The sequence below is a fragment of the Sphingopyxis sp. TUF1 genome, assembly GCF_036687315.1.
Taxonomy (GTDB): Bacteria; Pseudomonadota; Alphaproteobacteria; order Sphingomonadales; family Sphingomonadaceae; genus Sphingopyxis; species Sphingopyxis kveilinensis.
Genome location: NZ_CP144683.1, coordinates 2,212,666 through 2,270,336 on the forward strand (window position 1 = coordinate 2,212,666; position 57,671 = coordinate 2,270,336).

The following is a 57,671-nucleotide window of genomic DNA, read 5'->3' on the forward strand; positions in this document are numbered from 1 at the left end:
TACCAGTTCCGCCACGACCGCACATCATGATGGTCCGGACGGGTCCGGTACCAGGTAGGAGCGGGCGCCTAGCAAAGCTTGCCGGGCGATGCAAGCGAGCTTCGCGGCTTTTATTTTCGCGCGTGCTGAGGCGCGGCGCGTAGGTCTGCCGCGCTGTCATCAAACCGACTCCGAAGAGTCACGCAACTGTCACCGCTCTGGCGTCAGACCGTCATCGAATCATCCTAGTGGCGACGTCACCGGGGGCGAGGGGCAGTTTCGCTCGCCTGCGGCCTATTTTTCATCAGGGGCGCTGCTCAACCAGATTGGCGCGCACACCGGGAACGGAGATTTTCATGGCGGCTTTCGCACGCATTCGTATGGTCATGCTCAGCGGCGTGGCCTGTTCCATTCTGGCCGCTTGCGGAGCCGACGGTGTGGCGTCGCCGGGCGACGGCGTGATCGTCGTCCCGCCACCGGCGCCGACCCCCACTCCGACCCCGACGCCTACGCCAACCCCGACCGGAGTGACCCCGGCCGCAAACTGCCCGACGATTGCCGGACCGAACCAGCTGACCAACCTTGGCACCGTTTCGGGTCCCGGCGGCGAATGGCGCAACTGCGGCTTCCCCGAACGCTTCACGGCGACGACGGCGATCCCGAAGGTCGCGGGTGTCATCTATTCGCTCCCCGGCCGCGTCGATGTCGGCACCGACCAGGGCGCTGCGAGCACCAACACCGTCGCGACGCTGACGATCGATCCGGGCGTGACCATTTTCGGATCGACGGGCCTGTCCTACCTCGTCGTCAATCGCGGCAACAAGATCGACGCGGTCGGCACCCCGACGCAGCCGATCATCTTCACCGGCCGTGGCAATGTCGTCGGTTCGGCGGGCGACGACACGTCACAGCTTTGGGGCGGCGTCGTCCTGCTCGGTCGTGCGCCGATTACCGACTGCCTCGCGCCCGGCGCGGCCGAAGGCACTGTCGCCTGCGAACGCGACACCGAGGGTACGTCGAACGCGCTCTATGGCGGCGCGCAGCCGGCCGACAATTCGGGCCGCATGTCCTATGTGCAGATCCGCTACTCGGGCTTCATTCTCAGCGCCGACAAGGAATTGCAGGGTCTGACCCCTTCGGGCGTCGGTTCGGGTACCCAGTTCGACCATATCCAGATCCACAACAGCTCGGACGACGGCATGGAAGTGTTCGGCGGCCGGCCGAACTTCAAGCATATGATCGTCACCGGTGCCGAGGACGACAGCTTTGACACCGACGTCGGTTACAAGGGCAATATCCAATATGCGATCGCTATTGGCCGTGCCGGCGGCGCGGTGGGCGATTCGATGATGGAAATCGATTCGGACGGCAATGAACAGGCGGTTCCGCGCCAGAACGTCACCATTTCGAACTTCACCTTCATCCACCGCAACGCGAACAACAGCAACGCCGCTGCGATCCGCATTCGCGGCGGGGCCGATTACACCTTCGCAAACGGCCTGCTGACGACCGACACGTCGTGTTTCCGCATCGACAGCACGTCAACGACGCAGACGACCGGAACCGACGAACAGGGGCCGCCGCGCTTCTTCTCGGTGTCGGCGAAGTGCAGTGCGTCGCGCCCGTTCCGCGGCGGCGGCAGTCCGGCGGTGAGCGACGCGGAAGTTCAGGCGATCTTCAACGCCGGGACGAACAACCGCTTCGACTATACGCCCAGCCTGACCAGCCTGTTCGTCAACGGCGCGACCGAAACGGCTTTCGCTCCGTTCAACGCCAAGACGATCAACGCCTTCTTTGACACCACGGCCTATGTCGGCGCCGTCCGCGACGCCAATGACACCTGGTACCAGGGCTGGACCTGCAATTCGGCGACCGCGAACTTCGGCACGTCGAGCGGCAGCTGCAGCGCCATCCCGACGACCTGATCGCTCGCGATCCAATCGGGGAGCGGGCACGCCTGACGGGCTGGCCCGCTCCCTTCCTGCATATTCCTTGGGGACTTTCACCATGACCAAGCGGCCGATCTTCGCCAGCCTGCTTCTCCTCAGTTCCGCGCTCGTCGCGCCCGCCGCGCTGGCGCAGGACGCCAGCGCCGGACCCGCTGCCGATACGCCGCCCGCCGCCCAAGCAACGGGCCCCGACGACGCGGCGCCCGCCGACGAGGACGGCGATATTTCGATTCCCGGCGGCGCCGATCAGGAAATCGTCGTAACCGGCCGCTACACTCCGAATATCGTCCGCGCGACACCTGAGGTGGTATCGTCGCTGTCGTCGGCCGACATCGCGCGCACCGGCGAAGGCGATATTTCGGGTTCGCTCCAGCGCGTGACCGGCCTGTCGGTCGTCGGCGGGGGCTTTGTTTATGTGCGCGGTCTTGGCGACCGTTATTCGCTCGCGCTTTTGAACGGGTCGCCGCTGCCGAGCCCCGAGCCCTTGAAGCGGGTGGTCCCGCTCGACATCTTTCCCACCAACGTCATCGACTCGACGCTCGTGCAAAAGAGTTTCTCGGTGAACTTCCCCGGCGAGTTCGGCGGCGGCGTGATCAACCTCACGACCAAGGCGACCCCGCGCGAAACCTTCCTGACCTTTTCGGGCGGCATCGGCTGGGACAGCGAGACGACGAACGAACTTGGCTATACCTATTATGGCAGCGACACCGACTGGACGGGCTTCGACGACGGCACGCGCGACGTTCCGCCGCTGCTGAAGGCGGCGTTGAAAAGCGGCAGGCCGATTATCGAGGGCGCCGACTTCACCCAGGATGACCTCGAAGCGATCCAGATGGAGCTGGTGAACGCCGAAACCACGCTGCTGCAACAGAATAACCACATCCCGTTCAATTGGTCGGCGGGCATCACCGGTGGCACGACGATCCAGCTTCCCGACGGCGAGCTCGGGATCATTGCTACGGCGGGGATCAGCAACAAGTGGCGCACGCGCGATACGTTGCAACAGACGTCGGTGAACGACGACCTGTCGGGCGACCCGCAGACCAGCTATAACCGCGTCATCACCGACAATCGCATCGTCGTGAACGGACTGCTCGGCCTTGGGCTCGAGCTTGGCGATCACAAGATCCGCTGGACCAACCTTTATATCCGCGACACGCTGAAGCAGGCGCGCCTTGCGCTCGGCACCGATGCCAACCAGTCGGACCGCGACATCATGAAGCAGGACACGGCGTGGTACGAACGCCAGCTGATCAACACGCAGCTGGTGGCCGAACTCGATTTCGATCGTTTCCAGCTCGACCTGCGCGGCAGCTATGCCAATTCGCAGCGCGAGGCGCCCTATGAGCGCGGCTTCACCTATGTGCGCACCAACCAGCCGGGCGATCCGGTCGGCGATCAGTTCGTCAACGACCTCGGCGGCAACCGCGGCGATGCGACGATCTCCTTTTCGGACCTGAATGAAGATCTTTGGTCGGGCGGCGTCGATTTGTCATACGAAGTCGCGCCGCGCATCACCGCCACGGTCGGTTATGCCTACAGCGATACGCACCGCATTTCCGAACGCCGGACCTTTCAGTTCCGTGCGTCCAACCTGCCGGTTTCGGTGCAGCAGCTTCGTCCCGATTACCTGCTCTCCGACGCGACGATCCAGCTTTACGACATTTCGCTGCTCGAAACCTCGGCGCAGGACGGCACCGCGGCGTTCGACGCCGGCCTGACGACCCACGCGGGTTACGCGCAGGTGCAGGCCGAGCTGGCGGCCGGGATCAACGTCAACGCCGGTGTGCGGTATGAGGAAGCGAAGCAGACCGTCGTGCCGATCGACCTGTTCGGGACGGGATCGTCGGCGATCGTCGCGACCAACCTCGACAATGACTATTGGCTGCCCGCGGTCACGCTGACCTGGGAAGTCGCGCCCGACATGCAGCTGCGCCTCAACGGGTCGAAAACGATCGCGCGCCCCCAGTTTCGCGAACTGGTGGCGCAGGTCTATCAGGATCCCGATTCGAGCCGCCTGTTCCGCGGCAATCCGTCGCTGACCGACAGCGAGCTGTGGAACGCCGAAGCGCGCTACGAATGGTATTTCGACCGGGATCAGCGCCTGACCGTCGCCGGATTCTACAAGTCGATCGACAATCCCATCGAAACCTATACCTCGATCTCGGATTCGTCGGTGAACAGCAGCTATGCCAACGCGCCAAAGGCGACGCTCTATGGTGCCGAATTCGAAGTGCAGAAACATGTTCCGCTGGACACGCTGTCGGACGCGCCCTTCTGGCAGAGCCGCCGCCTCGTTCTGATCGGCAATTACACTTACACCAAGTCGGAGATTAAGGTTGGTCCGGGCGATACGACCGTGATCAATGGCGTGGTGCAGGAAGCGGGCAACTTCTTTTTCGACGGCGCGCCGATGACCGGTCAGTCGGACCATCTTGTCAATGTCCAGATCGGGCTCGAGGATCAGGACAAGCTGTCGCAGCAGACCTTCCTCATTACCTACGCCAGCCCGCGCGTCACCAGTCGCGGCCCGTCGGGACAGCCCGACATTCGCGAAAAACCCGGCATTTCGGTCGATTTCGTCGCGCGGCAGGGAATTAATCTGCTCAACAAGGAAATCGAGCTGAAGTTCGAGGCGCGCAACCTGACCGGGCGCATCTACAAGGAAGTGCAGGAAGCGGGCGACAACAGGATATTTTTCAACCGTTACAAGCTGGGCCGGACCTTCTCGCTCAGCGCGTCGCTGAAATTCTGACGCCTGGAACGCGATTATCGGTAAGTTGAATCGTCATCCCGGCAAACGCCGGGATCTCACCGGATGGATTTCAGGCATCGGCGAGATCCCGGCCTTCGCCGGGATGACGGAGTTGCCGATCCGGCGCTTTGGCCCCACCCGTCTCGTCGGACTCGCCCGGCTGACAAAAAACTGTAATCTTCCCGTCAACTGATTGTCACCGATCGTCATTAGGCGATTCGCGAGGCACAGCGCATCAGTTGGGGGACAGGTAGACTTTCATGGCGACGCTGATGTCCCGATCGGCCGTTCGGTTGCCCCGCGCCCTGCCGTCATGGCTGCGCGCGCGCGGCCGTTCGCCGCGTGCGATCTGGCCGCAATTGCTGGTCGGCCTGCTCGGCGCGCTGCTTTTGTGGCAGGCCGTTCGGCTGCTCTGGGTGCTGCTGACCCCGGTATCGCCGCTCGGCCCGTGGCAGCCGCAGACGGCGGTGATCGCGTCGCTCGCCGAACGGCGCGCGCTGTTCACCAGCCTCGATCCCTTTTTTCGCGGCGCGGCGCAGGGACCGGCGACGGCAACGGTCACGTCGGCGGGCCTGACTCTCTTTGGCATTAACCTCAACGAAGCTACGGGCGGCGGTTCGGCGATCATCGCGGGCGAGGACGGGGTGCAAACCAGTTACGCTGTCGGCGAAGAGATTGCGCCGGGGCTGAAGCTCGCGGGCGTTGCCTTCGACCATGTGCTCCTCGATCGCGGCGGAGCGCGCGAAAGCCTGTTCCTCGACCAGAGCGGTGCTGCGGCGGTCACGAGTCCAGCGACGCCCTTGCCTGCGCCGACGGCCCAGGTCGGTGCCGCGGCGGCCAGCGGCGAACTGACCGCGGCGGCGGTCAAGGCCGGGGTCGCCTTTGCGCCGCGCACCGAAAACGACCGCGTCACCGGCGTCGTCGTCCAGCCGACGGGCGACGGCGCCACCTTCCGCGCGGCGGGGCTGCGTCCGGGCGATGTCATTCGCGCGGTCGGCGGCCGCCCGATCGCGTCGGCGAGCGATGCCGCCGCGCTCGCCAACCAGTTTGTGCCGGGCGCGCGCATCGCGCTTGAAGTCGAACGCGGCGCCAGCGTCGTTCCCGTCGCCCTCTTCCTCTCAAAGCAATAGGTTTTATGCGTCTCAAACTGTCCCTGATGCTCGCCGCCGCGCTCGTTTCCGCGAGCCCCGCGCCGGCGTTTGCCCAATATACGCTGAACGTTCGCGACGCCGACATTCGCGCCTTCATTCAGGATGCGGCGCGGGTCACCGGGCGGACCTTCGTCATCGACGGGCGCGTCAACGGCAAGGTGTCGGTCGTTACCGATCGGCCGCTGTCGCGCAGCGAATATTTCGAGATTTTCCTCGCGACGCTGCGCTCGAACGGCCTCGTCGCGGTGCCGGGGCCGAACGGCGCCTATCGCGTCCAGCCGATCGACGGCGCCGCGGCGCAGCCCGGCCGCATCGGCAGCAGCGGGGCGGCACAGAATCAGTTCGTCACCGAAATCATCCGCCTGCGCCACATCGACGCGGTGGCCGCGGTCGAAACGCTGCGCCCGCTGGTAAGCCCGCAGGGGTCGCTCACCGCCAATCGTAACGCCAACAGCCTGGTGGTTGCCGATTTCGCCGACAATATCCGCCGGATCCGATCGCTCGCAGCGAGCATCGACCGCGACAGTTCGACCAGCCAGATCGTGACGCTGAAAAATGCCGGCGCGCGCGAGATTGCCGCGGCGCTCCAGGCGCTCGTTCCCGCGGCCGGCGAGGGTGCGCAGGCACCGGTAGCAATCGTGCCGATCGACAGCAGTAACGCGATTGCGCTGCGCGGCGATCAATCGCTCGTCGCGCGATTCGTGGCGATGGCGAACGACCTTGATGCCAAGGCGGCGGGCGGCACGGAGCTGCGCGTCTATTGGCTTGAACATGCCAATGCCGAAACCTTGCTGCCGACGCTGCAACAGCTGATCGGCGGCGGCAGCGACCCGGCGCAAAAGGCGGGATTGCCGCCAGCATCGGAATCTTCGTCGGGGAGCGGCAGCAACGCCGCGCCAGCAGCCGCGGCGCCCGCGTCAAACTCGACGGGCGCCGGCGGGACGGGCAGCATCTCGACGCGCGGCCCGGCGATCGTCACGCGCTATGAGGGCGCCAACGCGATCATCGTCGCGGCGAACAGCGAAGTACAGCGGATGCTCGGTGAGCTGATCCGTCAGCTCGACGCACGGCGACAGCAGGTTCTCGTCGAGGCGATTGTTGTCGAGATCGGCGACGACGCGGCCAAACGGCTGGGCGTCCAGTTCCTGCTCGGCGGCAAGAATATCCCCTTCGTCGCGACGAGCTACAGCAATGCCTCGCCCAATATCCTGACCCTGGGCGGCGCCTATGCCTCGACGCGGATCAGCGAGGAAACGACGACTACCGACGGCACCACCGTCGTCACCCAGACGACGAGCGCGCTCGGCGATGCGTTGCAGGAAGCGGCGGCGGCGCAGCTGCTGTCGGCGACGGGCGGCTTCGCGGGTTTTGCGGGCGACATTGGCAAGAACACCATCTTCGGCGCGATCATCAACGCGGTGAAATCGGACACGACGTCGAACCTGCTCGCCACTCCGCATATCGTGACGCTCGACAATCAGGCGGCGAAATTCCTCGTCGGACAGGATGTGCCGATTACCACCGGCGAACAGCTGGGCGACAATTTCGAAAACGCCTTCCGCACCGTCCAGCGCGAAGAGGTCGGCATCAAGCTGGAGGTGACGCCGCAGGTCAACGGCGCGGGCGAAGTGAAGATGTTCCTGCGCCAGGAAGTGTCGAGCGTCGCGGGGCCGGTGTCGTCGCGCAACAGCGACCTCATCCTCAACAAGCGCGCGTTCGAGACGGTACTCACCGTCGATGACGGCGAAATTCTGGCGATCGGCGGGCTGCTCAACGACGACGAGCGCAAGACGATCGAGCGTATCCCGCTATTGAGCGACATTCCGCTGCTCGGCGAGCTGTTCAAATCGCGGAGCCGCACGCGGTCGAAAACCAATCTGATGGTCTTCATCCGCCCGACGATCCTGAAAAGCCGCGAGGACAATGCTGCGCTCACCGCGCGGCGCTATGGCTATATCCGCAATTTCCAACTCGAACGGAATCCCGATGTCGAACCGGCGATCGACACGCTGGTGCGCGACTATATGGGCGCGACCCCGCCGTCGCCGCCGGCGCCGGGCGATGTGACCGTCGGGCCGGTCAACCTGCCCCAATTGCGCGGCGCGGACGGCGCCGTGATCCAGACCGACGTGCCGCCATCGGTTTCGCAGGCCCCCGCGCCTCCCACCGGAGACATTCCGTGAGCGACAGCGAACCGGCCGCACCCGCCGCGGTGCCGGTCGACATCCCCTATGGCTTTGCGCGCGCGCACGGCGTCGTCATCGCGCCGGGCGACGACGGCGTGTGGCTCGCGACCTTGCGCGAAGGCAGCGATCCCACGGTGCTGATCGAGGTGAAGCGCCATCTGTCGCAGCCGCTGCGCGTCGCGACCGCCGATGCCCCCGATTTCGACCGGCTGCTCTCCGATCATTATGCGATCGACAGCTCGGCCGCGGCGATGGCGGGGTCGGTCGGCAGCGACGGCCTCGACCTCGGCATCCCCAGCGCCGAAGACCTGCTCGACAGCGCCGACGATGCCCCCGCGATCCGCCTGATCAACGCGATCATCGCCGAAGCGGTGCGGCAGGGCGTCAGCGACATCCATATCGAACCCTATGAAAGCGGGCTGGTCGTGCGGATGCGCGCCGACGGCGTGCTGCGCGAGCATCTGCGGATGCCACCCCACGTCGCGCCCGTCGTCGTCAGCCGCATCAAGGTGATGGCGCGGCTCGACATCGCCGAACGCCGCGTGCCGCAGGACGGCCGCATCGGGCTGACCCTCGCGGGCAAGGCGGTCGACGTGCGCGTTTCGACGCTGCCGAGCCGTGCGGGCGAGCGCGTCGTCATGCGTATCCTCGACAAGGACGCCGCGGGGATCGACTTCGACGTGCTTGGCTTGTCGGGCGAGGCGGACCGCATTTTGCGCGAGGCGCTGGCCGAACCCAATGGCATTATTCTCGTTACCGGGCCGACCGGATCGGGCAAGACGACGACGCTCTATGCGGCGCTCAAACAATTGAACGATGGCCAGCGCAACATCCTGACCGTCGAAGACCCGGTCGAATATGCCGTCGATGGCGTCGGACAGACGCAGGTAAACAGCAAGGTCGGCCTCGACTTTGCCGCGGGGCTGCGCGCGATCCTGCGCCAGGATCCCGACGTCGTGATGGTCGGCGAAATCCGCGACCGCGAGACCGCCGACATTGCGGTGCAGGCGTCGCTCACGGGCCATCTCGTGCTATCGACCGTCCACACCAATGATGCGGTGGGGGCGATCACGCGCCTGAAGGACCTGAAGGTCGAACCCTTCCTCCTTGCCTCGACCCTGCGCGCGGTGATCGCGCAGCGATTGGTTCGCAAGCTGTGCGACCAGTGCCGCGAGCCGGTGCAGGCCGACAACAGCGTGGCGGCGATGCTGGGGCTCGACATTGGCACCGTCATCTGGCGGCCCAAGGGTTGCGCCGCGTGCGGCGGCACGGGCTTCAAGGGCCGCATCGGCGTATTCGAGGCGATCAAGGTCGACGAGACGGTGCGCCGCTATATCTATGCCGGCGGCGACGAGGCGATGATAGCGAAACACGCTTTCCTGAAATCGCCGACGCTTGCCTCGGCGGCGCGGTCGATGGTTGCGAAGGGGCTGACGACCGCCGAGGAAGCGATCCGCGTGGCGCGGCGCGAGGATGTCGATGCCTGATTATCGCTATGTGGCGATCGATCCCGCAGGCCGCGAGCGCAAGGGGCGGCTGACCGCCGCGAACGACGATGCCGCGCGCGCCGACCTGATCCGCCGCAAGTTCCATATCGTCGCGGTCGAAGAAGCGGGAGCGAAAGTCGCGTCAGGGCGTTCGCTGCTTGCGTTTCGAAAGGACCGGCTCGGCCGCAAGGAACTGGCGCTGTTCACGCGCCAGCTCGCGACGCTGGCCGAAGTCGCGCCGCTCGAAGAGGCGCTGCGCACGCTGACGCGCCAGAGCGAAGCCGAAAGCGCGCGCGCGGTGATCGGCGACGTCCACGCCGGGCTGCTCGAAGGACGGCGCCTTGCCGATGCGATGGCGCGCCAGCCGGGAAGCTTTCCGCCGCTCTATCGCGCGATGGTCGCGGCGGGCGAAACGACGGGCAGCCTGACGGTGATCCTCGCGCGGCTTGCCGACCTGCTGGAGCGCCAGGCTGAGGTGCGCGGCAAGCTGATCGCCGCGCTCGCTTACCCGATCGTGCTCGCGATCGTCGCGATCGGCGTCGTCGCGGCGCTGATGATCTTCGTCGTCCCGCGCGTCGTCGAACAATTTACCGACACCGGCCAGCAGTTGCCCTTTCTGACGCGCGCGGTGATTGGCGTGTCGAGCTTTGCCGCGAACTGGTGGTGGCTGATCGCGCTGCTGATGGTTGCCGCGGCGTTCGGCTGGGTGGCGGCGATGCGGCGACCGGCGTTCAAGGCGCGTGTCGATGCGCGGCTTTTGCGCCTGCCGCTGCTCGGCCGCCTGCTCCGCGATCTTTACGCCGCGCGGTTCGCGCGCACGCTGGCGACGATGGTGTCGAGCCGCCTGCCGCTGGTCGAAGGGCTGCGGCTGACCTTGCCGACGATCCGCAACGCCGCGCTGGCGAGCGCGACCGCGGGACTTGTCGATCAGGTGCGCGCGGGCGGCAGCCTGTCGGCGGCGCTGCGCGATGCCGGGGTGTTTCCGCCGCTCCTCGTCTACATGACCGCGAGCGGTGAAAGCGCCGGGCGGCTCGAGGTGATGCTCGAACGCGCCGCCGATTATCTGGAGCGCGAGTTCGACCGTTTCACCGCCGCGTCGATGGCGCTTCTCGAACCTGTCATAATTGTCGTTATGGGGTCGTGCGTGGCCCTCATCATCCTCGCCATTCTGCTGCCGATCCTTCAGTTGCAGAATCTAGCCGGACTGTAATAAATGTCGTTGATGCAGCTATTTCTTCGCCTCATGCTCGACACCTCCGTTTCGGGGCGGGGGCGTTCGCCGCTGTCCCGCCGCCGCAAAAAGGGCGAGCGAGGTTTCACGCTGACCGAATTGATGGTCGTGATCTTCATCATCGGGCTGCTCGCGACCGTGGTGATGATCAACGTCCTGCCCAGCCAGGACCGCGCGATGGTGACAAAGGCGAAGGCCGACATCGCGACGCTCGAAACCGCGCTCGAACAATATCGGCTCGACAATCTGACCTATCCGGCCTCGACCGATGGCCTTAATGCGCTCGTCGCCGCGCCGCCCGCGCTCGCGCAGCCCGAACGCTATCGCCGCGGCGGCTATGTCAAGCGGCTGCCCGAAGATCCGTGGGGCCACCCCTATAATTATCAGGCGCCCGGGCCGAATGGCAAGGCGTTCGACGTCTGGTCGCTCGGCGCCGACGGCGCCCCCGGCGGGACCGACGAAAATGCGGATATTCGCAGCGACGGCTAAAGCCCGCGCGCGCGCGCGTCCCGACGCCAACGGATTTACGCTGGTCGAACTGATGGTCGTGCTCGCGATACTGGCGCTCGCGGCGACCGCGGTGGTGCTGACGATCCCCGGCGAGGAACGAAGCGTGCGCAGCGAGGCCGACCGGCTCGCCGCGCGCTTGGCCGCCGCGCGCGACGTCGCGGTGATCGAAGGGCGCAGCGTCGCGGTTCGCTTCGCGCCGTCGGGTTACGGCTTCGAACGCCGCATCGCGGGGGAGTGGCTACCACTGCCCGGCCGCCCCTTCGAACAGCGCAGCTGGCCCGCCGACGTCGCCTTTTCGGCCGAGGGGGGGCAGGGAGTCGCCCGCATCCTGTTCGACCGCGTCGGCACAAGCCCGACGCCCCAAGCACTCGTGCTGTCAGGCGGCGATGCGCGCGAGATCGTGCGGGTGTCGGCGACAGGGGAGATCAGCCGTGGGCGGTGATGCAGCGCCTCCCGGCGAGCGCGGCTTCACCCTGCTCGAAATGCTCGTCGCCTTGAGCATCATCAGTATTGCCGCGCTGACGCTCGTGCGGCTCGACGCCTATGCGGTGCGCACTGCGGGCGACCTCGATGTGAGCACCGTCGCGGGCATCGTGGCGCAGAATCGCGCGGTCGAGCTGTGGACCGACCCCGCGCCGCCGACGATCGGCACCAGTGCGATCGGCGTCGCCAACGCCGGACGCAACTGGCGCGTCGACCAGCGCGTCACGAAAACCGCCGACGCAGGGCTGCTGCGCATCGACCTGCTCGTCCGGCCCGAAAACGGCGGCGGGCAGGCGGCGCTGACGATCATTCGGCCCGCGCGATGAAATTCGGCACCGCACTCACCAACCCGTTTGCCCTGAGCTTGTCGAAGGGCCGTTCTTTCTTGGCGACGTCGAAAAAGAAGAACGGTGCTTCGACAAGCTCAGCACGAACGGAAGCGGGAGCAGGCGAACGCGGTTTCACCCTCGTCGAGATGCTCGTCGCGCTGTCGCTGTTTGCAGCAATTGCGGCGATCGGCGTCGGCCTGCTCCGCAGCAGCATCGATACGCAGGAGGCGGTGCAGGAGCGGCTCAAGGGGATGAGCGGGATGAACCGCGTGCGCGCGGTGATGGCGAACGATCTGGCGCAGGCGGTGCAGCGGCCGACGCGCGGGCCGGCGGGCGAGGCGGTGCCGGCGTTTGTCGGGTCCGCGACCGGCTTTGCCTTTGTCCACGCGGGCGCGTCGGCGCTCGACGGCTCCCCGCGGCCCGCGGTCGAGCGCGTCGGCTATGCGCTCGTCGGCAGCGAATGGCGGCGTGCGACGCAGCCGATGCTCGACGGGGTCGCGCTGGGCGAGGGCGACCGGCTGCTGGCCGAGGTGGCGGCGGCGCGGTTGCGTTATCGCGACGATGCGGGGAGGTGGAGCGACAGCTGGACATCCGAACCGGGCGACCGCCTGCCGCGCGCGGTCGAGGTGCGCATCAGCCGTACGGAGCGGCCGCCGCTGACGATGCTGTTCCTGACCGCACCGACCCTGCTTCCACCACCCGCGTTGGCGGAGGAGGCGCCATGAAAACCTCGCCGGGCGAACGCGGTGCCGCTTTGCTCAGCGTCTTGCTGCTCGTCGCCGTGATGGCGGTGATCGCGGCGACCGCGCTCGACCGGCTGACGCTGGCGACGCGGATCGCGGGCAGTGCGGCGACGGTCGATCAGGGACGCGCCTACAGCTTTGCCGCCGAACAGATTGCGCTTGGCCGTGTTACCGATCTGGTCGGGCGCGATCGGGCCAAACTGACCTTGGCGGGTGGCTGGCTGGGGCGCGATTTCGTGCTGCCACTGCCCGGCGGGGAGGGGCGCGCGCGGCTGACCGATGCGAATAATTGCTTCAACCTCAACAGTCTGGTCGCCGAAACGGTGCCGGGACGCTTGACGCAGCGTATGGGCGCGCAGCGGCAATTCGCCGCATTAATGACGCTGATCGGCATCGAGGACGGCGAGGCGCAGGCGATCGCGGGCGCCGCCGCCGACTGGATCGATAGCGACAGCAACGAAGGGCGCCTCGGCGCCGAGGATAATGTCTATCGGTCGCTGCCGGAGGCGTATCTGCCCGCGAACCGCAAGATGGCGCATGTCAGCGAGTTGCGCGCGGTGCGCGGGATCAGCGCGAAACTCTATGCGCGGCTCGAACCCTGGGTCTGCGCGCTGCCCTCGACCGACCCGGTCAAGCTCAACGTCAACACGCTCGGCACGGGGCAGGCGCCGCTTGTCGCGATGCTGTGGCCAGGTGAAATCGACCTCGCGACCGCGCGGGCGGCGCTAGCCGCGCGGCCCCCGGGCGGCTATGGCAGCAGCATGCGATTCTGGGAGGCGCCGGCGTTCGACCGCCGCAAGCCGCCGAGCGATGTCGCCGAGCAGGCGGGGGTGACAAGCCGCTGGCTGACGCTGACGACGAATGTGACGATGGGGGACGGGTTTTTGACGGCAGTTTCGCTCATCGACGCCAATGGCGGCGCGCCGTCGGCCGGCATGGCCCCGCCCGTCATCGTGCGCCGCGACTGGGGCGAGAGCGACTGACGTGACGCGCACCTTGCTGATCTGGCTGCCCCCCGTGGCGACGCTTGCGAACGACGATGCCGCGCCCGCCGCGTGGCTGCGCGTCGATGACGGTGTGGTCGTCGACAGCGGACAGGATGACGGCTGGGTCGCCGATTGGGAGAAGCGGGACGACGATGCCCCCGACGACCGGCTGGTTGCACTGGCACCCGCGGCCGATGTGCCGCTGCGCTGGCATCACTATCCCGACGCTGCGCCCGCACAGGCCGCGGCCGCAGCGCGGATCGATGCGCTGAAGGACAGTTTGGGCGATGCGGCCGCGCTGCACGTGGTCGCAGGCCAGCCGGCCGAGATCGGGCAAGCGGTGCCCGTTGCGGTGACGACCCATGCCGCAATGACGGGCTGGACCGGATGGCTGACGGCGCGCGGGCTGACCGCCGCAGCGATCATTCCGGCGGTGGCCGCAGTGCCGCCCCCCGAACCCGACAGCCTTTGGTCGGCCGAGCTGGGCGGCGAGCGGATCATCCGCTCGGCCGATCGCGCCTGGGCGTCGGACGCCGAGCTCGACCCGCTGATCGCGGGCAACCACGATGTCGCGCCGCTCGATGCCGATGCGATGCGCGAGGCGTTGTTGCTCACGCTCGCGGCGCCGCCGCTCGACCTGTTGAGCGGTGCGTGGAAGCCGAAGCGCCGCTGGGCGGTCGATCCGGCGATGCTGCGGCTCGCGAAACGGCTGGCGATCGCGCTGGTCGTGGTGAGCGCTGCGGTGCCGCTCGTTTACGCCCTGCGTCTGTCGGCCGACACGAGCCGCGCCGACGAGGCGGTGGTCGCAATGGCGAAGAAAGCGGGGATAACCGCGTCCGACGCCAGCGCGGCGGAAACCGAAATCGACCGCCGGTTGGCCGCGGCGGGGGGCGGGCCGCTTGCCTTTTCGGTGCCTGCATCGGCGCTGTACGACGCGATGCGCGACGCGCCGGGGGTATCGCTGAAAACGCTGTCGCACCGCACCGACGGCACGCTGACGACGACGCTCGCGGCGCCGCGCGTCGATGACATCAATCGGGTGCTGCTGGCACTGCAAGCGCGCGGCTATCGGATCACCGCCCAGCCGATGGCGGGCACCGACGGGCAGCAAATGGCCAATATCACGATCCGGGCGGTGCCATGACCGAAAGGCTGAAAAACTGGTGGGCCGGATTGTCCACGCGCGAACGCTGGCTGGTCGGCATCGCCGCGGCGCTGGCGCTCGGCGTGCTCGGCTGGGGGCTGGGACGGCCGGCGGTGGCCGCTTTCGTCGATCTTGAGAGTCGCCACCGCGCCGCGATCGAGCGCGAGGGACGTGTGACGGCGAAGATCGCGCTGCTCGGCGCGGGCCTCGCGAAATCGGCCACCGCTGCGGTGGATACGGCGGTGATCGATCAATATCTGGCGCAATCGGCGGGCGAGATCGGCTTGACGCTCGACCGCAACGAAGCGCGCGGTGCCAATCAGGCGGCGATTGCGATTGCCACCGCGAAGGCGACGGTGCTGACCGACTGGCTCGCGTCGCTCGAAGCGCAGGGCTTTGTCATCGACCAGCTGACGATCACCCCCGCCGCGGACGGCACCGTCGGGATGACGGCGGAACTTCGAAAGAGCGGTCAATGAGCGCGCGGCGGCGCTGGCTCGTTGCGGCGGCGCTGCTCGCGCTGGTCCTGCTCGTCGCAACCTTTCCGATGCGGCTTGCGCTCGGCCTCTCGGGGGCGAGCGATGCCGGCGTTTCGGCGCGCGCGGTGCGCGGATCGGTGTGGTCGGCCGAGCTGATCGACGCGCGGCTCGGCGCGCTGCCGCTCGGCACGGTGCGCGCCAGCCTGTCGCCGCTGGCGCTGCTCACCGGCGAAACCGAACTCGCGTTCGAACGCAGCGACGACCGGCTCGGCGCGCTCGCGGGGCGGCTGCACGGCAGCAATCCGCGCGGCATGTCCGACGTCAGCGGGACGAGCGCGATGGCGGGCGGCCTCGGCATGATCCCGATCGACACGATCCGCTTCGAAGGTGCGACGGTGCGGTTCGACGATGCGGGCAAATGTGTCAGCGCGAGCGGCCGGGTTCAGCTGATGGTCGCCGCGCCGATTGCGGGACTCGACCTGTCGCGCGGCTTGTCCGGCCCGCTCCGCTGTGCAAACGGGCGCGCCGAGGCGGCGCTCGCCAGCCAGTCGGGGATGGAACGGCTGACGCTTGGCTTCGACGGAAAGGGCGCATGGCGTGCACGGCTGGCGATCAACGTCGACCGCGATCCCACGATGGCGGCGGCGCTCGCGGCGCTCGGCTTCCGCGCGGGGCCGGGCGGGTTCGTGCTGGCGACCTCGGGCCGCTTTTGACGTGACGATCCTCGATGCCTTGCCCTTTGGCGCGGGCATCCTGTTGGCCGGGCTGATCGGGCTGTTGCTGGGAAGCTTTATCGCGACGCTGGTGCTGCGCTGGCCCGCCGGGCGCTCGCTGCTCGGGCGCTCGCAGTGCGACGATTGCGGACGGGCGCTCGGCGTGCGCGATCTGGTGCCGATCCTTTCCGCGTTGCTGTCGCGCGGGCGGTGCCGAACCTGCGGCTCGGAGATTGATCGATTTCATGGCCGGATCGAGCTGGCATCAGCGCTGATCGGTGCGGGAGCGCTGGCGCTGCTTCCGGGAACGGCGGGCTGGCTCTGGGCGCTGTTCGGCTGGCTGCTGCTGCCGCTTGCGCTGCTCGACGCACGGCATTTCTGGCTGCCCGACCGGCTGACCTTGCTGCTGGCGGTGACGGGGGTGTTGCTGGCGGGGCCGATGCTCGGCACGTCGCTCGTCGATCGCTGGGTCGGGGCGCTGGTTGGCGGCGGCGCGCTGGCGCTCCTCGCGTGGCTCTATGCCCGTGCGCGCCGACGGGACGGCATGGGCGGCGGCGATCCCAAGCTTGTCGCGGCGACCGGTGCGTGGCTCGGCTGGCAGGTCTTGCCGCTGATGCTGTTGCTTGCCAGCCTTGGCGGGATCGTCTGGGCGCTTGTCGCCCAAGGAAAAGGGGACCGGCCGCTCGGCGAGCGGCCGGTCCCCTTCGGTCTGTTCTTGTGCGCCGCGGCCTTTGCCGCGGTGCCGCTGTGGCCGCTTATTGCCCGATGACGACGGTCACCGCGCGGCGGTTCTGCGCCCAGGCTTCCTCGGTCGATCCGACCGCCGCGGGGCGTTCCTTGCCGTAGCTGATGACGTTGATCCGCGACGGATCGATGCCGAGCGAGGCGAGATAGTTTTTCGCGGCATTCGCGCGGCGCTCGCCGAGTGCGATATTATAGTCGCGCGTGCCGCGTTCGTCGGCGTGACCCTCCAGCGTGACGCGCACGGCCGGGTTGCGCTGCAGCCACTGCGCCTGGCTTTGCAGCGTCGCCTGATCCTGCGCATCGACATTATATTGGTCAAAATCGAAAAAGATGCGGTCGGCCGCGACGTTCGCGACAAAATCTTCCTGCGAACCCGGCACGACGCCGGTGCCGGTGTCGGTCCCCGTATCGGTTCCCGTGCCTTCGGGGGCGGGGGGCAGCGTGTCCGGGGCCTTTTTCGCGCAGGCGCCAACAGCAAGCATGGTGATCGCCGCAATCATTGCGGTGCTTTTGCGTATCGTCATGTCTTCTGTCCTCTTGTTATGGTGTGGAAACTGTCTGAAACGGGCGGTTTCGCGGCGTTGTCACGCATAGGGGAACCCGATTTAGGCCTTTTGGTTCCGTCTTTGTCAAGGCAGCACCGGGCCCCAGCTCGGGTCCGACCCGTCTTGCGGGGTCGGCAGACGGCGCAGATTGACGCCGGTCAGGTCGACCTGCCACAGGCTTGATTTGCCTTCGCGGCCCGGCGTGGTGCGGAAGAACTGGATCACCCGGCCGTTCGGCGACCAGGTCGGCGCCTCATCCTGCCAGCTGTTCGTCAGCATCCGCACCCCGCCGCCCGACGGCGTCATCACGCCGATGCGGAACTCGCCGCCGCCCATACGGGTGAAGGCGATCAGATCGCCGCGCGGCGACCATTCGGGGGTGGCGTAACGTCCGCCGCCAAAGCTGATCCGCTGCTGGTTCGACCCGTCAATGTTCATCACATAAAGCTGCTGGCTGCCTGACCGGTCGCTTTCGAACACGATCTTGCGCCCGTCGGGTGAGAAGCTGCCGCCGACGTCGATCCCCGGCGCGGTGGTCAGCCGCACCGGGGTGCCGCCGTTCGCCGAAATGCGATAGATGTCGGTGTTGCCGCCGACCGCCATCGAATAGAGGATCTGCGTCCCGTCGGGCGACCAGCGCGGCGCAAAGGTCGCGTTGCCGCTTTCGGTCACCAGCTTCTGCGATCCGCTGGCGACATCATAGATGAACACGCGAACGCGGTTGTTGAGATAGGAGACGTAGACGATCTTCTTGTAATCGGGCGAGAAACGCGGACTGATCGCCAGCGCCTGCCCATTGGTGATGAAGCGGTGGTTACCCCCATCGCTGTCCATGATCGCCAGCCGCTTGATGCGGTTCCCCTTGGGCCCGCTCTCGGCGATATAGGCGACGCGGCTGTCGAAGAAGGGCGCCTCGCCCGACAGGCGCGAATAGATGGCGTCGGCGCATTTATGCGCGGCGCGGCGCCAGTCGGCGGGCTGGATTTCGAACCCTTTGCGCACCAGCTCGCTGCCAAGCGCCGTGTCATAGAGATAACAGCCGACAATCAGGCTGCCGTTCGACCCGGCATCGACGAAGCCGTGGACGACATTTTCGGCGCCGCGCGCCTGCCACTCGGCAAATTGCGGTGCCTGCACCTCGGCGCGGGTGATCGCGCGGACGCCGTTGGGGCCGATGGGTTCAAACAGGCCGCTGCGTTCAAGGTCGGCGGCGATGATTTCGGCGAGCTGGCGACCGAGGGCGTCGGTGCGCAGTCCCGCGACCGTCTGCGCCGACGCGGTGGCAAACGGCGGAATGCCGACGACGGTGCGTTCCTGCGACAGCGTGCCCTCGATCGTCTCGCGCGGTTCGGTTTGCGTCATCGCGGGCGGCGTCGGCGCGGTCTGTTGCGCCAGCACCGGCGCGGTGGTGAGCAGCAGGGCGAGCGATAGGCTGATCGGACGGAGGAACATGGGGCTTACCTCTTGATGAAATCGAGCGTGTAATTCTGCCAGAAGCTGTAATTTTCTTCGGGCAGATCGAAGGGTGCGGCGAGTTCGACCGCGCGTTTGGCGCATTCCTGGTGGCGCTGGATCTGAAAGCGGTTGCTGTCATTTTCGCCAGTGGTCGTGACGCTGGTGAAGCCCGCCAGCGCTCCCGTCTCCGTCAGCCGAAATTTGACGACGGTCTTGAGCTGATCGACGTCGACGCCCGACACGCGGCAACCGTCCCAGCGCGGCCCGACCGCCGCCTTGATGCTGACGTCGATCGAGCGACGCACTTCGGCCGCAGTCGCCGCGGCGGGCGCGCCCTTGCTGGCCGGGGATTTGGGCTGCGATTTCGACAGACCCTCCGCGATCCCATCGAGACGGCCGGTCGGGCGAGTGGGGCGATCCTTGGTGGGCGGCGCTTTGGGCGCGGCCTTGGGCTGCGCCTTTTTGGCGGCGGGTGGCTGTTTCGGCGGCGCCGTTTTGGGCCGCGCGACCTGTTTGGGGGTCGGCGCGGGCGTCGGACGCACGACGGGTTCGGGCAGCGGCGGCGCGGGCACTGGCTCGGGTGCGGCGATGTCGACCATATCCTCTTCGCCCAGCCGCGCGGCAGGGGGCGTTTCGGCGATCACCGGCGCGGTCGATTGCATCGCGGTCTCGGCGATCAGGTCGACTTCCATCGGCGGATTGTCGAAGCGGCGCTCGCCCCCGGTCCACTGGACCGAAAGAAGGCCGATGATGACGACATGCGCCGCCACCGCGACGGCAAAACCGCGTCGCTCATTCCCCCGATTTGTGGCTGCTTCGGCCATGGTTTCAGCCTATTGCCCCGATTCTGAACCGTCGGTGACCGCGGCTTCGGTGGTCGGCGCCGCCTCGGCAGGGCTATCCGATCCCGTCGTCACCAGTGCGATGCGGGTGAGCCCCGCACGGTTAAGTTCGCCCATCACGCGCATCACGCGGCCGTAATCGAGCCCCTTGTCGGCGCGCAGCATGATCTGGCGCGGCCGATCCTCGCCCTCGTTTGCACGCGCGATCGCGTCGAGCCGCGCGGGAAGCTCGGCCTCGGGCACGACCTCTTCGCCGATATAGAGCGTGTCGTCGGCATTGATCGACAGCTGCACCGGTTCCTGCTCCTCGGTATCGATCGGCTTGGCGCGGCTTTCGGGCAAGTCGATGGGGACGGCGGAGGCCAGAAGCGGCGCGGTGATCATGAAGATGATCAGCAGCACGAGCATCACGTCGACGAGCGGCGTGACGTTGATCTCCGCCATCGGCGCGCGGCGATGGCCGCGCCCGCGCCGGGCACCGACGCCGCCGTCCAAAGGTCCGGTCATCGCCATCAGGCCTCGACCTCCAGTTCGCGGCTGAAGGTCGCATGCAGCCCGTCGGCAAAGCGGCCGAGCCGCGATTCGAGGCGGTTCAGGCGCTGCGAAAAGGCGTTATAGGCGATCACCGCGGGGATCGCCGCGAACAGGCCGATCGCGGTCGCGAACAGCGCCTCGGCGATGCCGGGTGCGACCACCGCCAGGCTGCTGTTGTTGCTCGCAGCAATCGCGGTGAAGCTGCGCATGATGCCCCAGACCGTACCGAACAGGCCGACGAAAGGCGCGACCGCGCCAATCGTCGCGAGCGTGCCGATCTTTTCGGCCAGCCGGTCGACCTCGCCCGCGATTGCCGAATTCATCGCGATGCCCAGCCGCTCGCGCGTGCCGTCGCGGTCGACGGTCTTGCCCTTGGTCGACCGCCGCCATTCGCTGATCCCGGCGCTCAGCACTTTGGCGCTCGGCAGTTCCTCGGCGCCATTTTTATCGAAAAAGCGGTCGATATTGTCGGCGCGCCAGAAATCGCGCTCGAACTGGTCCGACGCGCGCATCAGCTTGCCGACGCCGCGGCCGTGAGTGAAGATCACCGCCCAGACATAGATGGAGGCGGCGAGCAGGCCGATCATCACCGCCTTGACGATGATATCCGCCTGAAGGAACAGCGCGACGGGGGAAAGGGTCGCCGCATCGGCGGCCAGCGAGATATTGTCTAGCAAGGGTTCGTCTCTCCATTCATGATCGCGGTGAAGCGCTGCACCCAGTCGGCGGGCTGGCGCCGCGGCCGACCCGTCGGCGACAGGAAGGCGGCCGTGACCTGCCCGTCGGTCAATGTCTCGCCGCTTAACGTGTCATTTGTGCGAAGGATGCGCTGCGCGATCACTACGCTCGCGCCCCGCACAGCTTCGACGGTACTGACGACGAGCAGATCGTCGTCGAGTTTCGCAGGGCTGCGATATTTGATCGCGAGGTCGGTGACCGCCCACGCGCCTTCGCCACCCTCCATCGCCGCGCGCTGGTCGATCCCCGCGACGCGCAGCATGTCCGACCGCGCGCGCTCCATATAGCGCAGGTAATTGGCGTGATAGACGATGCCCGACAGGTCGGTGTCCTCAAAATAGACGCGCGCCCGGAACTGATGTTCGGTCCCGACGAAGGCGCCGGGGACGAAGGGGGGCAGGACATTTACCATCGTAGAGAGCGATAGCGGGCCTTCGACTCGTCGCAAACCCCAAACCAACAGTTCGTCGCAGATGGGGGCCGTTTGGTGGGAGATGATCGCGGAAATCCGCTACATTCCCGAGTTTTTCGTGCCCCTGCGAAGGCAGGGGCCCATCACCAGAGGCTGCGCCCTTACGCGAACGGCTGAGGACTCCGCGACGGCGGGTGATGGACCCCTGCCTTCGCAGGGGCACGGTCATTTGCCGTTATCGAACAACCCATCCTGCGCCCCCGCGGGCGGATTGAGCCCCAGATGCTTCCACGCACTCGCGTTGAGCGTCCGGCCGCGCGCCGTACGCGCGATCAGGCCGATTTGCAGCAAATAGGGCTCGATCACATCCTCGATCGTATCGCGCGGCTCCGAAAGCCCCGCCGCGAGCGTTTCCACCCCGACCGGACCGCCGCGGTAAATGTCCGCGATCATCGTGAGGTAGCGCCGGTCCATCGCGTCGAGGCCGAGCGCATCGACCTCGAGACGGCTGAGCGCCGCGTCGGCCGCGCGCGCATCGACGATGTCGTGCCCGGCAACCGTCGCAAAGTCGCGCACGCGGCGGAGCAGCCGCCCCGCGATTCGCGGCGTCCCGCGCGACCGCCGCGCGATTTCAAGCGCACCGTCGGGTGCGATGCCAAGGCCGAGCAACCGCGCCGCGCGGCCGATCACCTGCTCGAGTTCGGCGTGGGTATAGAAATTGAGGCGCACCGGGATGCCGAAGCGATCACGCAGCGGCGTTGTCAGCAGGCCCTGCCGCGTCGTCGCGCCGACGAGGGTGAATTTGGGCAGGTCGATGCGCACGCTGCGCGCCGACGGTCCTTCGCCGATCATGATGTCGAGCGCGCGGTCCTCCATCGCGGGATAGAGGATTTCCTCGACCGCGGGCGACAGGCGGTGGATCTCATCAATGAACAGGACATCGCCGTCCTCCAGATTGGTGAGCAGCGCGGCAAGGTCGCCCGCCTTCGCGATCACCGGTCCGCTGGTCGAACGGAAACCGACGCCGAGCTCGCGCGCGACGATCTGCGCCAGCGTCGTCTTGCCCAGCCCCGGCGGGCCAAAGAACAGCACATGGTCGAGCGCATCGCCGCGCGCCTTCGCCGCCTCGATAAAGATACGCAGATTCTCGCGCGCCGCGGCCTGCCCGACAAATTCGGCGAGCGATTTGGGGCGCAGCGCGGCGTCGGCATCCTCGGGGGTGCGTACGGGAGTGGTGAGGTCGGTCACAGTTTTGCCTTATACCTTCTTCCCTTGAGGGAGAAGGATACGCAGCCTTGCCGCTGAAAGCGGCTAGGCGAAGTTGGATGAGGGGTTGCAACGGAGCGGACTCGTGCGGCGTCTGAACCCCTCACCCAGCTGCGACTATGCGGCAAAGCCGCCAAGTCTTCGCAACCCTCTCCCTCAAGGGGAGAGGGGATGAAAAAATGACACCGTGGACGCTCAGTCATAATGGTCGATCCCGTCGCCGGTGATCGAAACCCATGGTTCCTTGCGATCTTCCCACACCGAATAGGCGGGCGCGAAGCCGTGGCCGGGTTCGAAATTGCCGAGCGGGATCGCATAGGCGTCGTGATGGGGCCGCGCGCGGTACCAGACGCCCGAACCGCAGGTGGGGCAGAAGAAGAAGTCGGCGGTGTGGCCACTGTCGCCGGTATATTGCCACGACTTCGCCTCACCCTCGGTGCGCACCTGTTCGGCGGGGAAACGGACCTGCACGGCAAAGGCGCTGCCGCTCCGCGCCTTGCACTCGCGGCAATGGCACACCGACACGCGGATCGGCTCGCCGGTGCAGGCGATGCGGACCTGGCCGCAGCGGCAGGACGCGTGGCGGAGGCGGTCGGTCACTTTTCACCCTGCTCCCAAGGCACCTCGGTGTGGGCTCTCATATATTGTTCACTGTCTCGAACATCTTGATGTTCGATCATCCAACGCATGTCATCGATGCGTTCTACACGCTCAGGGGTAAGGACATGCCATTTCGCTAGAAAACTTTCGATTGCGTCCGGATTTCCACGCTCGTCGCGATGTAGCGCATGCCAGTCAGCTACCGCGGCTTGTCCTAGTTTCATGGGCACATACCCTCCGCCCGTAGCGGCCCGACCGGCATCACCAATTGTCAATCTCACAAAATCGGACCGTGCAGAAACGATCTCATTTTCAGAAACATTGAGTTCGCGTAGCCCCGCTTCGACGCGCTTTACGCTTTGATAAATCCAGTCGCTTCGAGATGAGAATCTGCCAGTATTCACGCTAGCGTCGTTAGCAGCGCGTGCTTGAATCGCCGCGAAGGACTTGAGCTGCTGCAGCAGCTTCTCTGATTCACTAAGGTTTCTCTCAATCTTCGCCTTGAGAGGACCAAAAGAAAATTCGACTAACGACTCCAGCTTGCCAAAGAGCGTGACAAGCACGACCGCACAGACTGCCATTATGGAGGCGGCTAGGTTAAACCATGCCAATGTCGTAACGGTGACGATGAACGCTAGGCGCACTATCCACTTAAAAATGTTGGCCCAGTTCATTTCGCCACTCTCTTGAGTGCCATGCGCACTAGCGCATCAAGGTTGGCGCCCGCGCCCAATTCCTCGCTCGCTGCCATGACGGCGGCGCTCGCCTCGCCCGGCTTGAAGCCGAGGCCAGTGAGCGCGGCAATCGCGTCGCCGACCGGGCCGGTTGCAACCGACAGCGCTGGGCCGCCGCCCGAAATGCCGCCGAGTGCGCCCGCCTTGTCCCTAAGTTCGTGCGTGATCCGCTGCGCCAATTTCGGCCCGACGCCGTTAGCGCGCGCGATCATCGCGCTGTCGCCGCTCGCGAGCGCGCGTTGCAGATCGGCGACTTCGAGCGCCGAGAGGATCGCGAGCGCGACCTTGGCCCCGACCCCCTGCACGCTGGTGAGCAGACGGAACCAGTCGCGCTCCTCGGCGCGCGCGAAGCCGAGCAGGCGCAGGAAATCCTCGCCGACAAGCATTTCGGTGTGGATGGTGACTTCACCGCCGGTCGCGCCTAAGGCGTCCAATGTGCGCGCCGATGCCTCGACCAGATAGCCGACGCCGCCGACGTCGATCACCGCATGGCCTGCGCCGCTGCTGTCGAGCCGTCCGGTGAGTTTCGCGATCATGGAATCTGCGTAGCGCGAGGAGAACGAAAAGGGAATCGGTTTCCCGCTTTGTTGACGGTGTTGTCCATTCGTCGTGTTTGATTTGATCCGGGATGGCGAATGGCGGGAAACGACCGATCGCGGTCATAGCGCATACCTAAAAACTTTGTCATTCCCGCGAAAGCGGGAACCCAGAGCGGGCTTCAGCTGACCCCTCCCTGGGTTCCCGCTTTCGCGGGAATGACAAAAGGAGGACGTCCGCTCCCCACCCCACACCGGACATTCACCGCGAAAAAAACCGCTGTCCTACATGGATCCGCTGTGCCAATCTTCGTTCTGTTCTTTCAATATGTGGACAAAATGCGGTTGCGGCCAAGCCCGTGGGCCTGCGCAGGAGTCGGCTGCGACTATCTGGCGGGAGTGACCGATTGGCGTCCGCGCAAGGCTGACTTTTACTGACCTTTGGATCAACTGCGCGGGGGTCGTGCCGACTGTTCTCTATCCCCAGGCTGAGTTCCTCAGCGCGGCCGGTGGTTCGCGTGGCAGATCGCGACCGCCAGCGCATCCGCTGCATCCGGCCCCGCTACCTTCGCCCCCGGCAGCAGCACGCGCAGCATCGCCTGCACCTGCTCCTTCGCCGCGCCGCCGGTGCCGACGATCGCTTTCTTGACGAGGCGCGGGGCATATTCGGTGACCGTCAACCCGCCGCGCGCGCAGCCGAGCAGCACCACGCCGCGCGCGTGCGCGAGCTTCAAGGTCGATTGCGGGTTGTCGTTGACGAACACTTCCTCGACCGCGGCGCATTCGGGCGCATGATCGGCGATCACCGTGGCGAGCGCGGTGTCGAGATGTGCGAGGCGATCGGGGAGGGGCACCTTGGCGTCGGTCTTGATCTGGCCGTTGGCGATGTGGCTGATCCGGCTGCCCTCGACGCGGATGACGCCCCAGCCGGTGCAACTGAGCGAGGGGTCGAGGCCGAGGATGATCATCGGGAACCGCTTGTGTCGAGCGAAGTCGAGACACCCTGAAGCGGCGCGCGCCTGATGAGCATCTCGACCTCGCTCGATGCGAGCGGATTTTTGCGTTTAGCCAAGCTTTTCCATCACCGCGTCGGGGATTTCATAATTGCCCCACACGGTCTGGACGTCGTCGTCGTCGTCGAGCGTGTCGATCAGCTTGAACAGCGTCTGCGCGACATTTTCGTCCGCGATTTCGCTCTTGAGCGTCGGGCGCCATGCAAGCTTGACGCCTTCGGCTTCGCCGAGCTTGGCTTCCAATGCCTTCGCCACTTCGTGCAGGCTATCGACGCTGGTCCAGATGTCGTGGCCGTCATCGGACGATTCGACATCGTCGGCGCCGGCGTCGAGCGCGGCTTCGAACACCGTGTCGGCATCGCCCGCGCTTGCCGGATAGCTGATGAGGCCGAGGCGGTCGAAGCCATGGCTGACGCTGCCCGAGGTGCCGAGATTGCCGCCATTCTTGCTGAACGCGGTGCGCACGTTGGTCGCAGTACGGTTGCGGTTGTCGGTGAGCGCCTCGACGATCAGCGAGACGCCGCCGGGGCCATAGCCTTCGTAGCGGATTTCCTCATAATTATCGCCGTCGCCGCCCGCGGCCTTGTCGATCGCGCGCTGGATATTGTCCTTGGGCATCGACTGCGCCTTGGCCGCGTTGACCGCGGCGCGCAGACGCGCATTCGCGTCAGGATCGGGCAGGCCCATCTTCGCTGCAACGGTGATTTCGCGGCTGAGCTTCGAGAAAAGGGCGCTGCGCTTTTTGTCCTGCGCGCCCTTGCGATGCATGATGTTCTTGAACTTGCTATGGCCGGCCATGGCTCTCTTCTTTTCGGCTGGAACGAACTGGAGGGGCGCTTACATCAGGATCGAACGTCAAAGCAACCGCTGCCACCATCCGACATCGCGCCAACCACCCATTTTCCAGCCAACCTCACGGTAGATACCGATCGGCGTGAAGCCCATTGCCTCGTGCAAACCGATGCTCGCTTCGTTCGGCAAGGCAATCCCGGCAAAAATTGCGTGGATGTTGCGATCCTTCAGCAGCGGAAACAGTGCCGCATACAGCTGTCGCCCAACCCCGGCGCGCGCAAAGGGCGCATCAAGGTAGATCGCGACATCCGCAGACGTTGCATAGGCTTCTCGCACCCGGTGCGGGGAGCCATAGGCATAGCCGGCAATTTCCCCGTCGACCTCTGTGACCAGCCAGCCATGGCTGGCGCCAAAAATTTCTATCCGGCGGGCCATTTCCGCCGCATCGGGCGGATGAAGCTCGAAACTGATCCAAGTCTCGGTGACATAGGGCGCGTAAATTTCCGCACATCGCGCGGCATCGGCCGAAGTGGCTGGGCGGATGTGGACACTCACCCCAGGATCACGGCCGTTCCCGACGCGCTGACCATCAGCATCGACCCGTTCTGGCCGAGCACTTCATAGTCGATGTCAACGCCGACGACGGCATTGCCGCCGAGCCTGGCCGCCTCGGCTTCCATCTCGCCCAGCGCCTCCTTGCGCGCGCGGGCGAGGACATCTTCATATTTGCCCGACCGCCCGCCGACGATGTCGGTGATCGACGCGAAAAGGTCGCGAAACAGGTTGGCGCCGACGATCACTTCGCCGGTGACGATGCCCAGATATTCGCGGACCGGATGGCCTTCGATCGTATTGGTCGTGGTGCTGAACATCGTCACTCTCCTGCTATGTGGGGATAAGCATCAGTCGATACCGAGCGCCGATTTATAGACGTCGAGGATGGCTTCCATTTCCTTGCGGTCGTGGACCGGCAGTTTGCGCAGACGGACGATCTGGCGCATGATCTTGGGGTCGTAACCCTGCGACTTGGCTTCGTTATAGGTGTCGCGGATGTCGTCGGCGATGCCCTTTTTCTCTTCTTCCAGACGCTCGATGCGCTCGATGAAAAGGCGCAGTTGTTCGTCGGATACGGTGGCTTCGCTCATTATCGACTCCGGTAGATGGGATGTTGCAGCGCAAGAATCGCGCGTGCGGCGTCCCTAATCGTCCTGCGGATTTTTCGCCATGCTTTCTTCGGCCCCCCGCTTATTCGGACGGGAAGGGCTGGCGTTTCCCGTCCAGCTTGTGAACGACGCCGCGACGCATCACGAAAGCGACCTTTTCGAGCGCGGTCACGTCGGCCAGCGGGTCGCCGCCCACGGCAATGATGTCGGCCTCGCGTCCGGGCAGGATCGCGCCGATCGGGCGATCGAGTTCGGCGGCATTGTCGATCGTCGCCGCCTTGATCGCCTGTGCCGGGGTCATTCCGGCCTTGACCATCAGCGCGAATTCCTTGGCATTGTCGCCGTGCGGCGCGACGCCCGAATCGGTGCCGAACAGGATGCGGACATTGGCCTTTACCGCGCGCGTCATGCTGTTGGCGTGCGCGGCGGCCGCTTCCTCGGCCTTGGCAAGTTGCGGGCCGGGGGCGTCCCCGCGCCGCGCCTGCGCGAGCGCGGCGATCGGCGCGACCGCGGTCGGCACCAGCGCCGCGTTCGATGCCTTGAACAGCTTCACGGTTTCATCGTCGATGAAGCTGCCATGTTCGATCGAATCGACCCCGGCGCGCAGCGCGGCGTCGATGCCTTCCTTGCCATGCGCGTGCGCCGTCACCTTGCGTCCGAAGCTGTGCGCGGTGTCGATCACCGATTTCATCTCGACATCCGACATCTGCTTGCCCAGCCCGCCCGCGACGTTCGAGCGAACGCCGCCGGTTGCCGCGAATTTGATGACCTCTGCACCCAGCGAGATCTGCGCGCGGACGGCGCTGGCGCAGCCATCGGGTCCGTCGCAGATGTTTGTACGCTCGGCCGCGACGGCGTGGGCAAGAGTGCGGTTGAGGCCATTGACTCCGCCATGGCCGCCGGTCACCGAAATCATCGTGCCGGCAGGGATCACCGTCGGGCCGACGATAACGCCATTGTTGATGGCATCGCGCAGCGTGGTCGTGGTCCGCCCGTCGCCACCGAGATCGCGCACCGTCGTAAATCCCGCTTCCAGCGTCTTTCGCGCGTTGTCTTGGGCGATGACAAAGACATCCTCGACGTCGCGCCCGGAGGATTCGAGGCGGCTGCGCAGCAGATTGTCATCGGTGGACAAGTGGACGTGCATGTCGATCAGGCCGGGGAGGACAAAGGCGTCCTTCAGATCCACCACGCGTGCACCGTCGTCGGGGGCGGCAAAACCATCGCGTACCTCGGCGATCTTGCCGTCGCGGACGATAATGGTCGATGGCCCGCGCGGCGCGCGTCCAGGCTGGTCCAGAAGGCGTCCGGCATGAATATAGGTCGAACCGGGTGTCTGCGCGGCGAGCGGAGCGCCTGCCAAAAACCCTGTCCCCAACATCGCAGCGACCAACATCATACGCATTGCCCAAATCTCCCCAATTGACCCTGTCGCCGTGACAATCTGGTGGTCATGTCCGCAAAGCCCGACGGGGGCAAGATCAGCGGTGCGGATTCTTCGCCATGCTTTCTTCCATCCGGGCGAGTTGTTCGGGGGTGGCGGCGGTGTGATAGCGCGCTTTCCATTCCGCCGTCGGCATCCCGTGGACGATCGCGCGGCCCGCCTCCTTGTCCATACCGCCCGCCTCGGCGATCCAGTCGCCGAGGCAGTTGCGGCAGAATCCCGCGAGCCCCATCAGGTCGATGTTCGCGGCGTCGTGGCGATGCTGGAGCAGGCGGACGAGGCGGCGGAAGGCCGCGGCGGCGACGGCATCGTTGAGTGTGTCGAGGGCGTCGTTCGGGGTGGCCTGTTCATCGCTGCACGACATGGTTCGGACTTTCCTGAATAGCTATACGGTGGTTGCGCCGGGGCGCGCGACGCGCCATGCGTCGCACACCGTAACGGCAAACAGGCAAGCGGAGCAATCGTGGTTCAGAGCTTTACACCCCGCCAGCGCAAGGTCCGCATCCTGGCGACGCTTGGCCCCGCGAGCGCCAATGTCGAGATGATCGCCGCGCTGCACCGCGCGGGCGCCGACGCCTTTCGCGTCAATATGAGCCATGGCGACCATGCGGGCCATGCGAAGGTGATCGCCGCGATCCGGTCGCTGGAGAAAGAGACCGGCCGACCGACGACGATCCTCGTCGACCTGCAGGGGCCGAAGCTGCGTGTCGGCACCTTCAGGGATGGACCCGCAGAGCTGGTCAGGGGCGCGGTGTTCGTGCTCGATACCGACCGTGCACCGGGCGATGCGCATCGCGTCCACCTGCCGCACCCCGAGCTGTTCGCGGCGCTGGAACCCGGCACCCGCCTGCTGATCGACGATGGCAAGCTGGTGCTGCGCGTGCAGAGGGTGACGGCCGAACGGATCGAGACGCTGGTCGAGGTTGGCGGCAAGATTTCGGATCGCAAGGGCGTCAACGTCCCCGACGTCGTCGTGCCGCTCGCGGCGCTTACCGAGAAGGATCGCAAAGACCTGGCCTTCGCGCTCGAGCAGCATGTCGATTGGGTCGCGTTGTCGTTCGTGCAGCGCCCTGAAGATGTTGCAGAGGCGCGACGGCTGATCGGCGGCAAGGCCGCGCTGCTCGTCAAGTTCGAGAAACCGTCGGGGGTGCAGCGGATCGAGGAAATCCTCGAGCTGGCCGACGCGGCAATGGTCGCGCGCGGCGACCTGGGGGTTGAGCTTCCCCCCGAAGCCGTGCCGCCGCTGCAAAAACGTATCGTCGCGACCGCGCGGCGGATGGGCAAGCCGGTGGTCGTCGCGACGCAGATGCTGGAATCGATGATCACGTCGCCCTCGCCGACGCGCGCCGAAGTTTCGGACGTTGCGACTGCGGTCTATGACGGCGCCGACGCAATCATGTTGTCGGCCGAGACCGCGGCGGGGGCTTGGCCGGTGGAAGCGGTCACGATGATGGATTCGATCGCGCGTTCGGTCGAAAGCGACCCCGATTATTTCCGCCGCCTGCACTTCACCGAGACGGCGCCCGACGCCACGACCGCCGACGCGCTGGCCGAGGCGGCGGGCAGCATCATCACGACGATCGCGGCCGATGCGATCATCTGCTTCACCGCGTCGGGTTCGACCGCGCGCCGCGTCGCGCGCGAGCGGCCGGGCGCGCCCTTGCTCGTCCTGACGCCCAAGAAGGAGGCGGCGCGGCGCATGGGGCTGCTGTGGGGCGCCCATGCGGTGCCGACCAAGGACATTGGCAGTTTCGAGGAGATGATCGCCAAGGGCAAGCGCATGGCGCTGCGCCACGGCATTGGCCGGCCCGGTGCGAAGCTGGTGATGATGGCGGGGGTGCCGTTCGGCACCCCGGGGTCGACCAATGTGCTGCACGTCGCAACGCTGACCGGCGACGAACTGCGCGGATATAGCTGAGCGGTGAATCCTCCCTGTGGCGAAGCCATGGGGAGGGGGACCGCTCGCGCAGCGAGTGGTGGAGGGGCCGCGACGTCGGCGCCAATGCCCCTCCGTCAGCGGCTTCCGCGCTGCCACCTCCCCATGGCTTCGCCACAGGGAGGATCGATTTCAGGGACAATCGATTCAAATCGGCACAATCCTTACCGCGCGATTCACAAAATTTTCGCGTTGATTCAGAACGGCACGACTAAAAATGGTAAACGGACTTTGCACCATTGACGCTGCGCGGCATAATTGATGCAACCAGCGCGTCGGACCCGCATCGGGGGGGCTCCGCATCGTCAGTCCGGAGGGTTATTTCGCGTGTCCGCACCGTTCCGTTTTCCGCGCTTTTTCGTCACCAGCCCCGCGCCATGCCCCTATCTGGCGGGCAAGACCGAGCGCAAGGTGTTCACCGAACTGAGCGGCAACAACGCGGCGGAGCTCAACGATGCGCTCGGGCGCATCGGCTTCCGGCGCAGCCAGTCGGTTGCGTATCGTCCAAGCTGCGCCGATTGTTCGGCGTGCGTGTCGGTGCGCGTGTGCGCCGGCGAGTTCGCCCCGAGCAGTTCGCAAAGGCGCACGCTGCGCCGCAACGCCGACCTGGCCGTCACCGCTTGCAAGCCGTGGGCGACCGAGGAGCAATATGCGTTGCTGCGTTCCTACCTCGCCTCACGCCATCCCGATGGCGGGATGGCCGACATGGACGAGCAGGATTTCGCCGACATGGTCGAACAGACCCCGGTCGACAGTTTCATGATCGAGTATCGCGAGCCGGTCGTGGGCGGTGGCAAGGGACGGCTTGTCGGCTGCTGCCTGACCGACCGGCAGGGCGACGGGCTGTCGATGATCTACAGCTTCTTCGATGCGCATCATCCGCTGCGCGAGGGGCTGGGCACCTATATCATCGCCGATCATGTGCTGCGCGCGGCGAAGGCAGGGCTGCCGTACGTCTATCTCGGTTACTGGATCGAGGGATCGGCGCGCATGGCTTACAAGGCGCGCTTCCGCCCGCTCGAGAAGCTGGGGCCTGACGGTTGGTCGCGGTTCGAACCGAGCCAGTCGGAGCGGATTGCGGCGATGTTCGAGCTGGCTTGACCGCTTAGCTGCGAACGTCTCGCAGCAGAGGCAATTGCCGCCTGCCCGGTTGACCTTTTCCCGCTTTCAAGGGCATAGCTTCGCATCAGGACATAAGTCCGGGTCGCATCCAGCGTTGGTGGTCGCCCAGGGGTGGGCGATTGGGGGGAGTGGGATGCCCGAGCATGCGTTCGCCGATGGCTTGATCGCGGATGATTGTTCCGTTCGCGATGGCGCGCGCGCATGAGCGAGGCGGTTAAGGTCGCGATCATCGGATCGGGGCCGGCGGGTCTCAGCGCCGCGGCGCGCGCGGGGCAATTGGGCCTCAGCCATGTCCTGCTCGAAAAGACCGATCACCTCTCCGACACCATCTTCAAATATCAGAAGGGCAAGCGCGTACTCGCGACGCCCGAACGGCTTGACCTTCGATCCGACTGTCGCTTTGCGGAGGGCGCGCGCGAATATATCCTCGGCAATTGGGACGAGGACGCCGCGAACAACAAGGTGAATGTGGCATATCACGCCGATGTCGCCGAAGTGACGGGCGAGAAGGGTGCTTTCGCGATCCGGACCGCCAAGGGCGATGTCTTTCACGCCGAAAATATCGTGCTGGCGATCGGCACGCAGGGCAATCCGAACCGGATGCGCTGCGAAGGCGCGGACATGCCGCACATCATCTATCAGGTCGACGATCCCGAGGATTTCAAGGACAAGCATATCACTGTCGTCGGATCGGGCGACGCGGGGATCGAAAATGCGCTGGGGGTGGCCGAGGAGGCGCTGGAAAACACCGTCACTATCCTGAACCGATCGAAGGATTTCGCGCGCGCCAAGGCGAAGAATGTCTCCGATATGATGGAGGCGGGCGAAAACGGGCTGATGTCGATCCGCACCGAGACGCAGCCGAAAAAGGTCGAACCCGGCTGGCTGACGCTCGACACTCCCGACGGCGAGGAGCGCATCCCGTGCGACGTCATCGTCGCGCGGCTGGGGTCGGTCGCGCCGCGCGCCTTTGTCGAATCGATGGGGATCGAGTTCACCGGCCCCGACCGCGAGGCTTTTCCCAAGCTCTCGCCGACCTTTGAATCGACAGTGCCCGGTATCTTCGTGATCGGCGCGCTCGCAGGCTATCCGCTGATCAAGCATTGTATGAACCAGGGCTATGACGTCGTCGAGTTCATCAACGGCAATACGGCGCTGACCCCCGCCGACGAAAAGGATCTGGCGGCGATCTTTGCGGGCCTGCCGCAGCAAAAGTCGGTGAGCGAGTGGCTCGACTATCTGCGCGAGCGGGTGAGCATCTTTGCCGATGTTTCCCCGCTGCAGATGCGCGAGTTCATGCTCGATTCGAAGGTCGCTTTTTATCGCAAGGGCGAGGTCGTGTTCGAAAAGGGCGAGCCGGGATCGTCGCTGTTCGCGATCGCCGACGGCCACGCCGAGGTCGAGGTCGCGCCGGACGTCACCGTGCCGATCGAGCAGGGATCGATTTTCGGCGAGGTCGGGCTGATTTCGGGGCGCAAGCGCGGCGCGACGATCCGCGCGGGCGCCGACAGCATCTTCGTCGAGGTGTCGCGCACCGCGGCGCTCAAGCTGATGGCGGCAGTGCCGGGGGCGAAGCGCGCGATCAACCGCATCTCGCTCGAACGCCAGCTGCTGCAAATCTTCAAGGGCGGGCTGACGGTCGAGGATCTGGCACCGGTGGTCGAGGCGGCCGAGGTCGAGCGCGTGCCCGCTGGCAAGGTCGTGCTGACCGAAGGCGAGCAGGGCGACGATGTTTACGTCATCCGGTCGGGCTCGATGGTGGTCGAGAAGGACATTGGCGGTAAATCGATTTTCCTCCGCTACCTGCCCGCGGGCAGCTTCTTCGGCGAAATGGGGGTGCTGAGCGGACAGCCGCGCAACGCCACGGTGAAGGCGGCGGTCGGCAGCGAAGTGATCAAGCTGACCGGCGACAGCTTCCGCAAGATGCTCGCTGCGCGGCCGCAGGTGCGCGAAGCGACCGAGGCGGCGGTGGCCGAGCGCGCGGCGATGAACAGCTTTATCGAATCGCGCAAAGCCAGCTATTCGAGCGCGGTCGATCTTTATTCGGACACCGCCAGCTTCATCATGAAGGAGGGGCTCGGTGAGGCCACCGACGCGCTGCTGATCGACGAGAATCTGTGCGTCGGCTGCGACAATTGCGAAAAGGCGTGCGCCGACAGCCATGAAGGGCTGTCGCGGCTCGACCGCGAGGCGGGCAAGACCTTCGCGCATCTGCACGTCCCGACGAGCTGCCGCCACTGCGAGCATCCGCATTGCATGGCTGACTGCCCGCCGAACGTCATCCACCGCGGGCCCGACGGCGAGGTGTTCATGGAGCCGGGCTGTATCGGCTGCGGCAATTGTATGCGCAACTGCCCCTATGGCGTGATCCGCATGGAGGCGGCGCCGCCGCCCAAACCGGGACTTTTAAGCTGGCTGCTGCTCGGCAAGGGGCCGGGGCCGGGTGAACCGTCGCCCAAATGGACGAAGAAGCAATTGGGCGACGAGAAGCCCAAGAAGATCGCGGTGAAGTGCGACATGTGCAAGGGCATCGCGGGCGGCCCGGCGTGCGTGCGCGCCTGCCCCACCGGCGCTGCGATCCGCGTGTCGCCCGAGGAATTTCTGTCGATCGCGCGGCTGGACGAGGCGACCGACTGATGGCGAGCCTGTTTCAGCGACGCCGCTCGAAAGCGACGCAGGTCGAGCGGGTGCGCGAGCGCCAGCACGAAGGTTTCCTGCGCTATGCAGGCTTTCGCTGGGCCAAGATTTCGGGCGGGCTGTGCCTGCTCATCATTCTCTCTTACGCGCTGGTCGACGTGACGCCGCGGCACAATGGCGGCAGCTGGTACGGCTATACGCTGGGTACGATCGGCGCGCTGCTCATCCTATGGCTGACCGCACTCGGTTATCGCAAGCGCAAGATGACAAACGATCACTGGTCCCTGAAAGCGTGGACCTCTGCGCACGTCTATCTGGGCCTGGGCCTGATCGTCATCGGCACCTGGCACACGGGGTTCCAGCTTGGCTGGAACGTCCACACCCTCGCCTGGGTGCTGATGATGCTCGTCATCCTGTCGGGGCTATACGGCGTGATCGCTTATGCGACCCTGCCCGCCGCGCTGTCGAACAACCGCGAGCAGATGACGCAGATGCAGATGCTCGAGGCGATCCGCGCGTTCGACCGGCAGCTGCACAGCGCCGCGCAGCCGCTGACCCCGGCGGACAGCGCCGCGGTGCTCGCCTCGCTCGACCAGGATCCGTTTGCGGGCGGCGCGTGGGCGCGGCTGCGCGGGCGCTATCCCGCCTGTGCGACGGCCGCGGCGCGGCGCACGCTGGCGACATCGCAGGGCGGCGATGCCGATGCGCGCGCGAAGGTCGTCCAGCTGTTGTTGCAGAAGGAAGCGGCGCTGGCACGGCTGCGCGCGCATCTGCGGCTGCGCGCGCTGCTCGAAATCTGGCTTTATGTGCATGTGCCGCTGACTTTTGCGCTGATCGCGGCGCTGTCGGCGCATATCATCAGCGTCTTTTTCTATTGGTGAGGCGGGGACGATGAGCTTCATCCTGCGCCGCATCGCGACGACCAAGACGGGCAAGCAGATTGTCCGCGACCTCGCGCTGCCTGGCGATACGATCACGCTCGGCCGCGACAGCGCGAACACCATTCATGTCGCCGATCTGGCGGTAAACCCGCATCATGCGACGATCAGCAGCAGCGACGGGCGCCACGTCCGCGTCGCCGCGCTCGAAGGGCTGGGGTTCGATTTCAACGGCCGAAGCGTCGATATCGCCGATCTCGACAGCGCGGCGGGCGGCGAGCTGCGTTTCGGCGGGCACCGGCTGACGATCGTGCGCGAGGACGACAAGATCATCCTGCTCGTCGAGCGCATCGACGAGCTGTCGCAATCGTCGAAGGATGTCGACGAGGCCAAGGCTTTCTCGCTTGCGGGTGTGATGCTGAGCAAGCGGATGGGGGCGTGGGTTTTTGCCGCTCTGATGCTGGCGGCGTTCCTGATTGGGCCGATCTGGGCTTGGTACAGCTATAAAAATGTGAACGAGCGACCCGAGGGATTTCATGCCGACAGCGCATGGTTGTCGGGCCCGCTGTCGAGTGCGCACGCCAACCTGAAGGATGATTGCCAGTCGTGCCACGTTGAACCGTTTGTGGCGGTCACCGACACCGCCTGTGTCAGCTGCCACACCGGCGAGCACAAAGCGATGAGTATGGCGCACGCCAACGCGCCGACCGCGATGCTGCTCGCGGCGCGCGCGCCCGACGGCGGCTTCGACAAATTCCTCGCCAATGTCGGCGAGGCGTTCAACCGGCCGCAGGGGCGCTGTGTCGATTGCCATACCGAGCATGAAGGGGCGGGGCCGATGGCGGCGACGCCGCAGAAATTCTGTGCCGATTGCCATGACGGGATGCAGGGGCGGCTGAAAAGCGCGGGACATCCGACGATGCTGGCCGATGCGGCTGATTTCGGCGCCGGCCACCCTGAGTTCCGCCCGCTCGTCCGCGCGGCGCCGGGCGCGAAGCTGGCGCGCGCGGCACCGGGTAAGGGGACGGTCGATTATAACGGCCTCAAATTCCCGCACGACGTGCATCTGCAAGCGACCGGCGGCGTCGCACGCATGGCGGCGAGTTTCCGCGGGCGTTATGATTTCGGACAAAAGCTGGAGTGCGAGAATTGCCACCGCGTCGAGGCCGACGGGGTGCGCGTGAAACCGGTCGAGATGGAGCGCGACTGCGCGATGTGCCACAGCCTAGCGTTCGAGACCGTCGGCGGAGTGACGCGAACCCTGCGCCATGGCGAACCCGATCAGGTCGTCGCGGACCTTACCGCCTATTACCGCTCGACTCCGCCGTCGCGGCCGCTCCAGCTCGGCGGAATGCAGCGGCGGCGGCCCGGCGCCTATGCCGAGGGACAGGTTTACAACATCTACTTCAACGAGGTGGCAGTGCGGCCGAGCCGCGCGCAGGATGCAGTGCGCGCGGTGTTCTCGAAAGGCGGCGCCTGTTACGACTGCCACACCATCTTTGCACCACAATCCGGCAACAATTGGCGCGTCGCGGCGGTGAACCAGACGCCGCGCTTCCTGCAAAAGGGCTGGTTCGACCATGATGCGCACCGCGAGACCGAGTGCGCCGATTGTCATACCGCGGCGCCCGCGTCGAAAATTTCGACCGACCTGCTCGTGCCGGGGCTGCGCCAGTGCCGTGACTGCCATGTCGGCGAGAGCGGCGCGCGGCTGGTGAAGGTCGAAACCGCGACCGAATCGCCCTGCGCGATGTGCCACGAATATCATTCGGACGGCGGCCAGCCGTGGGTGCCGAACCGTCAGCGGAAGGTTAACAGCGCGGCAATTACAAATAAACGCGCCGATGCTATGGTGGGTGTGAGCGCGATCACAGGTGCCGCGACGCGCGGCATTTATCGTGTGACCTGGCGCACACCGGTTTTGCACGGGGCAAGGCGGGGCGGGTGAACTATCGGGCCGGGACCAGCCGGTGACAGCAGGGGACGGATATGCTGATCGCCCAGATCACCGATATCCATATCGGGTTCGATCCGGACAATCCGGCCGAATATAATCGCAAGCGGCTCGACGAGGTGCTTGACGTGCTGATCGAGGGGCCGAACCGCCCCGACCTGTTGCTCGCCACCGGCGACATCACCGACCGCGGCGACGCCGACAGCTATCGCCGCCTTGCCACCGCCTTTTCGCGCTGCCCCTTTCCGGTGTGGCCGAGCGTCGGCAATCACGACCTGCGCGACAATTTCCACGCGCGCTTTCCGGGGCTCGATGACGGCAACGGCTTTGTCCAATATGCGATCGACCTGCCCGAACTCCGGCTGGTGACGGTCGACACGCTGGAGGAGGGACGCCACGGCGGCGCCTTTTGCGCGCCCCGTGCGGCGTGGCTCGACGCTGAACTGGCGAAAGACCCGGCCAAACCGACCTATATCGTCATGCACCATCCGCCGGTCGAGAGCGGGATCGAGTGGATGAACACCCACCCCGACGAACCATGGGTAACAGCGTTCACCGATGTTGTGCGGGGGCACAGCCAGGTGCGCGGACTGATCTGCGGCCACCTCCATCGCAGCGTGACGGTCGCGTGGGAGGGGCGCACCGTCGCAATCTGCTCGTCGACCGCGCCGCAGGTGTCGCTCGACCTCCGCCCGATCGACGAGAATCATCCCGACGACCGCCCGATGATCGTCGCCGAAGACCCCGCCTATGCGCTCCACCGCTGGAACGGGCGCGAGCTGGTGAGTTTTTACGACAATGCGGGGGCGCACACGATGCTGGCGAAATATGACGAGCGGTTGCAGCCGCTGGTGCGCGAGCTGAAGGCCGAGCGGCCGGGGTAACAACCGCGCGTTTGAAGCGTATCCCTTTGAGCCGTTTGTGCTGAGCTTGTCGAAGCACCGTCCTTCGTCTTGCGGTTCGAGAAGGAAGAACGGCCCTTCGACAAGCTCAGGGCAAACGGGTTATTTTGACTGCCGGCGGTTCAATACCCCAGCGTCAAATCCACCCGCGGCTCGACGGGCTCGCCCTTGTGCCACCTTTCCAAATTTTCCAGAAACCGCTCTGCCGACCGCACAAACATCTTGTCCTGCGCGCGGCCCGACAGGTGCATGGTGATATGCGCATTGTCGAGGCTCCATAGCGGATCATCCGCGGGCAGCGGTTCGGGGGTGGTCACGTCGAGGAAGGCAGCCGCAATACGTTGCGCATCGAGCGCCGCGACGAGCGCGTCCTGATCGACGACGCTGCCGCGCGCGATGTTGATCAGCGTCGCGGTCGGCTTCATCGCGGCGAGTTCGACGGCGCCGATCATGCCGTCGGTTTCGGGGGTTGCGGGCACCGCGAGGATCACCCAGTCGAAATCGCTCAGCCGCGCGCGCCACTGATCGGGGGTCAGCGTGTTTTCGCCCGGCGAACGGCGCACCACGGCGACGTCGACCGCAAATGCCTTCAGCCGTTCCTCGATCAGCTTGCCGATCGCGCCATAGCCCAGCAGCAGCGCCTTCGACCCGAACAGTTCGACCTTGCCGGGCGAATCGATCAGCCACTCGCGCCGCTCCTGCGCACGCACGACCTCGCGGTATCCTTTGGCGACGGTGAGCATCCCCATCACGACATATTCGGCGATGGTGATCGCGTTGATCCCCGCGCCGTTGGTGACGACGGTGCCGCGTTCGGCGAGCAGGTCGAGTGGCATCCCGTCGACCCCCGCGTAGATCGAGCTCAGCCATTTGAGCTGCGTCGCCGCGGTGATGACCGCGGCCATGTCCTTCTTGTCATACATGTCGAACCAGCCGATTTCCGCCGCGGGTGCGAGTTCGAGGGCTTCGTCTTTCGACTGGAAAAAGCGCGGCTCGACCCAGTCGGGAAGGCGGTTTTCCACGAGGGGGCGGATAAGGCCCGACAGGACGGTGACGGTTTTGGTCATTTTTCTCCCCTCCCGCTTGCGGGAGGGGCCGGGGGAGGGCCTGTCCAATTGCGCAACGGGTTGAACTTACATGCCCTCCCCTAACCCCTCCCGCAAGCGGGAGGGGGACTTAATTGTCCAGCCGCCAGTCCCAGCCGAGCGGGTCACCGTCCATCACCTCGACGCCCGCGGCGATGAGTTCGTCGCGAAGTTTGTCGGAGGTGGCGAAATCCTTGGCCGCGCGGGCTTCCTTGCGGCGGGTTAGGGTGGCTTCGATTTCGGCTTCGGTGATGGTGGCTGATTTGGGGCGGATGCGGAGTTCTGCGCGGATGAGCTCAAGCAGATTTAAGCCAAGAACAGATTCGAACGTAAGCAGTAGGTCGGCTTTGGCGCCGACTGCTAACCGCTTGTCGCCCAGCATCTGTTCAAGCCCGGTCAAAGCGGTCGGCGTGTTGAGATCTTCCGAAAGTGCTCTATCGAAGCTGTCGTAATATCCTCGTGCGATCGTGCCTTCGGACGGAAGATAGGCGCTGGCTGTCGTCCGATCCTCTCCGAACTTTTCGACCGTCATCACCATTCGTTTGAGCCGCGTCAGCGCCGCGCCCAGTCCCTCCCACGAGAATTCCAGCTCGCTGCGATAATGCGCCTGAAGGCACATCAGGCGATAGGCGAGGGGGTGGTAGCCCTTGTCGATCAGCAGTTGCACGCGCAGAAACTCGCCGCTCGATTTTGACATCTTGCCCGAGCGTTCGACGAGGAAATTATTGTGCATCCAGACGCGCGCGCCGCTGTCGGTCGAGCAGCTATGCGCCTGGTTTTGCGCGATTTCATTCGGGTGATGAATCTCGCGGTGGTCGATGCCGCCGGTGTGGATGTCGAAGGGGAAGCCCAGCAGGGCTTCGGACATCACCGAGCATTCGAGGTGCCAGCCGGGTGCGCCCTTACCCCATGGGCTGTCCCATTCCATCTGGCGCGTCTCGCCCGGCGGGGTTTTGCGCCAGATGGCGAAGTCGGCGGGATGACGTTTGCCGTCGACGGGGTCGATGCGGCTTTCGCCCTCGTCGGTGCTGTGGCGCGCGAGGCGGCCGTAGTCGGTGACGGTCGCGGTGTCGAAATAGAGGCCGCTGTCCAGCTCATAGCAATGCTTGTCGGCGATCGCTTTGGCGAACTCGATCATCTGCGGGACGTAATCGGTGGCGATCGACCAGTGCGCGGGTTGGCGGATGTTCAGCGCCTTGACGTCGGCCCAATAGGCCTCGGTATAATGGCGCGCGATGTCCCAGATCGACTGGGCCTTCTCGGCCGCGGCCTTTTCCAGCTTGTCCTCGCCCGCATCGGCGTCGTCGGTCAGATGACCGACGTCGGTGATGTTGATGACATGGGTGAGCTTATAACCCTTGAACGACAGCGTCCGCCCCAGCGTGTCGGCAAAGACATAGGCGCGCATATTGCCGATGTGCGGATAGTTGTAGACCGTCGGCCCGCAGCTGTAGACGCGGGCCTCGCCGGGGTGGACGGGCCGGAATTCTTCCAGCTGGCGCGTCAGGCTGTTGAACAACCTGAGGGGGGACGGGGCAGGGGCGTCGGTCATATCCGCGCCCATGCCCCGTGCGCAGTCGCTCCGTCAACCGAAAGGCGGCTCACTCGGCAGGCGGGGTCCAGAGATCGTCGTTGCCCGCACCGGTCACCGGATCATCGACAAGTGGCTCGCCGCTGAGCGGATCGACGTCGCGCATCGTGATGAGCGCCTGCGGCAGACTATTGCCCTCGCCGGGGCCGTCTTCGTCGGCCTCAATCTCTTCCTCGATCACATCCTGCACCGGGAAGCCGCCGTCGCCGTCGAAGCTGATCGTCGTGCAGACCGTGGGGCTGGAGAGGAGGCAGCCGTTGACCGTCGATCGCGGGTCATAGGCGCCGGGGGCGGGCGCGACGCCATTGACGGTCACCAGCTGGAGCGCCTCAAGCCCCGTGACCTGGCCGCTCGGCCCCAGATGGACCCCGTTGATGACGATGCGCGACGGACCCGCGGTCACGACATCGAGCCCGCCCGTGCCAAAGGTCAGTCCGCGGCGCTGGCTCAGTTCGGTCCCGGTGCCGCTGTTCTGGACATAGAAGCCGCCGACGACCTCGGCACGGATGCCGCGTGCGAAGAGCGCGCCTTCGTCGAGGACGACGCCGTCATTCTCGGCCAGTCGCGTGTTGATCGCATCGGTCGTCGTCGCCGCGCCAACGTCGGCGATCGCTTCAGCGGTCGCGACGATGATGTCGTCGGACACCAGATTGAGTTGCCCCGCCGCCGCGGTTCCGTTGACGAGGCGGACGCTGCCTTGGCCCAGGATGACCTCAAGCGCGTCGGTGGCGACGAGGTTCAGCGCATTGGTATCGGTCAGCCCGGTGAGTTCGACATTGCCGATCACGCGCATCTTGCCCGGGGTGCGGATCGTCAGCGCGCCATTGGCGCCGAGGGTGGATCCGGCGCTGCCGCCCGCAAGCGTGAAGCTGTCGATAATGACGTCGGGCGGCGCGGCCGAGCCGACCGAGCTGCTGCCTGCGGAAGCCACTTCGGGCGCGAAGACCTCTATCTGGGCGCTGTAAAGGCGGGTGAGTTCGTCCGCGTCGAGATGGTAGCCGGCAACGCTGCCGCCTGGCGCGCCGCCGATGAAGGTCTGGTTGCCGTCGTCGTTGTTCGCGACTGACAAGGCCGTGGTGACGCCCGCGGTGCCAACACGCCCCGCGGAGCCGATCACGATGTCGGCGGAGGCGAGCGAAATCGCCTGCCCCGTGACGATGCCGGTGATGCCGAGCGACGACAGCGCGCTGGCGCCGAGGTCGCCCGCGACGGTCACCGTGTCGAGATTGAGGACGCCGCCATTGCCGGCGAGGGTCGCATTGGCGGCGGTCAGCGCGGTGATCGTCATCGCCGTACCCTGCGTGGCGAGATCGGCGGTGCCCGCGACGCTGCCGCTGGCGAGCGACAGGTCGCCGCTCGCGCGAACGAAGGCGTCGCCGACATCGGTGGTCAGCGTCTGAAAGGCCATGTCGCCGCCGCTTTCGATGCGGATCGCGTTGGCGCTGGCGTCGATCGGTCCCAACGCAAAGAGCGCGCCGATCCGGATATTGCCGTCGCTGCTGTCGAGGCTGGTCGCGCCGAGCGCGGTCACCTGATCGACGCCGATGCCGGTCGCGCCGGTCAGTGTGACATCCTGCCCCGCAATAGAGGTGCCGTCGATCGCGGCGGTCGTGGACTCAATGACGACGTCGGCGCCGTCGGCGGCTTGCGCGGTGATGGTAAAGATCGGACTGCCCGACGTGTTCGAGAAGCCAAGGACATGCGTGTCGGCGCCCGTGCCGGTGGCAGCGACGCCGTCGGCGGTGATATTGCCCGCCGCCTGAACCGTGACATCGTCGCCTGCGGTACTATTGGCGAGGCTGGCGGTGGTGCCCGCGAGGACAAGCATATCCTCGCCTGCGGTACCGCCGTTGATCGACGCGGCGCCGTCCGCGCTGACGCCGAACATGCGCGCGGCCGCACTGGACGTCAGACTGGCGTCGCCTGCGGCGATGACGAACAGATTGCCCGCGGTGCCGATGCCGTTCGGATCGACATAGCCGCCGTTTGCGACGGCCGATGCGGCGATATTGGCGTCGGAATTGAGGAAGATGTCGCCGCCCGCGACGAAATTGCCCGTCAGATCGTTGGCGGCGAAGATTGAAATCGTGCCCGCGACATCGGCGTCGTCCACCGACACCGCGCCATCGATTCCGAACGCGAAGAAAGAGGCGTCGCCCGTAACGGGGCCGGTCAGCGCGACGCTGCCTGCGAACATCGTAATGTCGCCGCCCGCGTTGACCGCGCCGCCGATGATGCCGTCGATCGCCGACAGGTTGACGGTCAGCCCGGCGTCGATGCTGTTGAAGGCGATCGACTGCCCCGACACCTGAACAAAACCGCCTGCGGTTGAGTTGCCGAGATCGACTGCGCCGGACGCGGAGATGTCGATATTGCCCCCTGTGATGATCGAATTGAGCCCGGTGGCCAAACTGCCGACATTCGCGATGAAATCACCCGCCGCCTCGGCATGTTCGACCGTCGCGGCGCCGGGGCTGGAGATGGCGATATTGCCCCCCGCAAGCCCGTCGACCGCGATCGTGCCGGTCGGGCCTGAAACCGCCAGCGACAGCGCGCCGTCGGCGGCAGCGAGGCTGCCTGCCGCGCCGCTGATGCTAGTCACCGCGGCCATTGCCAGATTGCTCGCGCTCAGCGTTGGCGCGGTGCCGACGCGGTTGTCGTGGCGCAGGTCGATCTGGTCGCCCGCGTCGAGCGTCAGCGATCCATCGACGTCAAAGCTGCCGTTCGACGCGCCATAGACGCCGATCGACCCGTCGGTGGTGAGCGCGACATCGCCCTGGCCGGCGATCGTGCCGCCCGCTACGGACACGAAGATTCCCGTCGATGCAGTTGCGGTGTCGTTATTCGTCGGCGCGGCGAGGCCGAACGCCTGCGCGCTGAGGCCCGCGAAATTGATGTCGCCGCCGTTCACGCGCAGCTCGACCCGCCCTGCTGTATCGCCGCTGGCATCGATCGTCGTCGGCCCGAGGTCGATCTGTCCGCCAGCGGCCGTGCCGCTGTCCGCCCCGATCTCGACGCGGCCGCCCGCGGTGATCCCCATGGCGCCAAGTGCGCCATCGGTGCCGCCGCCCTGGCCGATACCGCCGCTGCCGCCTTCGCCCGCGACGCCGTTCGCGGTAAAATCGACGGCCTCGCCGCCTGACCCGATGGTGCCGCCTGCGGCGACGAGGCGAACCGTCCCGCCGCTGCCGGTACCGCCGTCGCCGCCATTGCCCGCCTGGTTGCCGCTGCCGAACACGCTGTTCTCGCCGGTCCCACCTGCGCCGCCGCGTCCGGTGCTGCCGAGAGCGATGCTGGACCCGCTGCCGAGGCCGAGCGTGACCGCCGCGCCGTCGTTCGCAGCGATTTCCAGCGTGCCGCCGACACCATTGCCGCCATCACCGCCGTCGGGTGCGATTGTCGGAAAGGAACCGAAACCCAGCCCGCCCGAACCGCCATTACCGCCGACACCGTCGGTGACGAAATTAGTCTCGAGTGCAGTCACGCCGGCGCCCGCACCCACCGCCTGCAGGCGCGAGGTGCCGCCGGTGCCATTGCCGCCGCTGCCACCGTCGCCATCGTTGGCATTGCCGCCGTTGCCGCCGGTCCCCGTTGAATCGATCGTGACCGCTAGTTCGCCCGCTTCGAAACCGGTGACAATTGTCTGCGCGACGCCGCCAAAGCCGTCGCCGCCGGCGCCGCCGACATTATGGGTGCCGCCATCGCCGCCCGTCCCGGTGGCGATGCTGCTTGCCGAGATGACATCGGGAATGGCCGCTTCCAGCGCGATCGTCGCCGTCCCGCCGCGGCCGGTGCCGCCGGTGCCGCCGACGCCGACGCCCGTCGCGCCGCCGCTGCTGCTCGAAAAGAAGCTGCCGCCGCCGTCGCCGCCGATTCCCGACGCGTCGGCAACCATGCTGCTGGCTGCGGTGGTTCCGCCGGCCACGTTGATCGCGGCATTGCCGCCGACCCCCTCGGCACCGTTGCCGGGCGTGCCGGGCACGCCGCCGAAGCTGGAGAAATTGAAAAATTCGCCGCCGCGCCCGCCGGTCCCGATCGCGCTCGCCTGAATGGCCGTCGCATCGACGACTGCGGTGCCGGAAATGTTGATCGTCGCTGTTCCGCCGCGTCCCTGGCCGCCCAGCCCGCCGGGGATGATGTTCAGCGGATTTTCGTCGTTGCCCGACGATCCGACGCCGCCTTCGCCGCTGGCGCTGGCCGTGATGTCGGATACGGTGAGTGTCCCGCCGCTGATGTCGATGGTTGCGCTGCCGCCCGTTCCCAGCCCCGACTGGCCATCGACGATGCCGCCCGCCCCGTCGGCCGTGACGCTGAGGTCGCCGACCGAAACGGTGCCCCCGCTCTGCGAAAAGCTGGCGGTGCCGCCGGTCCCGGCCGCACTGGTCGTTCCGATGCCGCCCTCGGCAAGGCCGTTCGCTTCGACACTGACGGTCGATGCCGACAGCGTACCGCCGGTGATCGTCAGGCTGGCGGTGCCGCCGGAGATGTCGCCCGTGGCCGCGTCGACCGCACCCGACGCGATCAAGGCGAGGCTGCCGGCGGCGAAGCTGCCGCCATTCACCGTCAGCGCTGCGCTGCCGTTCGCGCCGCCATTGCTGGCATCGAGCGTGAAATCGCCCGATGCCCCGGCCAGTTGACCCGCGCCGATGGTCAGCGAGGCGCCCGCATCGCCGGTGAAGCTGCCATTGCCCTCGACAAAGAACTGGCCGGCGGATGACAGCGGCGGCGGCGATCCGGGGATCGTCTGCGTCGGGGCGGCGGTGAAGGTGCCGCTGGCGCGCGCGATCGTGTCGCTGCGGAAAAGCGTGTCGGCGGCGGCGATGTTTGCGGCAGTGGCGTTTTCCGGGTCGAACGCCAGTTCGCCCCCGACGATGTCGAAGCCCGCCGACAGCCGCACCGCGCCATCGGGATCGATCTGCGCCGAAATGGCGTCGTCATAGCCGATCGCGCCGCCGACGAGCATCGTGACCGCGTCATTCTTGGGTATCGCGACCATATAGACGCGACTTTGGTTGCCGTTGGTGTCGAGGTGCGCGGGACCGGTGGTCGTGCCGGTGTGGGTGATGACCGTACCGCCCTCTGCGCCGACGGTGACGTCGATATCGAAAAGGCCGCCGTTGATGCGGATATTCGCGGCTTCGGCGGCAACATAGGCGGCCGAGCCATCGACGCGCACATTGCCCGCCTGGACAATGCGCGGCGCGACCAGCGCGACATAGGCGCTGCCTGGCGCGTCGTCATACCCCGCGTTGATTGCGCCGTTGACGGTGATGGCGGACGTGCTTCCCGACGCGCCGGCGAGGCGGATCGTGCCGCCGGGCCCGAACAGTCCGCCGGTTGTGTCGATGTCGTTCGATGTGAGCAGCAGGCTGCCGACGTTGAGGACGCCGCTGGCGCCGATCAATATGCCCCCGGCGTTATAGAACCAGATATTGCCGCCGCGCGGGCCGCTCGTGCTGCCGACATAGGCGTTTACCGTGCCGTTGAGCGCGATCTGGCGGCTGAGCGCGCCGCCCGATCCATCGACGAAGCGGTTGAGGACCGTATAGTCGCCGGTGCCGATGAAATCGAGATTTTCGCCCGCCGGCAGGACGTCGATTGCGCCGCCGGTGGGCGCGGTGTCGGTCGGCACCCAGTTGATGACGCTCTCGCTCGTTCCGACATTGACGGTCGTCGTGTTGGTGCCGGAGTCGTTGCCGATCGTGCCCGCGCCCGATGCGAAGCTGCCGTTGCCGGCGACCTGTGCCAAGGCCGCGCCGCCATGGGCCAGCGCGGCGAGGCCCGCGGCGATCGCGCAGCTGGTCAGCAGGCGCTGCCTGTCCTTGCGGGCGGGTGGGTGAGGGGCCGTGGCAGGCATATCGATTGTCCTCGATGCAAAGGTCATGGGTCAGCGTGCCCCGATACCGAACTGGGTGGTGAGCGATACGAGCAGCCGCGGGTCGGGCCGCTCAGTCAGGAAGCCGCCGCGATTGAGCGGCACTGCAAGCGTCACGTCGAGCCGCGCCACGTCGCCATAAGCGACGCGCATACCGCCGCCCGCCGAGTAAAGTTTCTGCGGATCGAGCCCGTCGAACGCCGCGTCCTTGTTCCACACCCACGCCGCGTCGAAAAAGACGAAGGGCTGGATTGCAAAGGCCTTGGTATTGGCGGGAACGAACGAGGCGTAGCGGGCCTCCAGGGCCACCGCGACGCCGCTGTCGCCGATCACCGTGCCGGGAGCGAACCCGCGCCCGACAGTGAAATTGCCGCCGGAAAATTCTTCATAGGCAAGCAACGGGTCGGCAGCCCATTGCGCGCGCGGCGCCGCCGACAGGGTGAATTTCTTGGCAGGGCGCCATTCGGCGAGTGCCTGCGCGCGGACGAGAAAGGCGTCGGGCTGCCCCTCGATGCGCGTCAGCGGGACCGCGCCCGGCAGGAAGCAGGCTGTGCCGCCGGGGCCGCAATCGTCGCTTGCGCCGAGCGCCGATATGCCCTTGCGCGCTTCGAGCGAGGAGGTGAGCGACCAGCGCGGTTCGCTGGCGCTATAGCCGCCGCGCCCGGCGATCGACGCGGGATCGACCAAGCTCGCATCAGCGCGCAGATTGAAGACGCGAAGCCGGTCCTCGTTGAGCGGAATGCTCGACAAGCTGATGTCCTGGTCAATGAAATCGAGCCCGCCGCCGAGCGTCACCCGCCGCGCCTGCGTCAGCACGAGCGGATAGGAGGCGAACAGGCTGACGATCTGGGTATCCGACTTGATCGCCAGCCCCGCAAGGTCGGGGCGCGTCCAGGCATAGGTATAGCTGGCGCCGAGCCGCAGCCCTTCGCCGCCGACGCGAAATTCGTGCCCGACCTGCACGACCTTTTGCTCGTCGAAATCGGGGGTGGAATAAAAGCTCACCGTCGTGAGGTCGCCCATGCCGGTCAGCCCGGCGAACCGTGCGCGCGCATTGGCGCCCCAGCGGCCGACGTCGCGCGATCCGAAATTCTGGGCGTTGAAGTCGAAGGTAAAGGGGATGCGCGTCACGGTGACTTCGCCGATGACTTCGCCGGGGGCGTCGCCGGGCCGCAGCGTGAGACGGGCATCCATCCCCGGAATGTCGCGTTCAAGCAGCAGGTAGCGTTCGGCATCGGCGATGTTGAACACCGGCGCGTCGTCGAGCCGCGACAGGTAGCGCTGGAGCAGTGCTTCATTCGCTCCAGCATCGCCGCGCACCTCGACGCGCGTCATCCGCGCGGCGAGAATGTCGAGCCGCACGACGCCGTCGTCAATCGTCTGCGCAGGAACCCGCACCGCCGCCAGATAGCCGCGGCCGCGCAGCATCGTCGCGGCACGGTCGCGGATGTCGCACACCGCGGCGATCGGCAATTCCTGCCCCACGCGGTCCGACCAGCTGGACGCAAGCATCGCAGGGTCGATGCCCTCGACGCTAGAAAATTCGACCGCGCGAAGGGTGAAGCGGATATTGGCGAATTCGGGCGCGGCGAGCGGGCAGGGTGCGCGTTCGACTGCCTCGTCGACCGCGACGATCCGTTCGCCGGGCTGCACCGCGGGGGCAAGCGGCGGGCGCTGGATTTCTTCACGCGTCGGGATCTGCGGCGTCGCCTGCGCAAAAACCGTGGCGGGTAGGGCGGCCGCAATCAATCCCGCCGAGCGGATCAGCGCGCGGCCGATCGCCGTACTCCGCCGAGCGGTCTTCCCATATTGTCCCACGTCCCCCAGCACGGCCATCACCACCCCTTGCGTTCAGGCGCACCGCCATGATCGCGGTGCGCCAATTCGACTGCACCGCCGTTGCCCGGCTGTGCGATTTGCGACCCAAGGAAGGCTCCGCCACGTGACCGACGGACATTCCCGGGCTGAATATCAGATAGATAGGGTGGCGACAATGGCCGCCCTGTCCATCAACCCTGACCGCCCTCGGCCTCCGCCATCGTGTCGACGAGGCGATCGAGCTGCGGCGCGCAGCCCTTTGCCATCAGCATATCGACCGATGCCTCGGCGGTGTCGGGCACCGCCTCCATGGCAGCGAAACGCACCGTCACTGGCTGCGGCACCCCTCCGCCGGATATGCGATAATCGACGCCATATTGCACGGGAAGCGCATCAGTCGGCCATTTACGGAAATTGGCCCCCGCGACGATGGCGACCGTCGCCTTCTTGCCGTCGCTTTCGATCTCGAGCGCGGTGTCGCCTTCCATATTGGGGCGCCAGAGCAGCAGCGTCGCGGGATCGGCAACGCAAAAGGTGCCGCCCTGACGATAATCGAGCAGCCACAGGTTCGGCGCGCGCGTTTCGGCGGGCGGAGCTTCCACCGGATCGCCGCGCGAAAACCCACCGCGCGAGCGGACCGTCGGTCCCTTGGCGAGCATCCGCGAGACATTGCTGCCGAGCGACTGGCTGGCCTGCACATTGCCCGTCGCGCTGAAGGTTCCGGGCCCTGACAGGGTGCGCGTCTTGCCCGATTGCATCAGCACGACGCGGTCGCCCGCGACGAGCGTCACGCGGTCGGACGCCTTGAGCTTGGCACCGGTCGGATATTTGGCGGCCGACGGGCCGGTCGAGCGGACGACCATCGATTGCGCGGCGGCGGTACCGACCATGGCGACGGCGGCGATTGCAGCGGTGGCCGTGAGGCCGATGCGCCGCACCGGCAAGTCAGGAAAGGACATAGCTTTCTCCTCTTTTCGTCTGGTTCAGGCGTTCGATCAGGAACAGGATGGCAGCGTCTTGCCCAAATTCGTGCGCCAATTCTGTGGCCAGCGTCACACCGGCATTTTTATCGCCCGCAGCGTGCGCCGCGACAAGCGCGGCGATGCGATCGCGCTGGTCCGCCGCAAGGTCGGGGCGCGGGGTGAAGACGTCGACGGGCTGCGCGCGCCCGCGCAGCGTCACGCGGCCCATCGGCACCAGATCGTCGCGGCCCGACCGCCCCGCCGCCTCGGCCGAGATGAGCACACCGGTCTTCAGGCTCTTGTTCGCGGCCTCGAGCCGCGACGCGGTGTTCATGCTGTCGCCGAGCGCGGTATATTGGATGCGGCCTTCGCCGCCGAAATTGCCGACGATCGCATCGCCGACGTGCAGCCCGACGCGGGTCATGCCGATCGGCGGGATGTCCTCGGCCGCCAGGTCGATGCGGAATGTTTCGCCCGCCTGATACATGGCGAGCGCTGCCGCAGCGGCCCGTTCGCCATCGTCGGGGCGGCTGATCGGCGCACCCCAGAAGGCGACGACCGCATCGCCGACGAATTTGTCGATCGTGCCGCCATGTTCGAGGACGATGTCCGACAGGCGGTCGAGATATTCGTTAAGTAGCCGCGCGACCGTTTCCGGCGTCACCGCGTGGCTCAATTTGGTAAAGCCTTCGAGGTCGGTGAAAACGCAGAAGATGTTGCGCCGTTCGCCGTGGAGCGAAAGCTGGTCGGGGTCGCGCATGATCTGCGCCGCGACGTCGGCGGGCAGATATTTGCCGAGCGCGGACTGCGCGAAGGCGCGCTGGCGCGACCCGATGGTGCGCGCGGCGGTGCCAACCGCGGCATAACCGAAGAGCCAGCCGACCGCCCAGCCGAAGGTCGGGAGCGTCGTCGTGTCGATCCCGCGTCCCTGAAGCCAGAAGGGAAAGGCGATGAAAAACGCCATCTGGCCGAGGAAGGCGAATGCGACCCAACGCGCGCGGAGGTCGATCAGGCTGGTAAGGCCGCCTGCCAGCACCACGCAGATCGCGAGTGCCCACAGGGCCGGCGCCGCCAGCGGCCGCGCCCAGACCCCGTCGAGCTGCTGCGCGAGCATATGGGCGTGGACTTCGAGCCCGATCATCGTTTCATGCTGGCCGGTGATCGCGTCGGGAAAGCGGCTGAGCGGTGTGTTGAACTGGTCATTGTCGATGATGTCGCCGCCGATCAGGACATAGCGATCCTTCACCAGCTGCGAAAATCCGGCGCGCATATCGGCGTCCATCGGCAGCGCGAAGGTGTCGATCGGGATGTTGGCGAACACCGGCTCGACTTGTCCGTCGCCGGCGCGCGCGGGGACCAGGAAGCGGATCGCACCCTGGTAATTGGCGTGCGCCGGATCGACAGGAGCCAGCGCATTCGACATCAGCGGCGGCAGGTTCGGCGGCCGGTCGGGCCATTTGCGGATGACGCTGTCGTCGTCGGTACGGAACAGCACGCTGGTTGGCCGCGTCTTTGCCGTCGCGACCTCGGCGATGAAGGCTTCGAGGAACTTCTGCTGTTCGTAAAAGATAGTGTTCGGATTGCTCGCCTGTTCGGCATAGGCGAGCCATGTCGGCGTCTGCATCGCGCGCAATTGCGCTTTCAGCGCGGCGTCGTCGGGGCGCGGCGAATCGAAGGCGATATCGATGCCGATCGCCTTGGCTCCCATCTGATCGATATTGGCGAGCGCGGCGGTGAGCAGCGAACGGTCGAGCGGCGAACGGATGCCGGTGTTGAACAGCGTTTCGTCGTTGTAGGTGATCAGCAAGACGCGCTGGTCCTGCCGCACCTTGGGCGCCATCAGCGTCGCGCGAGCATCGTAAAGCGCGCGCTCGGCGGCGTCGATCAGCGGCATCTGCCAGCTAAAGCGCGCGATCAGGACGGCGACGATCAGGAACAGGATCGTCGCCGCCATGCGCGACGGGCCCAGCTGCATTACGAGGCGGCGAACGCGCTTGCGCAGCGGCACCGCCGCCGGGCGTCCGTCCGCATCGCCAGGCGCCGCCGGATCCGCGGCGCGAAGCTGGGTTTCGGGCCCATTCATCGGATCAGCGCGCGGCGCGGCCGGCCGCCTGTCCCTGCTGCGCCGTCTGCGTCCCGCGAAGCAGCGGCTGCGCGCCGTCGCCGATGATCGCGAACCCCGCCCAATAATAGGGGTGCGACGTCTGTTGATCGTCCATCAGCTTGAGCTGGGTGTTCCACAGCGCATCGGCGACGCTGGCGCCGGTATCGGCAGCGAACAGTCCGCCGATCAGCCGCGTCGTCGCGTTGAAATCGTCGGGGGCTGGCCAGTGGCTCGCGATCACCGAACGGCCGCCGGCGCCGATGAAGCTTCGCACCAGCCCGTCGAGCGCGTTGCCGCCGCCCGAAAGCCCGGCCTCCCGTGTCGCGGCGACGCTCGCGGCGCCCGCGGTGTCGCACGCCGACAGGATGACGAGGTCGGCATCGATCTTGAGGTCGAAAATTTCCTGAAAGGTCAGCAGGCCGTCCGAATCCTGCCCGCCGAATGAAGTCACGAGCGCCGGGCGCGCGGGGCAGGCGGGGCGCGGCGCGGTGACAAGGCCGTGCGTCGCAAAATGAATGATGCGATAATCGGCGAGGTCGGCGCGGGTCTTGACCGCAGTATCGGTGAAGGCGCCGCCGGTAAGCAAGGCGCCCGATGCGCCGCCCATTGCGTTGCGCGCGGTGACTAGTTCGTCGGCGGAGATCGGCCGCGCCCATTGCGAGGCGTCCCACAGGCAGTCGCTGTCCATGCCGCCCGCCGTGCCCCCACCCACCGAACCACGCGTGCCGAGCGGCGCGTTTTCGCCGAGGCCGAAATATTGGTTCGCCGCTTTCGAGGGCGCCGCTTGCCGCGCATTGCGGAAGGCGAGCGCCGAAACGGCGGTGCTGGGGCGGCTCGCGCGGCCAAGCCAGGCGATCTGGCGCATATCGAACGGATCGGCGTCGGGGTCGAGCACGCGCTGTTCATAAGCGGCGATGCCCGTATCGGCGGTGATGAGCAGGTTTACCGGCAGCCGCAGCATCGCGCCGTCGGGCTCGAAGATCAGGTGCGGCACGGCGGGCAACCGCGTGGCAACGGGGCCGAACAGCTGGCCATAAAGGCGATACGCCGCCGCGGCGTCGAACGGATAGGTAACGCGGCGGCCGTTCTCGACAACCGAGATCGTCGAGCGGATCGTGTCGACCACGCTTTCGAGCGCGGCGGCGCTGATGTCCGATTTCCACAGCTGCGCATTGCCCGGCTCAACGAGCATCGCATAAACGCCATCGCCGACGACGAGCATCTTCAGATAGGCTTCGTCGGCGCGCAGCACCGCCTGCAGTTCGGCGAGATCGAGCTTGCCCGGCGCGACGACGCGATATTGCGGAAAGGCCGACAGGCTGGCGATGGTTTCAGCCTGCTGGAACGCCAGATTGTCGAGCTGGGTGTCGATGTCGGCGCGCAGCGCGACGATTTCCGCCGATTGCGGCAGCTGAGCAAGCCGCGCGTCCTCGATCCGCGCGCGTTCGATGTCTCGGTTCAGCGTTGTCGCCTGCCGGAACAGGCGTGCGCCATCGTCGCTGCCGCTCGACAATTCACGCGCGAGCACGGCCTGCGTATCGGCAACGCCGGGGCGGATCTGAAGCTGGCTGGCGACGAAGAAATCCTGAACCGCGGCGGGATCGCTGGCGGCGCGCGTGGCGAGCAGCCGGTAATAGGGCGCCATCATGTTGGCCATGCCCGCGGTCGAGCGTTGCGTGTCGGCGAGCGCGGTCACGACTTCGCGATAAATGCCCATCGCCTTGTCGTCCTGTCCCTGCCGGGTCAGGAAGGCGGCATAGCGCGCGCGCGCCGAGGCAAGCGCGTTGGTTTCGGGATATTCGACCGCGAGCAGATTGACCGATTCAAGGAAGCGTGCATCGGCGGCGCCCGTATCGCCCAGCGCTTCCTCCGCCAGCGCCAGTTCGCCGAGCATCTGCGAGCGTAGGCGGATGATCGAGGTGACGCGGCCTTCGCGCACTGCAAGTGCGTCGCTCAGCCCCCTGCTCTGCGCGGTTTTGGCTGCAGCGGCATTGCCGCGGAGCCGCTCGACGGTGCCGAGCAGATGGATCGCCTGCGCGTCGATGATCTGCGCGCGCTCGATCGGCGACAGCCGTTCGCGGTCGCCTGCCTGGACCAGCCGGGCGTTGTCGCCGCTGTTGACCCCGGCAACGATCGCGGGCGCCAGTGTCACCGCGCCTTCGGTGACCGTCACGCCGGTCGCAAGCGGCGGGATAGGCGTTTGCAGCCGCGTCGCGGCGGCATCGAAATCGCGCTGGTTGAGCGCGTGGATCGTGCGGAAATTGCGGCGAAGGCGCAGTTGGACGGGATCGCTCGTTGGGACCGCCTCGACTTCCGTAAACAGCCGCTCGGCTTCGGCAAACTCGCCGAGGTTCGATCGTTGCAGCGCGCGGTTGAGCGTGAATTCACTGGCATCGATGCCTGCGGCCGCCTGTTCCTCGAGCGCGCGGCGCGACAGCGCGTCGAAAAATTCGGCGGCCTCGGCATAATCGCCGCTGTGGTTGCGGCGGTATCCTTCGGCCAGTGCCTTGTCGATGTCGATCGCGCCCGCCAGCGTGCGGGCAAAGCCGTCGTTGCCGCCTACCGACGTCGTCGCGACGCGGATTACGCCGGGCACGACGCGGCGCTGGCGCACCGATTCAAGCGCGATGTCGAGCGCGTCGGCATAGGCCTCGAACCCTTCGGCGGCGTAGACGTTCGCGCCGTCGGCATCGATCCGCGTCATCCACGCGACATCGCTGCCGCGAACCGTGCAGCGCCCGTCAGGGGCGCAGGTCAGCCGATCGGCGCGCGCGCGGTCGATGCGCACGCGCGCATCGTCGGCGTCCGTGCGCAGAACGCGAATAGTGCCGACGGGCTGGCTTGCGTCGCGGCATACAACCGTCCAGGCGCGGTCAAACATGCCCTGGACCACCGCGTCGCGTACCGTCGCCTGCACTTCGCATAATGAGCCGCCCTCGGACCCGATCGAAAAACGGTCGCGCAGCGTCGGGTCGTCGCTCTGCGCAAGCGCGCTTCCCGGTGCCGTCAGGAAGAGCGCCGCCAGAGCGGGCACCCAGCGCGAAACTCGAACGGCCATCACAATCCCCCAAAACACAGGCTCAAGACACCGTCCCGAGCAATGCCGGCGCGGCGCGAATATCATTGCTGTGGTGCGACCCATTCCCTGCCAAGGACCCTAACCCCTTCGTAAGCGAAAGGGAAGTGATCTGCCGCACAGCCTGCTTGCGCCGGGCGGGCGGGCCACCTATCTGCAAGACGAGGCTTAACCGGCGAGGATATGATGAGCGCATTCGACGATCGTGAACGGGCATTCGAAACGAAATTCGCACGCGACCAGGAGGTGCAGTTCCGCATCACCGCGCGCCGCAACCGTCTGCTCGGTGAATGGGCGGCCGAACGCATGGGGCTGACGCCCGAAGAGACTGACGCCTATGCCAAGGCCGTCGTGCAGGCCGATTTCGAAGAAGCGGGCGACGAGGATGTCATCCGCAAGCTTGCGGGTGACCTGACGGCCGCAAACGTCGAGATCAGCGATGCCGAAATCCGCGCCATGCTGAACGACAAGGCGGCCGAAGCACGCCGCCAGTTCATCGACAGCGAGAATTGAGGCCGGCGCGATGGGAATGCGCGAGGGCGATTTGAAGGCGATGATCGAGGCGGCGTTTCCGGGCGCCGCGGTGACGATCACCGATCTCGCCGGCGACAATGATCATTATGCCGCGCATGTCGTCAGCGAATCCTTTCGCGGAATGACCCGCGTCGCGCAGCATAAGGCGGTATACGCCGCGCTTGGCGGACGCATGGGGGGCGAACTTCACGCCTTGCAATTGACGACCGGCGTTCCTTCATAGGGGCGAGACACGCAATTTTTTCGGCGCCCCGCGCCCCCGGAGACTGACGATGAGCGACCCCGCTACCCACGACCGCATTTCCAAGATGGTCGCCGACCACCCCGTGCTGCTGTTCATGAAGGGCACGCCGCTGTTCCCGCAGTGTGGTTTTTCGTCGCGCGCGATCGCGATGCTCGACCGGCTGGGGGTCGAATATGAAACGGTCGATGTGCTGCAGGACATGGAAATCCGCCAGGGCATCAAGGAATTTTCGGACTGGCCGACGATCCCCCAGCTCTATGTGAAAGGCGAATTCGTCGGCGGGTCCGACATTATGATGGAAATGTGGGAAGCCGGCGAGCTTCACACGCTGATGAATGGCATTCCGACCCGTTGACAATGCGCGGGCGAAAGAACCGCGCGACACCGACCAGATCGCTTGAGGGAACGGCCCGCTGTCCGGAAAGCCCGCGGCGCGCAGAAGCTCGTGATTCACGCATATCGCCTGATAGGAAGGGTTTAACTCGCTCGGGGTTGTCGGCGCATTGACAACGAAGGACAATGTCGGCACCGAGACTGTCATGGCTCGGCGAGAAAAGCGTGCAACGATCATCGACGTCGCCAAGCTGGCGTCAGTGTCGCCCAAAAGCGTGTCGCGCGTCTTTAACAACGAGCCGCATATTACGCCCGCGCTGCGCAAAAAGGTGCTCAAGGCAGCCAAGGAGCTCAATTATCATCCCAATGTCCTCGCGCAGGGGCTGGTGCGTCGTCAATCCTACCTGATTGGCCTGATCTATGAAAAGCCGAGCCCCAGCTATGTCGTCGAGCTGCAACGCGGCGCGCTCGAACGGCTGCACGGCGAACGTTACCGCCTGATCGTGCTGCCCGTGGAATCGGTGATGGACCGCCCGAGCGAAGTCGTAGGCCTGGTCCGCTCCGCCGCCCTGGACGGCGTCATCCTCGCGCCGCCCGCGTCCGACCATCCCGATATTATCGCGGGGCTTACCGATGCCCATATTCCCTTCGCCCGCATCGCACCCCAATCATTGCTGGATGGCGGGCTGGCGACGGGGATGGACGATATCGCGGCCGCGCGCGAAATTGCTGAACTGGTCATCGGCCTCGGCCACCGGACCATCGCGATCATCATGGGCGACCCCGTCCATGCGGCCAGCGGCCAGCGCTTGATCGGCTATCACCAGGCGTTCGGCCGCCATGACCTGCCTCGCCAGCCCGAATTGGTCGAGACGGGCGATTTCAGCTTTGAATCGGGATATGAAGCGACGAAGCGGCTGCTGTCGCGCAAGCTGCGGCCTACCGCAATTTTGGCGCAGAATGATGATATGGCGGTGGGGGCGATGTCGGCGGCGCGCGAACTCGGGTTCGACGTACCCGCCGATCTGACCGTCGTTGGGTTTGACGATTCCGAAATCGCCCGCGTGGTGTGGCCGCGCCTCACGACCATCCAGCAGCCGATCGTCGAAATGGCGAAAACCGCGGCCGACATGCTGCTGCGCGATCTGGCGGGCGAAGAGCCCGGCCCGATGGTCATTCATTCGCATAAGCTGGTCGAACGGCTCAGCGCCGCACCGCCGCCGGCCTAGGCACGACAGCTGTGGTCGCGCGCGGGGAGAGGTTCAGCTATGCCGCCGGCGACACGGGGTTCAACCTGATATGGGCGTCGATCGAGCTTTATCTTCTCTATTTCTACATCGAGGTGCTGGCGTTGCCGCTTGAGATCGCGTCGGGCGTCTTTCTGGTCGGGGCGGCGCTCGACTGGCTCGCCGACCCGGTCATAGGCGCGGTGGCCGATCGGGCGTCGACGCGAGCGCCCTTGCGCGCCTGGGTGCTGTTTGGCGGTCCGGCCGCGGGCATCGCCCTCGCGCTCGCCTTTGCCCAGCCGGCGCTAATCGGAAACTGGCTGACGGCCTACGTCGTCGCGACCCATTTGCTGCTGCGGCTCTGCTATAGCCTGGGGAATATTCCCTATGCGGCGCTAACGGCGCGTTTGACCGACGATGCCGAGGAACATGTCCGGTTGACGGGGCTGCG

General features: G+C 66.2%; 50 protein-coding genes and 1 tRNA gene (2 of these 51 only partly in view). 26 read left to right on the forward strand and 25 right to left on the reverse strand.

What is annotated here, in order from left to right; all coding sequences use genetic code 11:
* Window positions 1–21 (reverse strand) — tRNA-Leu (locus VSX77_RS10485) (it extends 66 nt beyond the left edge of the window).
* Window positions 22–335: 314 nt separating this feature from the next.
* Between VSX77_RS10485 and VSX77_RS10490 the strand changes: the two genes are divergently transcribed.
* The 15 genes from VSX77_RS10490 to VSX77_RS10560 all read left to right on the forward strand — a co-directional run bounded on the left by VSX77_RS10490 (window position 336) and on the right by VSX77_RS10560 (window position 16,894).
* Window positions 336–1,904 (forward strand): hypothetical protein, encoded by a 1,569-nt coding sequence (locus tag VSX77_RS10490; protein ID WP_338424552.1) that lies wholly within the window; start codon window positions 336–338, stop codon window positions 1,902–1,904.
* A gap of 82 nt (window positions 1,905–1,986) precedes the next feature.
* A complete protein-coding gene (locus tag VSX77_RS10495) occupies window positions 1,987–4,683 on the forward strand; it encodes a TonB-dependent receptor domain-containing protein (RefSeq protein ID WP_338424553.1) in 2,697 nt (898 codons plus the stop codon).
* 260 nt (window positions 4,684–4,943) lie between these two features.
* On the forward strand, window positions 4,944–5,813 hold the full coding sequence (locus VSX77_RS10500) for a type II secretion system protein N (RefSeq protein WP_422397216.1): 870 nt from the start codon (window positions 4,944–4,946) through the stop codon (window positions 5,811–5,813).
* Window positions 5,814–5,818: 5 nt separating this feature from the next.
* Window positions 5,819–8,017 carry a type II secretion system secretin GspD gene (gene gspD, locus VSX77_RS10505; RefSeq protein WP_338424555.1) on the forward strand — a complete coding sequence of 733 codons (2,199 nt, stop codon included), beginning with the start codon at window positions 5,819–5,821 and terminating at the stop codon, window positions 8,015–8,017.
* Complete coding sequence (locus VSX77_RS10510; RefSeq protein ID WP_338424556.1) at window positions 8,014–9,507, forward strand: GspE/PulE family protein; 1,494 nt, start codon at window positions 8,014–8,016, stop codon at window positions 9,505–9,507. Before gspD ends, VSX77_RS10510 begins: the two co-directional genes overlap by 4 nt.
* Window positions 9,500–10,717 (forward strand): type II secretion system inner membrane protein GspF, encoded by a 1,218-nt coding sequence (gene gspF / locus VSX77_RS10515; RefSeq protein WP_338424557.1) that lies wholly within the window; start codon window positions 9,500–9,502, stop codon window positions 10,715–10,717. The genes VSX77_RS10510 and gspF overlap by 8 nt, the downstream gene beginning before the upstream one ends.
* A 3-nt stretch (window positions 10,718–10,720) precedes the next feature.
* On the forward strand, window positions 10,721–11,227 hold the full coding sequence (gene gspG / locus VSX77_RS10520) for a type II secretion system major pseudopilin GspG (RefSeq protein WP_338424558.1): 507 nt from the start codon (window positions 10,721–10,723) through the stop codon (window positions 11,225–11,227).
* Window positions 11,202–11,690, forward strand: a complete 489-nt coding sequence (locus VSX77_RS10525; protein ID WP_338424559.1) for a GspH/FimT family pseudopilin — start codon at window positions 11,202–11,204, stop codon at window positions 11,688–11,690. The genes gspG and VSX77_RS10525 overlap by 26 nt, the downstream gene beginning before the upstream one ends.
* Complete coding sequence (gene gspI, locus VSX77_RS10530) at window positions 11,680–12,057, forward strand: type II secretion system minor pseudopilin GspI (protein WP_338424560.1); 378 nt, start codon at window positions 11,680–11,682, stop codon at window positions 12,055–12,057. Before VSX77_RS10525 ends, gspI begins: the two co-directional genes overlap by 11 nt.
* Complete coding sequence (gene gspJ / locus VSX77_RS10535; protein WP_338424561.1) at window positions 12,054–12,785, forward strand: type II secretion system minor pseudopilin GspJ; 732 nt, start codon at window positions 12,054–12,056, stop codon at window positions 12,783–12,785. The genes gspI and gspJ overlap by 4 nt, the downstream gene beginning before the upstream one ends.
* A complete protein-coding gene (gene gspK, locus VSX77_RS10540) occupies window positions 12,782–13,786 on the forward strand; it encodes a type II secretion system minor pseudopilin GspK (RefSeq protein ID WP_338424562.1) in 1,005 nt (334 codons plus the stop codon). Before gspJ ends, gspK begins: the two co-directional genes overlap by 4 nt.
* A gap of 1 nt (window position 13,787) precedes the next feature.
* Window positions 13,788–14,933 carry a type II secretion system protein GspL gene (gene gspL / locus VSX77_RS10545; RefSeq protein WP_338424563.1) on the forward strand — a complete coding sequence of 382 codons (1,146 nt, stop codon included), beginning with the start codon at window positions 13,788–13,790 and terminating at the stop codon, window positions 14,931–14,933.
* A complete protein-coding gene (gene gspM, locus VSX77_RS10550) occupies window positions 14,930–15,412 on the forward strand; it encodes a type II secretion system protein GspM (protein WP_338424564.1) in 483 nt (160 codons plus the stop codon). The genes gspL and gspM overlap by 4 nt, the downstream gene beginning before the upstream one ends.
* Window positions 15,409–16,125, forward strand: a complete 717-nt coding sequence (locus VSX77_RS10555) for a type II secretion system protein N (protein WP_338424565.1) — start codon at window positions 15,409–15,411, stop codon at window positions 16,123–16,125. The genes gspM and VSX77_RS10555 overlap by 4 nt, the downstream gene beginning before the upstream one ends.
* Window position 16,126: 1 nt before the next feature.
* A complete protein-coding gene (locus VSX77_RS10560; RefSeq protein ID WP_338424566.1) occupies window positions 16,127–16,894 on the forward strand; it encodes a prepilin peptidase in 768 nt (255 codons plus the stop codon).
* Here the strand turns inward: VSX77_RS10560 and pal are convergent.
* From pal to VSX77_RS10645, 17 genes are all read right to left on the reverse strand, one after another.
* Window positions 16,881–17,393, reverse strand: a complete 513-nt coding sequence (gene pal / locus VSX77_RS10565) for a peptidoglycan-associated lipoprotein Pal (RefSeq protein WP_422397217.1) — start codon at window positions 17,391–17,393, stop codon at window positions 16,881–16,883. The genes VSX77_RS10560 and pal overlap by 14 nt on opposite strands.
* A gap of 105 nt (window positions 17,394–17,498) precedes the next feature.
* Window positions 17,499–18,866, reverse strand: coding sequence for a Tol-Pal system beta propeller repeat protein TolB (gene tolB / locus VSX77_RS10570; protein WP_338424567.1), 1,368 nt, complete (start codon window positions 18,864–18,866; stop codon window positions 17,499–17,501).
* Between the two features lie 5 nt (window positions 18,867–18,871).
* Window positions 18,872–19,693, reverse strand: coding sequence for a hypothetical protein (locus VSX77_RS10575; RefSeq protein ID WP_338424568.1), 822 nt, complete (start codon window positions 19,691–19,693; stop codon window positions 18,872–18,874).
* Window positions 19,694–19,702: 9 nt separating this feature from the next.
* Window positions 19,703–20,224, reverse strand: a complete 522-nt coding sequence (gene tolR, locus VSX77_RS10580) for a protein TolR (protein ID WP_338424569.1) — start codon at window positions 20,222–20,224, stop codon at window positions 19,703–19,705.
* Window positions 20,224–20,922, reverse strand: a complete 699-nt coding sequence (gene tolQ, locus VSX77_RS10585) for a protein TolQ (RefSeq protein WP_338424570.1) — start codon at window positions 20,920–20,922, stop codon at window positions 20,224–20,226. The genes tolR and tolQ overlap by 1 nt, the downstream gene beginning before the upstream one ends.
* Complete coding sequence (locus VSX77_RS10590) at window positions 20,916–21,395, reverse strand: YbgC/FadM family acyl-CoA thioesterase (RefSeq protein ID WP_338424571.1); 480 nt, start codon at window positions 21,393–21,395, stop codon at window positions 20,916–20,918. The genes tolQ and VSX77_RS10590 overlap by 7 nt, the downstream gene beginning before the upstream one ends.
* Window positions 21,396–21,620: 225 nt before the next feature.
* On the reverse strand, window positions 21,621–22,643 hold the full coding sequence (ruvB, locus tag VSX77_RS10595) for a Holliday junction branch migration DNA helicase RuvB (RefSeq protein WP_338424572.1): 1,023 nt from the start codon (window positions 22,641–22,643) through the stop codon (window positions 21,621–21,623).
* Between the two features lie 213 nt (window positions 22,644–22,856).
* Window positions 22,857–23,261: a GFA family protein gene (locus VSX77_RS10600; RefSeq protein WP_338424573.1), complete on the reverse strand. Its 405-nt coding sequence runs from the start codon at window positions 23,259–23,261 to the stop codon at window positions 22,857–22,859.
* Entirely contained in the window at window positions 23,258–23,935 is a 678-nt protein-coding gene (locus VSX77_RS10605; protein WP_338424574.1) for a hypothetical protein, read from the reverse strand. The genes VSX77_RS10600 and VSX77_RS10605 overlap by 4 nt, the downstream gene beginning before the upstream one ends.
* Window positions 23,932–24,531: a Holliday junction branch migration protein RuvA gene (gene ruvA / locus VSX77_RS10610; protein WP_338424575.1), complete on the reverse strand. Its 600-nt coding sequence runs from the start codon at window positions 24,529–24,531 to the stop codon at window positions 23,932–23,934. Before ruvA ends, VSX77_RS10605 begins: the two co-directional genes overlap by 4 nt.
* Before the next feature lie 497 nt (window positions 24,532–25,028).
* Window positions 25,029–25,499 (reverse strand): crossover junction endodeoxyribonuclease RuvC, encoded by a 471-nt coding sequence (gene ruvC / locus VSX77_RS10615; protein WP_338424576.1) that lies wholly within the window; start codon window positions 25,497–25,499, stop codon window positions 25,029–25,031.
* A 96-nt stretch (window positions 25,500–25,595) separates the two neighbouring features.
* A complete protein-coding gene (locus VSX77_RS10620) occupies window positions 25,596–26,342 on the reverse strand; it encodes a YebC/PmpR family DNA-binding transcriptional regulator (RefSeq protein ID WP_338424577.1) in 747 nt (248 codons plus the stop codon).
* Window positions 26,343–26,399: 57 nt separating this feature from the next.
* The gene (locus VSX77_RS10625; RefSeq protein ID WP_338424578.1) at window positions 26,400–26,891 is read right to left on the reverse strand and encodes an arsinothricin resistance N-acetyltransferase ArsN1 family B; all 492 of its coding nucleotides are present in this window, start codon (window positions 26,889–26,891) and stop codon (window positions 26,400–26,402) included.
* A complete protein-coding gene (locus tag VSX77_RS10630; protein WP_338424579.1) occupies window positions 26,888–27,208 on the reverse strand; it encodes a YbjQ family protein in 321 nt (106 codons plus the stop codon). Before VSX77_RS10630 ends, VSX77_RS10625 begins: the two co-directional genes overlap by 4 nt.
* Before the next feature lie 30 nt (window positions 27,209–27,238).
* Window positions 27,239–27,481 carry a DUF2312 domain-containing protein gene (locus VSX77_RS10635; protein WP_037555168.1) on the reverse strand — a complete coding sequence of 81 codons (243 nt, stop codon included), beginning with the start codon at window positions 27,479–27,481 and terminating at the stop codon, window positions 27,239–27,241.
* Between the two features lie 100 nt (window positions 27,482–27,581).
* Complete coding sequence (locus VSX77_RS10640) at window positions 27,582–28,904, reverse strand: metal-dependent hydrolase family protein (RefSeq protein ID WP_338424580.1); 1,323 nt, start codon at window positions 28,902–28,904, stop codon at window positions 27,582–27,584.
* 76 nt (window positions 28,905–28,980) lie between these two features.
* The gene (locus tag VSX77_RS10645; RefSeq protein ID WP_338424581.1) at window positions 28,981–29,307 is read right to left on the reverse strand and encodes a DUF1244 domain-containing protein; all 327 of its coding nucleotides are present in this window, start codon (window positions 29,305–29,307) and stop codon (window positions 28,981–28,983) included.
* Window positions 29,308–29,406: 99 nt separating this feature from the next.
* Between VSX77_RS10645 and pyk the strand changes: the two genes are divergently transcribed.
* From pyk to VSX77_RS10675, 6 genes are all read left to right on the forward strand, one after another.
* Window positions 29,407–30,861 carry a pyruvate kinase gene (gene pyk, locus VSX77_RS10650; RefSeq protein WP_338424582.1) on the forward strand — a complete coding sequence of 485 codons (1,455 nt, stop codon included), beginning with the start codon at window positions 29,407–29,409 and terminating at the stop codon, window positions 30,859–30,861.
* Window positions 30,862–31,206: 345 nt separating this feature from the next.
* Window positions 31,207–31,980 carry an arginyltransferase gene (locus tag VSX77_RS10655; protein WP_338424583.1) on the forward strand — a complete coding sequence of 258 codons (774 nt, stop codon included), beginning with the start codon at window positions 31,207–31,209 and terminating at the stop codon, window positions 31,978–31,980.
* A 222-nt stretch (window positions 31,981–32,202) separates the two neighbouring features.
* Window positions 32,203–34,638, forward strand: a complete 2,436-nt coding sequence (locus tag VSX77_RS10660) for a cyclic nucleotide-binding domain-containing protein (protein WP_338424584.1) — start codon at window positions 32,203–32,205, stop codon at window positions 34,636–34,638.
* Window positions 34,638–35,519 carry a hypothetical protein gene (locus tag VSX77_RS10665; RefSeq protein ID WP_338424585.1) on the forward strand — a complete coding sequence of 294 codons (882 nt, stop codon included), beginning with the start codon at window positions 34,638–34,640 and terminating at the stop codon, window positions 35,517–35,519. The genes VSX77_RS10660 and VSX77_RS10665 overlap by 1 nt, the downstream gene beginning before the upstream one ends.
* Before the next feature lie 10 nt (window positions 35,520–35,529).
* Window positions 35,530–37,464, forward strand: a complete 1,935-nt coding sequence (locus VSX77_RS10670; RefSeq protein WP_338424586.1) for a cytochrome c3 family protein — start codon at window positions 35,530–35,532, stop codon at window positions 37,462–37,464.
* 41 nt (window positions 37,465–37,505) lie between these two features.
* A complete protein-coding gene (locus VSX77_RS10675; RefSeq protein ID WP_338424587.1) occupies window positions 37,506–38,354 on the forward strand; it encodes a metallophosphoesterase in 849 nt (282 codons plus the stop codon).
* 140 nt (window positions 38,355–38,494) lie between these two features.
* Here the strand turns inward: VSX77_RS10675 and VSX77_RS10680 are convergent, their stop codons facing one another.
* The 7 genes from VSX77_RS10680 to VSX77_RS10710 form a co-directional block, all read right to left on the reverse strand.
* Window positions 38,495–39,439 (reverse strand): D-2-hydroxyacid dehydrogenase, encoded by a 945-nt coding sequence (locus tag VSX77_RS10680; protein WP_338424588.1) that lies wholly within the window; start codon window positions 39,437–39,439, stop codon window positions 38,495–38,497.
* A 109-nt stretch (window positions 39,440–39,548) separates the two neighbouring features.
* The gene (gene cysS, locus VSX77_RS10685; RefSeq protein ID WP_338424589.1) at window positions 39,549–41,009 is read right to left on the reverse strand and encodes a cysteine--tRNA ligase; all 1,461 of its coding nucleotides are present in this window, start codon (window positions 41,007–41,009) and stop codon (window positions 39,549–39,551) included.
* Window positions 41,010–41,058: 49 nt separating this feature from the next.
* Complete coding sequence (locus VSX77_RS10690) at window positions 41,059–46,905, reverse strand: beta strand repeat-containing protein (protein WP_338424590.1); 5,847 nt, start codon at window positions 46,903–46,905, stop codon at window positions 41,059–41,061.
* Window positions 46,906–46,935: 30 nt separating this feature from the next.
* Window positions 46,936–48,759, reverse strand: a complete 1,824-nt coding sequence (locus VSX77_RS10695) for a ShlB/FhaC/HecB family hemolysin secretion/activation protein (protein WP_338424591.1) — start codon at window positions 48,757–48,759, stop codon at window positions 46,936–46,938.
* Between the two features lie 173 nt (window positions 48,760–48,932).
* Window positions 48,933–49,700, reverse strand: coding sequence for a hypothetical protein (locus VSX77_RS10700; RefSeq protein WP_338424592.1), 768 nt, complete (start codon window positions 49,698–49,700; stop codon window positions 48,933–48,935).
* Window positions 49,687–51,786 (reverse strand): adenylate/guanylate cyclase domain-containing protein, encoded by a 2,100-nt coding sequence (locus VSX77_RS10705; protein ID WP_338424593.1) that lies wholly within the window; start codon window positions 51,784–51,786, stop codon window positions 49,687–49,689. Before VSX77_RS10705 ends, VSX77_RS10700 begins: the two co-directional genes overlap by 14 nt.
* Before the next feature lie 4 nt (window positions 51,787–51,790).
* On the reverse strand, window positions 51,791–54,865 hold the full coding sequence (locus tag VSX77_RS10710) for a CHAT domain-containing protein (RefSeq protein WP_338424594.1): 3,075 nt from the start codon (window positions 54,863–54,865) through the stop codon (window positions 51,791–51,793).
* Window positions 54,866–55,069: 204 nt separating this feature from the next.
* On the opposite strand from VSX77_RS10710, the gene VSX77_RS10715 reads away from it, so the two are divergent.
* The 5 genes from VSX77_RS10715 to VSX77_RS10735 all read left to right on the forward strand — a co-directional run.
* Window positions 55,070–55,396 (forward strand): DUF1476 domain-containing protein, encoded by a 327-nt coding sequence (locus VSX77_RS10715; protein ID WP_338427257.1) that lies wholly within the window; start codon window positions 55,070–55,072, stop codon window positions 55,394–55,396.
* Window positions 55,397–55,406: 10 nt separating this feature from the next.
* Complete coding sequence (locus VSX77_RS10720; protein ID WP_338424595.1) at window positions 55,407–55,640, forward strand: BolA family transcriptional regulator; 234 nt, start codon at window positions 55,407–55,409, stop codon at window positions 55,638–55,640.
* Window positions 55,641–55,689: 49 nt separating this feature from the next.
* Window positions 55,690–56,016, forward strand: a complete 327-nt coding sequence (grxD, locus tag VSX77_RS10725) for a Grx4 family monothiol glutaredoxin (protein ID WP_338424596.1) — start codon at window positions 55,690–55,692, stop codon at window positions 56,014–56,016.
* A 184-nt stretch (window positions 56,017–56,200) separates the two neighbouring features.
* Window positions 56,201–57,223, forward strand: coding sequence for a LacI family DNA-binding transcriptional regulator (locus VSX77_RS10730; RefSeq protein WP_338424597.1), 1,023 nt, complete (start codon window positions 56,201–56,203; stop codon window positions 57,221–57,223).
* Window positions 57,224–57,234: 11 nt separating this feature from the next.
* Window positions 57,235–57,671: the beginning of an MFS transporter gene (locus VSX77_RS10735; RefSeq protein WP_338424598.1), read on the forward strand. It continues 826 nt past the right edge of the window; 437 of the gene's 1,263 nt are visible here — the first part of the coding sequence; the start codon lies at window positions 57,235–57,237; its stop codon lies off the right edge, out of view.

Excerpts from the sequence above, each read along its gene's own strand:
- VSX77_RS10490 (WP_338424552.1), top strand. The coding sequence starts at position 336 with ATGGCGGCTTTCGCACGCATTCGTATGGTCATGCTCAGCGGCGTGGCC.
- VSX77_RS10495 (WP_338424553.1), top strand. The coding sequence starts at position 1,987 with ATGACCAAGCGGCCGATCTTCGCCAGCCTGCTTCTCCTCAGTTCCGCG.
- VSX77_RS10500 (WP_422397216.1), top strand. The coding sequence starts at position 4,944 with ATGGCGACGCTGATGTCCCGATCGGCCGTTCGGTTGCCCCGCGCCCTG.
- gspD (WP_338424555.1), top strand. The coding sequence starts at position 5,819 with ATGCGTCTCAAACTGTCCCTGATGCTCGCCGCCGCGCTCGTTTCCGCG.
- gspF (WP_338424557.1), top strand. The coding sequence starts at position 9,500 with ATGCCTGATTATCGCTATGTGGCGATCGATCCCGCAGGCCGCGAGCGC.
- gspG (WP_338424558.1), top strand. The coding sequence starts at position 10,721 with ATGTCGTTGATGCAGCTATTTCTTCGCCTCATGCTCGACACCTCCGTT.
- VSX77_RS10525 (WP_338424559.1), top strand. The coding sequence starts at position 11,202 with ATGCGGATATTCGCAGCGACGGCTAAAGCCCGCGCGCGCGCGCGTCCC.
- gspJ (WP_338424561.1), top strand. The coding sequence starts at position 12,054 with ATGAAATTCGGCACCGCACTCACCAACCCGTTTGCCCTGAGCTTGTCG.
- gspK (WP_338424562.1), top strand. The coding sequence starts at position 12,782 with ATGAAAACCTCGCCGGGCGAACGCGGTGCCGCTTTGCTCAGCGTCTTG.
- gspM (WP_338424564.1), top strand. The coding sequence starts at position 14,930 with ATGACCGAAAGGCTGAAAAACTGGTGGGCCGGATTGTCCACGCGCGAA.
- VSX77_RS10555 (WP_338424565.1), top strand. The coding sequence starts at position 15,409 with ATGAGCGCGCGGCGGCGCTGGCTCGTTGCGGCGGCGCTGCTCGCGCTG.
- pal (WP_422397217.1), bottom strand. The coding sequence starts at position 17,393 with ATGACGATACGCAAAAGCACCGCAATGATTGCGGCGATCACCATGCTT.
- tolB (WP_338424567.1), bottom strand. The coding sequence starts at position 18,866 with ATGTTCCTCCGTCCGATCAGCCTATCGCTCGCCCTGCTGCTCACCACC.
- VSX77_RS10575 (WP_338424568.1), bottom strand. The coding sequence starts at position 19,693 with ATGGCCGAAGCAGCCACAAATCGGGGGAATGAGCGACGCGGTTTTGCC.
- tolR (WP_338424569.1), bottom strand. The coding sequence starts at position 20,224 with ATGGCGATGACCGGACCTTTGGACGGCGGCGTCGGTGCCCGGCGCGGG.
- VSX77_RS10590 (WP_338424571.1), bottom strand. The coding sequence starts at position 21,395 with ATGGTAAATGTCCTGCCCCCCTTCGTCCCCGGCGCCTTCGTCGGGACC.
- VSX77_RS10605 (WP_338424574.1), bottom strand. The coding sequence starts at position 23,935 with ATGAACTGGGCCAACATTTTTAAGTGGATAGTGCGCCTAGCGTTCATC.
- ruvA (WP_338424575.1), bottom strand. The coding sequence starts at position 24,531 with ATGATCGCGAAACTCACCGGACGGCTCGACAGCAGCGGCGCAGGCCAT.
- ruvC (WP_338424576.1), bottom strand. The coding sequence starts at position 25,499 with ATGATCATCCTCGGCCTCGACCCCTCGCTCAGTTGCACCGGCTGGGGC.
- VSX77_RS10620 (WP_338424577.1), bottom strand. The coding sequence starts at position 26,342 with ATGGCCGGCCATAGCAAGTTCAAGAACATCATGCATCGCAAGGGCGCG.
- VSX77_RS10630 (WP_338424579.1), bottom strand. The coding sequence starts at position 27,208 with ATGTTCAGCACCACGACCAATACGATCGAAGGCCATCCGGTCCGCGAA.
- VSX77_RS10635 (WP_037555168.1), bottom strand. The coding sequence starts at position 27,481 with ATGAGCGAAGCCACCGTATCCGACGAACAACTGCGCCTTTTCATCGAG.
- VSX77_RS10640 (WP_338424580.1), bottom strand. The coding sequence starts at position 28,904 with ATGCGTATGATGTTGGTCGCTGCGATGTTGGGGACAGGGTTTTTGGCA.
- VSX77_RS10645 (WP_338424581.1), bottom strand. The coding sequence starts at position 29,307 with ATGTCGTGCAGCGATGAACAGGCCACCCCGAACGACGCCCTCGACACA.
- VSX77_RS10660 (WP_338424584.1), top strand. The coding sequence starts at position 32,203 with ATGAGCGAGGCGGTTAAGGTCGCGATCATCGGATCGGGGCCGGCGGGT.
- VSX77_RS10665 (WP_338424585.1), top strand. The coding sequence starts at position 34,638 with ATGGCGAGCCTGTTTCAGCGACGCCGCTCGAAAGCGACGCAGGTCGAG.
- VSX77_RS10670 (WP_338424586.1), top strand. The coding sequence starts at position 35,530 with ATGAGCTTCATCCTGCGCCGCATCGCGACGACCAAGACGGGCAAGCAG.
- VSX77_RS10675 (WP_338424587.1), top strand. The coding sequence starts at position 37,506 with ATGCTGATCGCCCAGATCACCGATATCCATATCGGGTTCGATCCGGAC.
- VSX77_RS10680 (WP_338424588.1), bottom strand. The coding sequence starts at position 39,439 with ATGACCAAAACCGTCACCGTCCTGTCGGGCCTTATCCGCCCCCTCGTG.
- cysS (WP_338424589.1), bottom strand. The coding sequence starts at position 41,009 with ATGACCGACGCCCCTGCCCCGTCCCCCCTCAGGTTGTTCAACAGCCTG.
- VSX77_RS10690 (WP_338424590.1), bottom strand. The coding sequence starts at position 46,905 with ATGCCTGCCACGGCCCCTCACCCACCCGCCCGCAAGGACAGGCAGCGC.
- VSX77_RS10695 (WP_338424591.1), bottom strand. The coding sequence starts at position 48,759 with ATGGCCGTGCTGGGGGACGTGGGACAATATGGGAAGACCGCTCGGCGG.
- VSX77_RS10700 (WP_338424592.1), bottom strand. The coding sequence starts at position 49,700 with ATGTCCTTTCCTGACTTGCCGGTGCGGCGCATCGGCCTCACGGCCACC.
- VSX77_RS10705 (WP_338424593.1), bottom strand. The coding sequence starts at position 51,786 with ATGAATGGGCCCGAAACCCAGCTTCGCGCCGCGGATCCGGCGGCGCCT.
- VSX77_RS10710 (WP_338424594.1), bottom strand. The coding sequence starts at position 54,865 with ATGGCCGTTCGAGTTTCGCGCTGGGTGCCCGCTCTGGCGGCGCTCTTC.
- VSX77_RS10715 (WP_338427257.1), top strand. The coding sequence starts at position 55,070 with ATGAGCGCATTCGACGATCGTGAACGGGCATTCGAAACGAAATTCGCA.
- VSX77_RS10720 (WP_338424595.1), top strand. The coding sequence starts at position 55,407 with ATGGGAATGCGCGAGGGCGATTTGAAGGCGATGATCGAGGCGGCGTTT.
- grxD (WP_338424596.1), top strand. The coding sequence starts at position 55,690 with ATGAGCGACCCCGCTACCCACGACCGCATTTCCAAGATGGTCGCCGAC.
- VSX77_RS10730 (WP_338424597.1), top strand. The coding sequence starts at position 56,201 with ATGGCTCGGCGAGAAAAGCGTGCAACGATCATCGACGTCGCCAAGCTG.